This window comes from Janibacter massiliensis (assembly GCF_900289115.1).
Taxonomy (GTDB): Bacteria; Actinomycetota; Actinomycetes; order Actinomycetales; family Dermatophilaceae; genus Janibacter_A; species Janibacter_A massiliensis.
In genome coordinates, this window is sequence record NZ_LT985196.1 from 2,236,031 (window position 1) to 2,292,074 (window position 56,044).

At 74.6% G+C, this 56,044-nt stretch carries 53 protein-coding genes, 1 pseudogene and 3 riboswitches (2 of these 57 cut by a window edge); of the genes and pseudogenes, 16 read left to right on the plus strand and 38 right to left on the minus strand.

The window, feature by feature from the left end:
- From DAA34_RS10930 to merA, 15 genes are all read right to left on the minus strand, one after another.
- Positions 1 to 2,576: the 5' portion of an Rne/Rng family ribonuclease gene (locus tag DAA34_RS10930; protein ID WP_106819278.1), read on the minus strand. 49 nt of this gene lie to the left of the window's left edge; the window shows 2,576 of its 2,625 coding nt (coding positions 1-2,576); the start codon lies at positions 2,574 to 2,576; the stop codon falls past the left edge of the window.
- Between the two features lie 146 nt (positions 2,577 to 2,722).
- On the minus strand, positions 2,723 to 3,493 hold the full coding sequence (locus DAA34_RS10935) for a TIGR03936 family radical SAM-associated protein (RefSeq protein WP_106819280.1): 771 nt from the start codon (positions 3,491 to 3,493) through the stop codon (positions 2,723 to 2,725).
- Between the two features lie 26 nt (positions 3,494 to 3,519).
- Positions 3,520 to 5,484 (minus strand): TIGR03960 family B12-binding radical SAM protein, encoded by a 1,965-nt coding sequence (locus DAA34_RS10940; RefSeq protein ID WP_106819283.1) that lies wholly within the window; start codon positions 5,482 to 5,484, stop codon positions 3,520 to 3,522.
- A gap of 131 nt (positions 5,485 to 5,615) precedes the next feature.
- On the minus strand, positions 5,616 to 6,473 hold the full coding sequence (locus DAA34_RS10945; protein ID WP_106819285.1) for an endonuclease domain-containing protein: 858 nt from the start codon (positions 6,471 to 6,473) through the stop codon (positions 5,616 to 5,618).
- A gap of 134 nt (positions 6,474 to 6,607) precedes the next feature.
- Positions 6,608 to 7,141 (minus strand): DUF4442 domain-containing protein, encoded by a 534-nt coding sequence (locus DAA34_RS10950; protein WP_106819287.1) that lies wholly within the window; start codon positions 7,139 to 7,141, stop codon positions 6,608 to 6,610.
- Positions 7,138 to 8,106, minus strand: a complete 969-nt coding sequence (locus DAA34_RS10955; protein ID WP_234354219.1) for a bifunctional riboflavin kinase/FAD synthetase — start codon at positions 8,104 to 8,106, stop codon at positions 7,138 to 7,140. Before DAA34_RS10955 ends, DAA34_RS10950 begins: the two co-directional genes overlap by 4 nt.
- Positions 8,107 to 8,116: 10 nt before the next feature.
- Positions 8,117 to 9,037, minus strand: a complete 921-nt coding sequence (gene truB / locus DAA34_RS10960) for a tRNA pseudouridine(55) synthase TruB (RefSeq protein ID WP_106819291.1) — start codon at positions 9,035 to 9,037, stop codon at positions 8,117 to 8,119.
- Positions 9,024 to 9,470 carry a 30S ribosome-binding factor RbfA gene (gene rbfA / locus DAA34_RS10965; protein ID WP_106819293.1) on the minus strand — a complete coding sequence of 149 codons (447 nt, stop codon included), beginning with the start codon at positions 9,468 to 9,470 and terminating at the stop codon, positions 9,024 to 9,026. Before rbfA ends, truB begins: the two co-directional genes overlap by 14 nt.
- Before the next feature lie 106 nt (positions 9,471 to 9,576).
- Positions 9,577 to 9,813 (minus strand): DUF4190 domain-containing protein, encoded by a 237-nt coding sequence (locus tag DAA34_RS10970; protein WP_106819295.1) that lies wholly within the window; start codon positions 9,811 to 9,813, stop codon positions 9,577 to 9,579.
- Between the two features lie 279 nt (positions 9,814 to 10,092).
- Positions 10,093 to 11,094 (minus strand): IS481 family transposase, encoded by a 1,002-nt coding sequence (locus tag DAA34_RS10975; protein WP_106819297.1) that lies wholly within the window; start codon positions 11,092 to 11,094, stop codon positions 10,093 to 10,095.
- A 69-nt stretch (positions 11,095 to 11,163) separates the two neighbouring features.
- A complete protein-coding gene (locus DAA34_RS12545; RefSeq protein WP_005882709.1) occupies positions 11,164 to 11,709 on the minus strand; it encodes a hypothetical protein in 546 nt (181 codons plus the stop codon).
- A gap of 323 nt (positions 11,710 to 12,032) precedes the next feature.
- Entirely contained in the window at positions 12,033 to 12,557 is a 525-nt protein-coding gene (locus DAA34_RS10985) for a TlpA family protein disulfide reductase (RefSeq protein ID WP_005882713.1), read from the minus strand.
- A complete protein-coding gene (locus tag DAA34_RS10990) occupies positions 12,554 to 12,853 on the minus strand; it encodes a hypothetical protein (RefSeq protein ID WP_005882715.1) in 300 nt (99 codons plus the stop codon). Before DAA34_RS10990 ends, DAA34_RS10985 begins: the two co-directional genes overlap by 4 nt.
- Positions 12,854 to 12,882: 29 nt before the next feature.
- Positions 12,883 to 13,545 (minus strand): organomercurial lyase MerB, encoded by a 663-nt coding sequence (gene merB / locus DAA34_RS10995; RefSeq protein ID WP_106819299.1) that lies wholly within the window; start codon positions 13,543 to 13,545, stop codon positions 12,883 to 12,885.
- Between the two features lie 45 nt (positions 13,546 to 13,590).
- Complete coding sequence (merA, locus tag DAA34_RS11000) at positions 13,591 to 15,015, minus strand: mercury(II) reductase (protein ID WP_106819301.1); 1,425 nt, start codon at positions 15,013 to 15,015, stop codon at positions 13,591 to 13,593.
- Positions 15,016 to 15,120: 105 nt separating this feature from the next.
- Between merA and DAA34_RS11005 the strand changes: the two genes are divergently transcribed.
- Positions 15,121 to 15,510 (plus strand): heavy metal-responsive transcriptional regulator, encoded by a 390-nt coding sequence (locus DAA34_RS11005; protein ID WP_040347802.1) that lies wholly within the window; start codon positions 15,121 to 15,123, stop codon positions 15,508 to 15,510.
- Positions 15,511 to 15,591: 81 nt separating this feature from the next.
- Here DAA34_RS11005 and DAA34_RS12555 read toward each other — a convergent pair whose 3' ends face one another.
- The 4 genes and pseudogenes from DAA34_RS12555 to rimP form a co-directional block, all read right to left on the minus strand.
- The gene (locus DAA34_RS12555) at positions 15,592 to 16,017 is read right to left on the minus strand and encodes a DUF4190 domain-containing protein (RefSeq protein ID WP_234354291.1); all 426 of its coding nucleotides are present in this window, start codon (positions 16,015 to 16,017) and stop codon (positions 15,592 to 15,594) included.
- Between the two features lie 93 nt (positions 16,018 to 16,110).
- Positions 16,111 to 16,344 (minus strand): annotated as a pseudogene (locus tag DAA34_RS12560) (YlxR family protein); the annotation flags it as partial.
- Positions 16,344 to 17,438: a transcription termination factor NusA gene (nusA, locus tag DAA34_RS11015; RefSeq protein ID WP_106819305.1), complete on the minus strand. Its 1,095-nt coding sequence runs from the start codon at positions 17,436 to 17,438 to the stop codon at positions 16,344 to 16,346. The pseudogene DAA34_RS12560 and the gene nusA, both read right to left, overlap by 1 nt.
- A gap of 1 nt (position 17,439) precedes the next feature.
- Entirely contained in the window at positions 17,440 to 17,958 is a 519-nt protein-coding gene (gene rimP / locus DAA34_RS11020) for a ribosome maturation factor RimP (protein ID WP_106819307.1), read from the minus strand.
- 111 nt (positions 17,959 to 18,069) lie between these two features.
- On the opposite strand from rimP, the gene DAA34_RS11025 reads away from it, so the two are divergent.
- On the plus strand, positions 18,070 to 18,951 hold the full coding sequence (locus DAA34_RS11025) for a hypothetical protein (protein ID WP_106819309.1): 882 nt from the start codon (positions 18,070 to 18,072) through the stop codon (positions 18,949 to 18,951).
- 66 nt (positions 18,952 to 19,017) lie between these two features.
- Positions 19,018 to 20,880: a thioredoxin domain-containing protein gene (locus DAA34_RS11030; protein ID WP_106819311.1), complete on the plus strand. Its 1,863-nt coding sequence runs from the start codon at positions 19,018 to 19,020 to the stop codon at positions 20,878 to 20,880.
- A gap of 12 nt (positions 20,881 to 20,892) precedes the next feature.
- On the opposite strand, the gene DAA34_RS11035 is transcribed toward DAA34_RS11030, so the two are convergent.
- The 3 genes from DAA34_RS11035 to DAA34_RS11045 form a co-directional block, all read right to left on the minus strand.
- The gene (locus tag DAA34_RS11035) at positions 20,893 to 21,657 is read right to left on the minus strand and encodes a TSUP family transporter (RefSeq protein ID WP_106819313.1); all 765 of its coding nucleotides are present in this window, start codon (positions 21,655 to 21,657) and stop codon (positions 20,893 to 20,895) included.
- An 18-nt stretch (positions 21,658 to 21,675) separates the two neighbouring features.
- Positions 21,676 to 22,599 carry an RNase H family protein gene (locus tag DAA34_RS11040; protein WP_106819315.1) on the minus strand — a complete coding sequence of 308 codons (924 nt, stop codon included), beginning with the start codon at positions 22,597 to 22,599 and terminating at the stop codon, positions 21,676 to 21,678.
- 105 nt (positions 22,600 to 22,704) lie between these two features.
- Positions 22,705 to 23,295 (minus strand): histidine phosphatase family protein, encoded by a 591-nt coding sequence (locus DAA34_RS11045; protein WP_158707722.1) that lies wholly within the window; start codon positions 23,293 to 23,295, stop codon positions 22,705 to 22,707.
- A gap of 46 nt (positions 23,296 to 23,341) precedes the next feature.
- Here DAA34_RS11045 and DAA34_RS11050 point away from each other — a divergent pair, with 46 nt between their 5' ends.
- Together DAA34_RS11050 and cobF are read left to right on the plus strand one after the other, a co-directional pair.
- Positions 23,342 to 24,826 (plus strand): cobyric acid synthase, encoded by a 1,485-nt coding sequence (locus DAA34_RS11050; protein ID WP_106819319.1) that lies wholly within the window; start codon positions 23,342 to 23,344, stop codon positions 24,824 to 24,826.
- Positions 24,823 to 25,626: a precorrin-6A synthase (deacetylating) gene (gene cobF, locus DAA34_RS11055; RefSeq protein WP_106819321.1), complete on the plus strand. Its 804-nt coding sequence runs from the start codon at positions 24,823 to 24,825 to the stop codon at positions 25,624 to 25,626. Before DAA34_RS11050 ends, cobF begins: the two co-directional genes overlap by 4 nt.
- Before the next feature lie 9 nt (positions 25,627 to 25,635).
- Here the strand turns inward: cobF and bluB are convergent, their stop codons facing one another.
- Entirely contained in the window at positions 25,636 to 27,375 is a 1,740-nt protein-coding gene (gene bluB, locus DAA34_RS11060) for a 5,6-dimethylbenzimidazole synthase (protein ID WP_234354220.1), read from the minus strand.
- Positions 27,372 to 31,046 carry a cobaltochelatase subunit CobN gene (cobN, locus tag DAA34_RS11065; protein ID WP_106819323.1) on the minus strand — a complete coding sequence of 1,225 codons (3,675 nt, stop codon included), beginning with the start codon at positions 31,044 to 31,046 and terminating at the stop codon, positions 27,372 to 27,374. The genes bluB and cobN overlap by 4 nt, the downstream gene beginning before the upstream one ends.
- A 74-nt stretch (positions 31,047 to 31,120) precedes the next feature.
- Positions 31,121 to 31,185: riboswitch (cobalamin riboswitch) on the minus strand.
- 97 nt (positions 31,186 to 31,282) lie between these two features.
- Here cobN and DAA34_RS11070 point away from each other — a divergent pair.
- The 3 genes from DAA34_RS11070 to DAA34_RS11080 are packed head-to-tail and all read left to right on the plus strand — an operon-like array spanning position 31,283 to position 34,652.
- Entirely contained in the window at positions 31,283 to 32,422 is a 1,140-nt protein-coding gene (locus DAA34_RS11070; RefSeq protein WP_106819325.1) for a cobalamin biosynthesis protein CobG, read from the plus strand.
- Positions 32,419 to 33,087, plus strand: coding sequence for a precorrin-8X methylmutase (locus DAA34_RS11075; RefSeq protein WP_106819327.1), 669 nt, complete (start codon positions 32,419 to 32,421; stop codon positions 33,085 to 33,087). The genes DAA34_RS11070 and DAA34_RS11075 overlap by 4 nt, the downstream gene beginning before the upstream one ends.
- Positions 33,084 to 34,652, plus strand: coding sequence for a precorrin-2 C(20)-methyltransferase (locus DAA34_RS11080; RefSeq protein ID WP_106819329.1), 1,569 nt, complete (start codon positions 33,084 to 33,086; stop codon positions 34,650 to 34,652). Before DAA34_RS11075 ends, DAA34_RS11080 begins: the two co-directional genes overlap by 4 nt.
- Here DAA34_RS11080 and DAA34_RS11085 read toward each other — a convergent pair.
- From DAA34_RS11085 to cbiE, 6 genes are all read right to left on the minus strand, one after another.
- Positions 34,642 to 35,550, minus strand: coding sequence for an energy-coupling factor ABC transporter ATP-binding protein (locus DAA34_RS11085; RefSeq protein ID WP_106819331.1), 909 nt, complete (start codon positions 35,548 to 35,550; stop codon positions 34,642 to 34,644). The two genes, DAA34_RS11080 and DAA34_RS11085, sit on opposite strands and share 11 nt — an antisense overlap.
- Positions 35,547 to 36,305: a cobalt ECF transporter T component CbiQ gene (gene cbiQ, locus DAA34_RS11090; RefSeq protein ID WP_106819333.1), complete on the minus strand. Its 759-nt coding sequence runs from the start codon at positions 36,303 to 36,305 to the stop codon at positions 35,547 to 35,549. Before cbiQ ends, DAA34_RS11085 begins: the two co-directional genes overlap by 4 nt.
- A 1-nt stretch (position 36,306) precedes the next feature.
- Positions 36,307 to 36,657 carry an energy-coupling factor ABC transporter substrate-binding protein gene (locus DAA34_RS11095; protein WP_234354221.1) on the minus strand — a complete coding sequence of 117 codons (351 nt, stop codon included), beginning with the start codon at positions 36,655 to 36,657 and terminating at the stop codon, positions 36,307 to 36,309.
- Positions 36,650 to 37,330 carry an energy-coupling factor ABC transporter permease gene (locus DAA34_RS11100; RefSeq protein WP_106819335.1) on the minus strand — a complete coding sequence of 227 codons (681 nt, stop codon included), beginning with the start codon at positions 37,328 to 37,330 and terminating at the stop codon, positions 36,650 to 36,652. The genes DAA34_RS11095 and DAA34_RS11100 overlap by 8 nt, the downstream gene beginning before the upstream one ends.
- 34 nt (positions 37,331 to 37,364) lie before the next feature.
- A riboswitch (cobalamin riboswitch) is annotated at positions 37,365 to 37,476 on the minus strand.
- Positions 37,477 to 37,507: 31 nt separating this feature from the next.
- A complete protein-coding gene (gene cobM, locus DAA34_RS11105) occupies positions 37,508 to 38,248 on the minus strand; it encodes a precorrin-4 C(11)-methyltransferase (protein ID WP_106819338.1) in 741 nt (246 codons plus the stop codon).
- Positions 38,245 to 39,492, minus strand: coding sequence for a precorrin-6y C5,15-methyltransferase (decarboxylating) subunit CbiE (gene cbiE / locus DAA34_RS11110; RefSeq protein WP_106819340.1), 1,248 nt, complete (start codon positions 39,490 to 39,492; stop codon positions 38,245 to 38,247). Before cbiE ends, cobM begins: the two co-directional genes overlap by 4 nt.
- 91 nt (positions 39,493 to 39,583) lie before the next feature.
- Positions 39,584 to 39,647: riboswitch (cobalamin riboswitch) on the plus strand.
- Between the two features lie 74 nt (positions 39,648 to 39,721).
- On the opposite strand from cbiE, the gene DAA34_RS11115 reads away from it, so the two are divergent.
- The 7 genes from DAA34_RS11115 to DAA34_RS11145 are packed head-to-tail and all read left to right on the plus strand — an operon-like array spanning position 39,722 to position 48,070.
- The gene (locus DAA34_RS11115; RefSeq protein WP_106819342.1) at positions 39,722 to 41,827 is read left to right on the plus strand and encodes a magnesium chelatase subunit D family protein; all 2,106 of its coding nucleotides are present in this window, start codon (positions 39,722 to 39,724) and stop codon (positions 41,825 to 41,827) included.
- Positions 41,827 to 42,441 (plus strand): cob(I)yrinic acid a,c-diamide adenosyltransferase, encoded by a 615-nt coding sequence (cobO, locus tag DAA34_RS11120; RefSeq protein ID WP_106819344.1) that lies wholly within the window; start codon positions 41,827 to 41,829, stop codon positions 42,439 to 42,441. The genes DAA34_RS11115 and cobO overlap by 1 nt, the downstream gene beginning before the upstream one ends.
- Positions 42,438 to 44,978, plus strand: a complete 2,541-nt coding sequence (locus DAA34_RS11125) for a cobyrinate a,c-diamide synthase (protein WP_234354222.1) — start codon at positions 42,438 to 42,440, stop codon at positions 44,976 to 44,978. The genes cobO and DAA34_RS11125 overlap by 4 nt, the downstream gene beginning before the upstream one ends.
- A complete protein-coding gene (cobA, locus tag DAA34_RS11130) occupies positions 44,975 to 45,721 on the plus strand; it encodes a uroporphyrinogen-III C-methyltransferase (protein WP_106819345.1) in 747 nt (248 codons plus the stop codon). Before DAA34_RS11125 ends, cobA begins: the two co-directional genes overlap by 4 nt.
- Complete coding sequence (locus tag DAA34_RS11135; RefSeq protein WP_106819346.1) at positions 45,718 to 46,518, plus strand: adenosylcobinamide-GDP ribazoletransferase; 801 nt, start codon at positions 45,718 to 45,720, stop codon at positions 46,516 to 46,518. Before cobA ends, DAA34_RS11135 begins: the two co-directional genes overlap by 4 nt.
- Positions 46,515 to 47,084: a bifunctional adenosylcobinamide kinase/adenosylcobinamide-phosphate guanylyltransferase gene (locus DAA34_RS11140; RefSeq protein ID WP_106819347.1), complete on the plus strand. Its 570-nt coding sequence runs from the start codon at positions 46,515 to 46,517 to the stop codon at positions 47,082 to 47,084. Before DAA34_RS11135 ends, DAA34_RS11140 begins: the two co-directional genes overlap by 4 nt.
- The gene (locus tag DAA34_RS11145) at positions 47,081 to 48,070 is read left to right on the plus strand and encodes a CobD/CbiB family cobalamin biosynthesis protein (protein ID WP_234354223.1); all 990 of its coding nucleotides are present in this window, start codon (positions 47,081 to 47,083) and stop codon (positions 48,068 to 48,070) included. The genes DAA34_RS11140 and DAA34_RS11145 overlap by 4 nt, the downstream gene beginning before the upstream one ends.
- A gap of 4 nt (positions 48,071 to 48,074) precedes the next feature.
- Here DAA34_RS11145 and DAA34_RS11150 read toward each other — a convergent pair whose 3' ends face one another.
- The 6 genes from DAA34_RS11150 to DAA34_RS11175 all read right to left on the minus strand — a co-directional run bounded on the left by DAA34_RS11150 (position 48,075) and on the right by DAA34_RS11175 (position 53,993).
- Positions 48,075 to 48,845, minus strand: coding sequence for a cobalt-precorrin-6A reductase (locus tag DAA34_RS11150; protein ID WP_106819348.1), 771 nt, complete (start codon positions 48,843 to 48,845; stop codon positions 48,075 to 48,077).
- Positions 48,842 to 50,623, minus strand: coding sequence for a proline--tRNA ligase (locus tag DAA34_RS11155; RefSeq protein ID WP_106820126.1), 1,782 nt, complete (start codon positions 50,621 to 50,623; stop codon positions 48,842 to 48,844). Before DAA34_RS11155 ends, DAA34_RS11150 begins: the two co-directional genes overlap by 4 nt.
- Before the next feature lie 57 nt (positions 50,624 to 50,680).
- Positions 50,681 to 51,526: an SIR2 family NAD-dependent protein deacylase gene (locus DAA34_RS11160; RefSeq protein ID WP_106819350.1), complete on the minus strand. Its 846-nt coding sequence runs from the start codon at positions 51,524 to 51,526 to the stop codon at positions 50,681 to 50,683.
- Positions 51,523 to 52,191 carry a phosphodiesterase gene (locus tag DAA34_RS11165; protein WP_106819352.1) on the minus strand — a complete coding sequence of 223 codons (669 nt, stop codon included), beginning with the start codon at positions 52,189 to 52,191 and terminating at the stop codon, positions 51,523 to 51,525. The genes DAA34_RS11160 and DAA34_RS11165 overlap by 4 nt, the downstream gene beginning before the upstream one ends.
- Entirely contained in the window at positions 52,181 to 53,053 is an 873-nt protein-coding gene (locus tag DAA34_RS11170; protein WP_106819354.1) for a GNAT family N-acetyltransferase, read from the minus strand. Before DAA34_RS11170 ends, DAA34_RS11165 begins: the two co-directional genes overlap by 11 nt.
- Positions 53,054 to 53,144: 91 nt before the next feature.
- Positions 53,145 to 53,993 (minus strand): GNAT family N-acetyltransferase, encoded by an 849-nt coding sequence (locus tag DAA34_RS11175; protein ID WP_234354224.1) that lies wholly within the window; start codon positions 53,991 to 53,993, stop codon positions 53,145 to 53,147.
- 67 nt (positions 53,994 to 54,060) lie between these two features.
- Here DAA34_RS11175 and DAA34_RS12610 point away from each other — a divergent pair, with 67 nt between their 5' ends.
- Positions 54,061 to 54,189 (plus strand): hypothetical protein, encoded by a 129-nt coding sequence (locus DAA34_RS12610; RefSeq protein ID WP_267894616.1) that lies wholly within the window; start codon positions 54,061 to 54,063, stop codon positions 54,187 to 54,189.
- A gap of 36 nt (positions 54,190 to 54,225) precedes the next feature.
- On the opposite strand, the gene ispG is transcribed toward DAA34_RS12610, so the two are convergent.
- Positions 54,226 to 55,380, minus strand: coding sequence for a flavodoxin-dependent (E)-4-hydroxy-3-methylbut-2-enyl-diphosphate synthase (gene ispG, locus DAA34_RS11180; protein WP_106819358.1), 1,155 nt, complete (start codon positions 55,378 to 55,380; stop codon positions 54,226 to 54,228).
- Positions 55,381 to 55,435: 55 nt separating this feature from the next.
- A protein-coding gene (locus DAA34_RS11185) for a M50 family metallopeptidase (protein WP_106819360.1) crosses the window boundary here: on the minus strand, positions 55,436 to 56,044 show its end. 726 nt of this gene lie beyond the right edge of the window; only the last 609 of its 1,335 coding nucleotides appear in the window; the start codon falls outside the window, past its right edge; it ends in the stop codon at positions 55,436 to 55,438.

A 56,044-nucleotide genomic window follows, 5' to 3' on the forward strand; every position in this document is an offset into this window, starting at 1 on the left:
GTCGCCGCCGTCTCGGGCGTCGTGGTCTCGGTCTCGACGTGCTGGACCTGCACCGCACCGGGGGCGCCGGCGCCAGCGACGACCCGCGCCCGCTTCTTCCGCCTCCGCGGCTGAGGCTCAGGCTCGGGCACGGGCGACGAGTCGACCTCGCCGGTGTCCTCGGCCGCCGCGGGCGCCTTCTGCTCGCGCGAGGTGTCGAGGTCGACCGGCCCGCGGTCGCTCTGCGCCTCGGCGGCGGCGAGCTCGGCGACGTCGTCCTCGGGGGCCTCTCCCGTGGCGCTCTTCACCGCGGCGGCGTGCAGACCGGCCGCGATCGCGGCCATCGTCGGCCCGGCGGGGCGCGGCGGCTCCTTGTCGGCCTTCGCCTTGCCGGAGTCGCCCTTCTTCTTCCGCTTGCCGCCGCCGTCGTTGCCGCCGTCGTGGGTGCCGTTCTTGCCGCCTCGGGCTCCACCGCCGTTCGAGTCGGAGCGGTCGATCGGCTCGGAGTGGACGTGGATCCCGCGGCCGTTGCACGACTCGCACGTCTCGCCGAAGACCTCGATGAGACCGGAACCGACCCGCTTGCGGGTCATCTGGACCAGCCCGAGCGAGGTGACCTCGGCGACCTGGTGCTTCGTCCGGTCCCGACCCAGGCACTCGAGCAGGCGCCGGACGACGAGGTCGCGGTTGGCCTCGAGGACCATGTCGATGAAGTCGATGACGATGATCCCGCCGATGTCCCGCAGCCGGAGCTGGCGGACGATCTCCTCGGCGGCCTCGATGTTGTTCTCCGTCACTGTCTGCTCGAGGTTGCCCCCGGAGCCGGTGAACTTGCCCGTGTTGACGTCGATGACGGTCATCGCCTCGGTGCGGTCGATGACGAGCGAGCCGCCGGACTTCAGCCAGACCTTGCGGTCCATGGCCTTGGCGATCTGCTCGTCGATCCGGTGCGCGGTGAAGACGTCCTCGGTGCCCGTCCACTTCTCGGCGCGGGACGCAAGGTCCGGCGCGACGTCCTGCAGGTACCCCGAGACCTCGTCCCAGGCGGCGTCACCGGAGACGACGAGCGTGCTGAAGTCCTCGTTGAAGATGTCCCGGATGACCCGGACGGTCATGTCCGGCTCGGCGTTGAGCAGGGCCGGCGCCCCGCCCGCGCTCGCCTTCTTGCCCTTCTTCGACTCGACCTTCTGCTGGATCCGCTCCCACGCCTTCGTCAGGCGCTCGACGTCGCGACGCAGCTCCTCCTCCGAGGCACCCTCGGCGGCCGTGCGGACGATGACGCCGGCGCCGCTGGGGACGACCTCCTTGAGGATCGCCTTGAGCCGGGCACGCTCGGTGTCGGGCAGCTTGCGGGAGATGCCCGTCATGTTCCCCTCGGGGACGTAGACGAGGTAGCGGCCGGGCAGGCTCACCTGCGAGGTGAGGCGGGCGCCCTTGTGCCCGATCGGGTCCTTCGTCACCTGGACGACGACCGGGTCGCCGGCGCTGAGCGCGTTCTCGATCCGCTTGGCCTGGCCGTTCTCCAGCCCGGCGGCGTCCCAGTTGACCTCGCCCGCGTAGAGCACGGCGTTGCGCCCCTTGCCGATGTCGACGAAGGCGGCCTCCATCGAGGGCAGGACGTTCTGGACCCGGCCGAGGTAGACGTTGCCGACCATCGAGGAGCTCGTCTCGCGCGAGACGTAGTGCTCGACGAGGACGTCGTCCTCGAGGACGCCGATCTGCGTGCGTCCCTCCTTGGCACGCACGACCATGACCCGCTCGACGCTCTCGCGACGGGCGAGGAACTCGGCCTCGGTGATGATCGTCCGGCGACGCCCGGCCTCACGGCCCTCCCGGCGGCGCTGCTTCTTCGCCTCGAGGCGGGTCGACCCCTTGACGGCGGTCGGCTCGTCACGCTCCTTGCGGCCCTCACGGACCTTCGTCACGGTGCCGGGCGGGTCGTCCTGCTCGGACCCGCCCGAGCCGCCCCGGCGGCGGCGACGACGGCGGCGGCTCGACCCGCTGCCCGACCCGTCCGAGTCACCCTCGCCGTCGTCGGTGGAGTCCTCGTCCTGGTCCTTCTCGCCCGACCCGTCGCCCTCGGCGTCGTCCGTGCGGCTGCGACCGCCCGAGGCGCCCTTGGCGTCCTGCGCCTCGTCGGAGTCGTCGTCCTCGGTCCCGGCATCCTCCGCACGGTTCTTCCGGCCGCGGCCTCCGCGCCGGCGACGCCGACGACCACCGCCGGTGCTCTCGGTGTCGTCGTCCATGCGATCGCGCGTCGTCCCGCCGCCCTCCGAGTCGTCGCCGACCGCGTCCTGCTCGTCCTCGGGATCGTCGTCCGCGGCCTCTGGCTCCGGCGCAGGCCGGCGGCGTCGGGGCGCGACCGGCTCGGGAGCCTGGAACAGCAGGCCGAAGGTGGGGCGGACCGGGGCGGGCGGCTCCTCCTCGCCCTCCGCCTCCGGCTCGGCCTGCTCGTCCTGGGCCTGCTCGTCCTCGGGCGTGGGCTCGTCGACCGGAGCGGGCTCGGCGGCGACCGGCGCCACCTCGGGCGCGTCGAGGGCGGGCGGGGGCACGTCGATGTCGAGCGGTGCCGGGATCGTGGGCTCGTCGGAGACCATCGTGGGCTTCCTTCCAGCCGGCGGCTCGTCCGCCACACCGGTACGGGAGTACCCGGGCGTCCCGCCGGCGGGGGCGCGTCGGCGGCTGGGCCACCGAAGAAGTCTAGGTTGCGACCGATCGGCTCGCGCGGACGGCGCGTCACCGGTCAGGCGCCGACGGCCTCCCGGTCGGGCGACAGGGGATCTGCCACCCGCGCGTCGTCAGCCACCCAAGGGCCCTGCGCCAGCCGGGTGACCAGAGGCGGCACCGGCGGCGTGAACCCGGACGCGGCGTCGAGCGCGGTCAGGACATCGTCGGGGCGTACGGCCGGTGTGGTGTGCCGTACGACCACCCGCAGTATCGCACAAGGGGGTCCGGCCGGGTCGGAGGCGGCGTCCTCGGGAGACACCTCGGCGACGAGGAGCGCACCACGGACGTCGAAGGTGCGCGGCCCCTTCTTCGTCATCCGGGTGACCTCGACGACGTCCCGGGACAGCAGGTCCTCCACCGCGGCGCGCGCGTCCGGCGCGCGGCAGCCCCGCAGCTCGATCTGCCACTCGCTCGCCTCGAGCCGGTCCGCGAGCGACCCTGGCCCGGCCTCGACGACGTCGACGACGACGAGCTCCGCCGGCAGGGCCGCGTCGAGGTCGGCCCGCAGCGCGTGGGGGTCGACCCGCTGCGCGACCTGGATCTCGAGGTACTCGGCCTCGCTCGCGGCACCGGTCGGGGCGCCGTTGGCGTAGCTGATCTTCGGGTGCGGGTGGAAGCCTGCGGAGAACGCCATCGGCACGCGAGCCCGGCGAAGGGCCCGCTCGATCGCGCGCGAGAAGTCACGGGTGGAGGAGAACCGCAGCCGGCCACGCTTGGCATAGCGGATCCGCAGCTTCTGCACCGGCGGGGGCGGCGGGGGCCCCTCGGGGGTGCGCTGTCTGACCATGACGGGTCAGCCTACGACCGGGCCGGTCAGACGACGGTGAGCGGCAGGAGCTTCTTGCCGGTCGGGCCGATCTCGATGCTCGTGCCCATCTGCGGGCACACCCCGCACTCGAAGCACGGGGTCCAGCGGCAGTCCTCGACCTCGACCTCCGAGAGCGCGTCCTGCCAGTCGTCCCACAGCCAGTCGCGGTCGAGCCCGGAGTCGATGTGGTCCCACGGCAGGACCTCGTCCTCGCCGCGCTCGCGCGTCGTGAACCACGCGACATCGACACCCGCGGCCTCGGGCGGCAGGGCGGCGAAGGCATCCGCCGCGCACTCCATCCACCGCTCGTAGGAGAAGTGCTCGCTCCACCCGTCGAACCGGCCACCGGCCCGCCACACGGCCTCGATCACCCGGCCGACCCGCCGGTCGCCGCGGCTGAGGAGGCCCTCGACGATCCCGGGCTTGCCGTCGTGGTACCGGAAGCCGATCGAGCTGCCGTACCGCCGGTCGGCCCGGATGGCCTCCCGCAGCTTGAGCAGCCGGGCGTCGGTCTCCTCGGCCGACAGCTGGGCGGCCCACTGGAAGGGGGTGTGCGCCTTGGGGACGAAGCCGCCGATGCTCACCGTGCACCGGATGTCCTTGCGGCCGCTGACCTCCCGGCCGGTCTCGATGACCCGCTTGGCGAGCTCGGCGATCTCGAGGACGTCCTCGTCGGTCTCCGTCGGCAGGCCGCACATGAAGTAGAGCTTCACCTGCCGCCACCCGGCGCCGTACGCGGCGGCGACGGTCTTCACGAGGTCGTCCGCGGTGACCATCTTGTTGATGACCTTGCGGATCCGCTCGCTGCCGCCCTCCGGGGCGAAGGTCAGGCCAGAGCGACGCCCGTTGCGAGTGAGCTCGTTCGCGAGGTCGATGTTGAAGGCGTCGACGCGGGTGCTCGGCAGCGACAGGCCGGTGTTCGTCCCCTCGTACCGGTCGGCCAGTCCGCGGGTGAGGTCGGCGATCTCCGTGTGGTCGGCGCTGCTGAGGGACAGCAGGCCGACCTCCTCGAAGCCCGTCGCCTGCAGGCCCCGCTCGATCATCTCGCCGATGCCGGTGATGGAGCGCTCGCGGACCGGGCGGGTGATCATCCCCGCCTGGCAGAACCGGCACCCCCGGGTGCAACCCCGGAAGATCTCGACGCTCATCCGCTCGTGGACGGACTCGGCGAGCGGGACGAGCGGCTTCTTCGGGTACGGCCAGGCGTCGAGGTCCATGACGGTGTGCTTCGAGACGCGTGCCGGGGCGGCCGGGTCGTTCGGGGTGACGGCGGCGATGCGGCCGTCGGCGTGGTAGGTGACGTCGTAGAACGCGGGGACGTAGACGCCACCGGTGCGCGCGAGCCGGCGCAGCAGCTCGGTGCGACCGCCGGGACGGCCCTCGCGCTTCCACGCCAGGAGGTGCTCGGTCGTCGCGAGGACGGCCTCTTCCCCGTCACCGACGATGACCGCGTCGACGAAGTCCGCGACCGGCTCGGGGTTGAAGGAGGCGTGCCCGCCCATGACGACGATCGGGTCGGCGTCCGTGCGGTCCGCCGCGTGCAGCGGGATCCCGGCCAGGTCGAGCGCGGTGAGCATGTTGGTGTACCCGAGCTCGGTGCTGAACGACAGGCCGAAGACGTCGAAGTCACGGATGCTGCGGTGGCCGTCGACGGTCAGCTGCGGGAGGTGGTGCTCACGCAGGAGCGCCTCCATGTCGGGCCACACGGCGTAGGTGCGCTCGGCGAGGGTGTCGGGGCGCTCGTTGAGGACCTCGTAGAGGATCATCACGCCCTGGTTGGGGACCCCGACCTCGTAGGCGTCGGGGTACATGAGCGCCCAGCGGGCGGTGAGGTCCTCCCCGCCCGGGCCGTGGCCGCCGACGTGCCAGTCCTTGACGGTGGAGTTCAGCTCGCCGCCGACGTACTGGATCGGCTTCGAGACGCGCTCGAGGAGCGGCTCGAGGTCGTTGAATCTGGACTCACCGGACATGCGACCCAAGGGTACGGCGGCGGGGAACGCGACCCAAACAGCCGGGGCCCCGGCCGTGCGACAGGCAGTTCGTCGTCCCGCCATCGTGGTCTCGCCGGATGCACGGCACCTACGGGCCGAACTGCATGTCGCTACGACCCCGACGCCCGCCTGACCGCCCTCCGGAGGACGTCGCGGCACCACTCCTGGTCTCGCATGACGTGCAGCCAGGCGAACCGCAGGACCGTCCAGCCGCCCAGCGTGAGCTCGTCGTAGCGGTGGCAGTCGCGGACGATCGCCGCCTTCGAGGTGTGGAACTCGTGGCTGTCGGCCTCCGCCACGATCCGCAGCTCCGGATCGACGAGATCGGGCCGAAACCGGTGCCCACCGACGGAGACCGTCACCTGCGGCCGGAACCGCTCCCCCACCGCCTCGATGCTCAGCGCGCGCAGGGCCGACTCGAACGGGTTCGCGGCCAGCGGAGACGCGAGCCGGACGACCTCGAGTGCCCGCGACCGGCCGGTACGGGGCCACCCACGTGCCGCCGCCTCGAGGTCCGAACGGTCCACCCCCGCCCGCAGCACCCCGTCCGCAGCGGCGAGCGCGTCGGGGAAGGGAAGGGCGACCGCGCACCCGACGGCCGCGATGGTCGGGGGCAGGACCCCCGCTTCGGCCCCGCTGACGCTCCCCCAGTGCAACCGCATTCCGTGCCGGCGGTCGGGCGCGATCTTCCGTGAGCGGTCGACCGTCACGTGCGGTCGCGGCGGCGGATCGAGGACCGGGATGCCGACAGCCAAAAGGGCGGAGGAGTGGCTGAGGGCGCCGTTGACGCGGGCTGCGGCGAGCTGCGCGCCGTCCAGTCCCGACAGGGCGACGTGCCGCGGACGGACCCGGGCGATCTCACCGCTGGCGAGGGCCGCCCGGACCGACGCCCGCCCCACGCGCTCGACGAGCCGGGAGGTCGGTGCATGACCGCCCAGCTGGGCCAGGACGGTGACGGGGTCGGGCACACCGGAAGTCTTCCGATCCGCGCGGGTGCCACGGGCCCGTCATCCACAGGCCTCGCGACCTGCAGTTCGGGCCGCGAGTGGCGATGACCCGCCCGTCGGCAGCGCCCAGGTCGCCAACTGCAGGTACGAGGGACTCAGCCGGCGGCGATCTCGGGTCGGCTGCCGGTGAGGGCCCGGTCCTTCTGCTTGCGGCGGACGTAGATCTGCTTGCGGTTCCGGGCGACGACCGTCCCGTCCGTGGCGACGATGTCGTTCTCGCACCAGACGAGGTACTTGTCGCCGCCAGCGGTCGCCGTGCGGATCTCGTCCAGGAGCTCGTCGGTGATGCGGATCGTCGTCGTCACGTCGGTGCGGCCGGGGGCGAGGAACTCGATCTCCCCCGCCTTGTCCCAGACGATGTAGTCTCGCTCCCCCAGGTTCTTCAGGGTGCCGATCATCCAGAACGGGTCGCACATGGAGAACATCGAGCCTCCGAACTGGGTACCGACGTAGTTGCGTCCGTAGGGCGTGAGCTTCAGCCGCAGCCGGACCTCCCGCCAGTCGTCGGAGATGTGCTCCACCCGCACGCCGGCGGCGAGGAACGGCGGCCAGAAGTTCATGACCCGGCGCACGACGCGGGCCTGCCCGCTGATCGACTTCCACGTGGGGATGCGGACACGGGGGCTCATCGGGTCTCCTCGGTCGTGGTCAGGATGCGGCGGCAGGCCTCGACGTCCCCAGCCATCGCGACGAGCAGCTCCTCGACGGAGTCGAAGCGCTCGGTCGGGCGGACCCGGGCGACGAGATCGAGGCAGACCCGCTCGTCGTACAGGTCCAGGTCGTCCCGGTCGAGGACGTACGCCTCCACCTGGCGGGCGTGGACGTCGTCGAAGGTCGGGTTCGTCCCGATGGAGATGGCCGCGGGCAGGCGATGGTCGGGCGCGCCGTCGGGCAGCGCCGGGCGGGTCAGCCAGCCCGCGTAGACCCCGTCGGCCGGGACGAGCCCGAGCGCGTCCGGCGAGAGGTTGGCCGTCGGGTACCCGAGCTCCCGCCCCCGGTGGTGACCGTGGACGACCGTGCCGACGAGCCGGTGCGGGCGCCCGAGGACGGCGGCGGCGTCCTCGACCTCGCCCGCGGCGAGATGGGTCCGCACGGCCGAGGACGACCAGCGCTCCCCGTCGCCCATGTCGGCGCAGACGACGACCTCGAAGCCGTGCTGCTGCCCGATCTCGCGCAGCAGCCCGACGTCGCCGGTGTAGCCCGCGCCGAACCCGCGCGTGTCCTCCCCGACGACGAGGACCCGCGCACCGAGCCCCTCGACGAAGGTGGAGACCACCCAGTCGCGGGCCGACGTCGCCGCGAGCTCGCGGGTGAACTCGAGGACGAGCAGCCCGTCGACCCCCTGGCCGGCGATGAGCTCGTCGCGCAGCACGCCGGGGCTGATGAGCCGGAGGTCGCGCTCGGGGTGGAACAGGGTGACCGGGTGAGGCTCGAACGTCACGGCGACCGTCGGCAGCCCGCGGGTGGCACCGGCCTCCCGCAGTCGGCCGAGGATGCCTTGGTGGCCGCGGTGCACGCCGTCGAAGTTGCCGAACGTCGCGACGCAGGGCCGCAGGTGCGGCGGGGTGTCGGCGAGGTCGGTCCAGCGGTGCACGGACGCCACCCTAGGTGCTCGCCGGAGCGAACGTGACGCGCGCCTTCGCCGTGGACCTCGACTCGTCCAGCAGGGCCACGAGCGTCCCGTCCGGCGACACCGCCGCGACGACATCCGAGCGCCCCGGCTGGGCCGAGGGGATGCGCTGGCCGTAGCCCAGCGCCCGGGCCTCGGCCTCGTCCAGCCTCCGCGTCGGGAAGGCGGCCGTCGCGGCGTCGACCAGGGGGACGACGGGCATCTCCTCGCCGCGCTCGAACGCCGCCGTCAGGTCGTCGAGGGGGCGCGCGTCGGCGAGGTCGAAGCCACCGACCCGCGTCCGGCGCAGCGCAACGAGGTGGCCGCCGACCCCGAGGTCGGTGCCGAGGTCCCGGGCGAGCGCCCGCACGTACGTGCCGGAGCTCACGGTGACCCGCACGTCGACGTCGAGGACCGGCACCCCGCTGGCGCCGGTCGCCGACCGGGTCGCGAGCACGTCGAAGCGGGCGACACGGACCGGGCGGGCGGGCAGGTCGACGTCCTCGCCGGAGCGGACACGGTGGTAGGAGCGCTTCCCGTCGACCTTGACGGCACTCACCGAGCTCGGGACCTGCTGGACGTCGCCCGTGAGGCGAGCCACCGCCGCGGCGAGCCGCCCCGGGTCGAGGTCGGTCACCGGGACGCTGGCGGTGACCTCGCCCTCGGCGTCGTCGGTGATCGTCGACTCGCCGAGCCGGATCGTCGCGTCGTAGTCCTTGTCGCAGCCGACGAGATGGGTCAGCAGACGGGTGGCCTTCCCCACCCCCAGGACGAGGAGCCCGGTGGCCATCGGGTCGAGGGTGCCGGCGTGTCCCACCTTGCGGGTCCCGCACAGGCGGCGGGACCGGGCGACGACGTCGTGGCTGCTCCAGCCACCCGGCTTGTCGACGAGGAGCAGGCCGTCAGTCGCGGGCATCGGCCTCGTCGTCCTCGGCGGGGCGCTTGTACGGGTCCTCCCCCGCCGCGTAGCTCGCGCCGCTCGCGGCCGCCGCGAGCTGCGCGTCCCGCTCGCGCGCCTTGCGCAGGACGTCGTCGAGGTGCGAGGCCGACTCCGGCAGCCCGTCGGGGATGAGCTCGAGCGTCGGGGTGAGCCGGATGCCCAGCCGACCTCCGACGTGCGAGCGCAGCTTGCCGACGTTCCGCTGGAGGATCTCCGAGCTCGTCACCCGCTGGTCGTCGTCGCCGTACACCGTGTAGAAGACCGACGCGTCCTGCAGGTCCCCGGTGACGCGGACGTCGGTGATGGTGACGAACCCCAGGTCGGGGTCCTTGACGATCTGCCCGAGGTCGGCGGCGATGATCTCGCGGATGCGGGAGGCGATCTTGCGGGCGCGGGCCTGGTCGACCATGGTGCGCTCCTCTCGGGTCGGGGGGAACCCACCCTAACGACCCGATCGGAACGGGACGGGGCCGTGCCGCCGGGTGGCGGCACGGCCCCGTTCAGGACCGAGGTCCTCAGCCAGCGCTGGCGCTGAAGCTCGTGTCGATGACACCGGTCGCCGCGAGGATGCCCCAGAGGATGGCCAGGACGAGCCCGACGATGCCGAGGATGAGGCCGATCTTCCCGAGCTTGGCGTTCTCCGGGTTGCCGTCCTTCTTCGCCAGGTAGCCGGTGATGATCGCGGCCACCGAGAACAGGCCCGGGCAGCAGATCAGGCCGAGGACGCCGGTGACGATCGAGGCAATCCCCATCGTCTTCGACCCGCTGGCGGTCGGGCCGCCCGCCGGGGTGGGGGTGGGCGCACCATAGGGACCGGGAGCCGGCGCCCCGTAGGGCGTGGCCGGCGACTGGCCGGCGGGGGTGCCGAAATCGCCCGAGGCCGGGTACCCCGGACCGTCAGGGGCCTGACCCGGGGGCGGAGGAGTCGTACTCATGTGCTTCTTCCCTTCGTCGTTGCGAACGATGTGCCGGGGACCACAGACCCGTCGCCCTCACCTTAGGCGAGTCGGCGACACCTGCCACAACCCCGACTAGCTGTATGAGGCCAGGACGTTGTTGACGCGAACTGGCACGAGCGTGGCCGGCGGCTGACCGTCCGCGGCACCGTGCGGGCGGTGGTAGTTGTAGTGCAGGTTCCAGCGCTCGAGGGCGTTGGCGCGTTCGTCTTCTGAGGTCCATGTCCGTGCATAGAGGAACTCTTCGGCAAGGATCCGGTTGTACCGCTCGATCTTTCCGTTGTGGCGGGGCGTGTAGGGCGTGATCCGTTGGTGCCGCGACCCGGCCAGTGCATCGGCGAACGCTGAGGCGCGGTAACAGGATCCGTTGTCGGTCACGATCCGTTCGATGTGCGTGATGCCATGAGCCGCGAACCATGCCCGCGCTCGCGCGAGGAACGCAACGGCCGTCGCGGCCTGCTCGTTCGGCAAAGCCTCGGTGTACGCGAGGCGTGAGTAGCCGTCAATCGCTGAGTGGAGGTAGACGTAGCCGGCTCGCGTGCCGCGGGTTTTCGTCCGCGCGACGGCGCGAGCTTCCGGGCTGTCCTTGCCATGAGCCCGCCATCCGCCGCCATCGGGGATTCGGCCGACCTTCTTGACGTCCAGGTGAACCATGTGGCCGGGGCACCGAGCGACAATCTTCCTCGCTTCGCGGTTACTTTCCCCGGTCGGGTCGATGAAGCGGCGCCGGTTGAGCTGCAGGTCGGTGAGGATGCGACTCACCGTGCGCCGACTGATCTGAATGCCGACCTGTTCGAGCTCGAACGTGATCCGAGCCGCTGACCACTTGTGCTCGCGCCGCATGCGTTCGACTTCGCGAACAACGACGTTGGGGGTGGCTGTCGGGGATTGCTTAGGCGTCGATGAGCGGTCGAGCAGACCGACCTCACCGAACTCACGATGGCGATGGACCCACTTTGACGCGGTAGCGCGGGAGATTCCCATCTCAGCTGCCACGTGAGCGATCGGCCGGGTCTTGCAACGCTCGACCAGCCGCCGACGTCCCTCGACTGACAGTGGCGAGTTGCGGTGAGTTATGCACGTCCTTCGAAGAATGTTCCAGTCGAGTCGCTGAGTCCCGGACCAAGCCCCCCATTCAGCCGTCGGCTACTGACCCTCGTGGTCGCCGCCTGACACGCCGAGCCCGACGTTCGTGGTGTCGCAGCAGGCCTCCGGCGATTCGGAACTGGCTCGACGCCGCCTATGGGCGGCGCCAAGGGCGAGTACTACGAGGAGGGAGATGACCGCGAGCGCCGCGATCGGCGCCGTGTGAGCCTGAACCCAGCCGGACAGGGTCGTTGAGAGCCTGGCGACACCGCCGGCACGGCCGGTCGCGACGAGGTTGTTGTCGGCGGTGGCGGCGGGCCACCAGTACCACGCGAGGTAGACGCCGGTGAGCAGCAAGACGGCGCCGGTGATCCGGGGGCCATAACTCCCGAGGCGTGCGACGTGGCGGGTTAGGCCGGTACCCGCGGCGGTGGTCGCGAGTGCGAGCAGCAGCAGGATGCTGGCTGAGCCGGCGGCGTAGACACCGAAGACCAGCAGCAGCCCCGCGTAGCTGGCGGTGGCCTGTGCCTGGGCGATGACAGCAAGGATCACTCCGAAGGTGCACGACAGGGAGGCGAGGGCGTAGCCGATCCCGAAGACCAGCATCCGGGCGGTTGGCGGCCGGCCAGCATCCACAGGCCGAGGAGCACCAGTAGGACGCCTACGGCGAGACCGAGTTTGGGCGCTGCCTGGATCAGGCCCCGAGCCCCGGCGCTCACCAGCAGGCCCGCAGCTGCGAGGGTGCCGGCGAACCCGATCGCCAGTGCGATTCCGGACCGCAGGGCCCTCAGCAGCCGCACCGGGACGGGCGAGGCGTCAGCGTCGCCGAGGGTCTGGCTAATCCAGGCCGGCAGCAGCGCGAACCCGCATGGGTTGACCGGCGCCACCATGCCGGCGGCGAAGGCGAGGCTGAGCAATCCGCCCATGGATCAGGCTCCGGCCTTGACGAGTTCGGCGGTGATCGTCTTTGCGTCGGGCTCGGTGGCACGGAAGGTCACCTTGCCGTCGCCGTCGATGACGATGAGGGTGGACAGGGCGGCAACGTCGAATCGCTGGGACAAGGCGGCACCCTCGTCTATGGCGGCCGGGACGTGTTCGGCGTCGACGTACTCCATGAATCCCTCGATGGTCTCCTTGGACTCGCCGGGGTCCATGTCGACGGCGAGGAAGCTCGCCCCAGCACCCGACTTCTCGGCAGCGGTGGCGGCCTCGCCGAGGGAGCGGACGCCTTCAACGCATTCGCCGCAGCCGACGGAGAAGAAGAACACCGCGGTCGGCTTCCCGCTGGCGGGCAGGCTGACCATCTGGCCGTCGATGCTAGTAACCGCCGCTGGCGTGCCCGCATCTGCGGCTGGTGTGGCGTCGGTGTTTCCGCAGGCGGTCAGAGCCAGGGAGCCTGCAAGCAGGAGGCCGGCGACCGAGAGAGTCGCGCGGCGGGTGCGGGTAAGCGTCATCGGTTCTGGTCGTCCTTCGTGTCGCTGGGGTGGGTGGAGTTCACAGGCGGGCAACAGCCATGCCTGGCGTTGTTGCCGCCGCTGCGGCGCCGCGTGGTCGCGAGGACCGCGAGCACCAGGACGGCGATGCCGGTGCCGATCACCCAGGGGTTGCCAAGGAACCCGCCGACACTGGCCAGCAGACCACCGGCGAGGAGCAAGGGAAGTAGGGCGCAGCAGGCGACCATGAGCAGCGCGGCCCCGGCTCCGAGGAGCAGGCCGCTGCCTCCCGGTTGGTCGTCGTGGTTGGACTTCATCGGAGTGGAGTTCCCTTCGGTGTTCTTGGTCAGCAGCGGCCTTGGCCGTCGTCGGCCACTGCCGCGTTGGCCTGGAACTGGTTGAGGAAGCCGGTCGTGAGGTCGGTACCGATCCGATAGGCAACGGCCACGGGCACGACCTCGGCGCGGGGGTGCTCGGCCAGCCAGCCCGCGGCGTCCTCATCGGAGGTGAAGTAGTGGACCTGGTTGCAGAAGGAGGACCGGATCGAGGTGATCTGGTCGGGGTTGACCAGCGACACCACCGCGGTGGCGGGTTCGACGCTGGTGACGCCGGCGACGGGGTCGATGGTGACCCGGATCGGCTCGCCGCTGGTCGGGGAGACCGACTCCACGCTCGCCGCGCGCTCGAGCAGGGTCGGAAAGATCAGGGTGTCCAGGGCGCACCAGGTGTAGAGCTCCTCACCGGCCACGGTGAACCGGTGAGGGGTGGGGCGCAGGGTGAGGCCCTGGCCGATGATGCGGCCCTGGTCGTCGTACTCGGTGTCCGGCACCGCGGCCAGACCCGTGCGTACGTCGTCGACCGGACGGCCGGCGGCCGCGGCGAACTGCTCGACGGTGACCGGGCCGCCCTCGACGATCAGCCGCAGCAGCGGGATCAATAGGACGGCGTCAAGGCCGGTCTCTTCGGTGTTGTTGAGTCGTTCGGGCAGTTGCGTCGTGAGCTCCGACATGGCGGTACCTTCTTCATGAGTCGGGTGGAGGCTGTCGGCTGCGGGTCACGCGCAGCAGGACAGCTTGGAGATGTCGGTGGTGAAGGCCTTGGCGGCGATCCGGATGCCTTCGGTCATGGTCAGGTAGGGCGCCCATGCGTCGGCGACCTCGGTGACGGTCTTGCCGAGGATGTGGACACCGGCGGCGGCGAGCTCGCCGGCGTCTTTGGCGACGGCGGTGAGGCCGAGGATCTCGCCGGTCTCAGCGTTGGCGACGATCTTGATGAAGCCGCGGGTGTCGCGGTTGACCAGCGCCCGGGGCACGTAGTCCAGCGGCAGGACGCGGCAGTCGCAGCGGATCCCGGCAGCGAGCACCTGGGCCTCGGTCATCCCGACCGCGCCGATCGCCGGACTGGTGAAGGTCACCCGCGGCAGCCGGCTGTGGTCCACCGACCGCTCAGCGCCAGCGAACGTGTTCTCAGCGACCATGTTGCCGTGGTGGGCGGCGACGTAGACGAACTCGGGGTGCCCGGTCACGTCGCCGGCTGCCCAGATCCGGGGGTTGGAGGACTGCAGTTGGTCGGTGACCACGATCTCGCCCGTGTCGCCGGTCTTCACCTCCACCGCATCGAGGTTCAGCCCATCGGTGACCGGTCGGCGGCCGAGGGCGACGAGGACCTGTTCGGGGTGGAATTCCTGCTCGCCGCCGGAGATGTCAGCGGTGACAACAACCTGGCCCCTGACGTCGTCACGGGCAACGTGGGTCGGGACCGCACGGCGGACCACGCGGATGCCCTCGTCGGCGAAGACCTCCTGCAGCGCCTTGGATACCTCCGGCTCCTCCTTCGACGCCAGCCGGGAACGAACCAGCAGGGTGACCTTCGACCCGAGCCGGGCGAACAGTTGGGCCTGCTCCAAGGCGACGTAGCCGCCGCCGAGCACCAGCAGCGAGTCGGGAACCTTGGTCAACTCCATCGCCGTGGTCGAGGTCAGGTAGCCGGCCTCCTCAAGACCGTCGATCGGTGGGGCCCATGCGCTGGCGCCGGTGGCGACCAGGTAGTGATCAGCGTCGATCGTCTCGACCGCACCGTCAGTCGCGGTGACCTCAAGAACGGGCGCTTCTGGCGTGCCGGCGAACGCAGCGTCGCCGTGGCGGATCTGCCAGCCGTAGGCGTCGGCGACGTCGACGTACTTCTCACCCCGAAGTTCCTCGACGAGGTCCTGCTTGCTGCTGATCAGCGCGGGCATGTCCACGTCGTCCGCTGTGGTGGCGATCCCCGGGAAACGGTTGCCCGCCTCGGCAGCGGTCTGGCGGGCCTCAGCGGCGGCGATGAGCGCCTTCGACGGCACGCAGCCGGTGTTCACGCACGTGCCGCCGAAAGTGCCGCGCTCGATCATCACCACCGACTTGCCGAGCGTGGTCGCGCGGATGGCGGCGGCGAACGCGGCGCCACCCGATCCGATGATCGCAAGGTCGTACCTGGACTGCATCCCGATTCCTCCCCTGAGTCTTGAGAATTGCTCTTGATGCAGCCACAATGGACCTTCCAGTACGGGGGAAGGTCAAGTGCGACCTGTGACACATCGGAGACCCAGATGAGGATCGGCGAACTCGCCGAGGCGGCCGGCACCACCGCCAAGACCCTGCGGTTCTACGAGGAGCAGGGCCTGCTTCCCGCGGCCGAGCGCACCGCGTCGGGATACCGCGACTACGATCCGGAAGCAGCGACTCGGATCGACTTCATCCACCGCGGCCAGGCTGCCGGACTTACCCTCGCGCAGATCAAACAGATTCTCGACATCCGCGATGGAGGCGAGATTCCCTGCGGCCACGTCCGGGACCTCCTAGACGTTCGTCTGAAGGACATTGAGCGCCAGATCTCGGATCTCGTCTCCCTCCGCGACAACGTTGCCGCCCTCCGCGACGCAGCCGCAGAACCCGAACCCGAGACCTGCAACGCCGACGAGGTCTGCAGGTACCTGTAGCCAATCCGAGATGACGCGCGCAGAGGCGGAGCCTCCTGCCGCGACCTTCCTACGTGACCACAACGTTATGGCCAGCAACAACTAGCTGCCGATCGTGTCGAGGCCCCCGAAGGCGCTCCCGAGGTTGAGGATCACGCCGAGGATGGCCATCACCACGTTGAGCCCGACAGCGGTCCAGCCGGCAGCGACCGCGGCGGTCGCCAGCTCCTTGCTCGTCGTCACGCCGGAGCTCTTCATCGCCGACAGGGCCATGTGGCCCAGGACGGCGCCCACGACGCCCAGCACCAGCCCGACGGGGGTGCAGCAGCAGGCGAAGAGGATGCCGATCCCGCCGGCGATGGTGCCGCCGAGCGCCATGCCCCGGTGGGGGTCGGCAGCCATCTGCGTCGGGGCCGTGCCCGAGCCGTACGGACCGGGGTACCCGCTGGCCGCGGGTCCCGGGTACTGCGCGCCGGGAGCGCTCGGAGCCTGCTGGTACGGAGCCTGCTGGTAGGGCGACTCCGGCACCGGAGCAGCGGCTGGCGAGGCGGGGTACGCCGACGCGCCGGGGTCAGGGGCCGACCCGACGGCGTACCCCCCGGCCCCTGACNGTTCGGCCAGCTCGAGACACTCGGCCCGGTCGTGCAACCAGGCCCCGCGCCCGGGGAGCCGGCGGCCGGGATCGGGGCGCGCGACGATCAACCCGTCGGCTCCACGCTCCGCGACCACTCGCAGCAGCACCGACCGGCTATCCGAACGGCGGCATCCCACGCAGGTGCGGACGGGTCCCGACGCCCGGGTTCCAGCCCGGTCGGCATCGGTCAGTCTAACCGGGCGCCGGCCGCGCCCACCCATCAGGGTGCGGTGTGGTGCGCGTCGCCGGCGCTGCCCGGGTCGCCGGCCGCCGGCTCGGTGTCCGGCCGGATGTCGATCCGCCAGCCGGTGAGCTTCGCCGCGAGGCGCGCGTTCTGCCCCTCCTTGCCGATGGCGAGCGAGAGCTGGTAGTCGGGCACGACCACCCGCGCCGAGCGCAGCTTGGGGTCGACGACCGTCACCGAGACGACCTTGCTCGGCGAGAGCGCGGCGGCGATGAACTCCTGCGGGATGTCGCTGTGGTCGACGATGTCGATCTTCTCGCCGCCGAGCTGGGCCATGACGGCGCGGACCCGCTGGCCCATCGGTCCGATGCACGCGCCCTTGGCGTTGAGGCCGGGGACCTTGGAGCGGACGGCGATCTTCGTGCGGTGCCCCGACTCCCGCGCCAGGGCCGCGATCTGGACGCTGCCGTCGGCGATCTCGGGGACCTCGAGCTCGAAGAGCTTCTTCACGAGGTTCGGGTGGGTGCGCGAGAGGGTGATCTCCGGCCCGCGCAGCCCCCGCTTGACCGAGACGACGTAGCAGCGGATGCGCGTGCCGTGCTCGTAGGTCTCCCCCGGGACCTGCTCGGCCAGCGGAAGGATCCCCTCGACGGTGCCGAAGTCGACGGTGACGTGCCGCGGGTTCGGGCTCTGCTGGATGACGCCGGCGACGATGTCACCCTCGCGACCCTTGAAGTCGCCGAGGATCGCCTCGTCCTCGATGTCCCGCATCCGCTGCGCGATGACCTGCCGGGCGGTCGCGGCGGCGACGCGGCCGAAGTCGGAGGGTGTGTCGTCGAACTCCTCGCCGAGGACCTTGCGGGTGGTCGGGAGCTGGCGCTCGTCGTCCTCGCCGCGCTGGGCGCGGATGGCCTCGACCTCGTCGGGGGTGAGCTCGACGTGGGTCTCCTCACGCGCCCAGATGACGACGTGGCCGGTCTTGCGGTCGAGCTCGGCTCGCGCGGCGCGATGCGCGCCGTCGGTGCGCAGGTACGCCCCGAGCAGCGCCGCCTCGATCGCGTCGACGAGCACGTCGAGCGGGATGTCCTTCTCACGCTCCAGGGCGCGGAGCATGGCGACGTCGATGTCCATCTCAGTCCTCCTCGGGGGTCGGGCGGGTGAACTCGACCTCGACGCGGGCCCGCTCGAGGGCGGTGAGGTCGAGCTCGACGGTGCGTTCGGGGGTCTTCTTCGTCGCGGGCACGACGAGGGTGATGCGGTCGCCGTCGACGACGGTGAGCCGGCCCGTCGTCGTGCTCCCGGCGGCGGTGGCGGCGACGAGCCGTCCGATGTTCCGGCGGAAGTGCTCCGGGCTCGTCAGCGGGCGGGACACGCCGGGGGTGGTCACCTCGAGGGTGTAGGGCTGGGACCCCAGGACGTCGGTCGTGTCGAGCGCGTCGGAGACGACCCGGGTGGCGTCGGCGATCGCGTCGAGGTCGACCGGTGCGGGGGCCTCCGTCACGGGGCCGGTGGCGGGCGGGAGCGCGCGGTCCACCGCGATGCGCACGACGCGCCGGGCGCCGGCGGGGGTGATCGTCACATCCTCGACGACGAGGTCGAGCGCCGCCAGCGATGCCGCGACCAGCTCGGTGACAGCCTCGGGCGTGCTCATGGCGACCTCGTGTGGAGTTGGGAAGGTGGGAGCCCACCCTAACCGCCGGTCGTCCCCGTCGGCACGCCGCCGACGGGCCCTGATCTCGGCCGACGTGGGAGGATCCCGGGCGTGAGCCGCCCGACCCGCCGTGACGCGCTGCGCTCCGCGACCCTCGTCGGCCTCTGGGCCGGGCTCGGGACGGTCGGCGGGTGCGGGGTCCGGCTGGAGGACGACGCGCCCGACGTCCCGTTCCTCCCGCGTCGCACCCCGGTGCCCGCCGAGGCCGAGCTGCTCGCCCTCCTGGCCGCCCTGCGCGGGTCAGGGGGAGCCGTCGCCGCTGTCCGGGCGGACGCGCTCGCCCGCGCGCTCGTCGCCGACGGGGTGCCGGGGTCGGTCGTCGCCGACGCCACCGCCACGGCTGGGCGGGCCACGGCGACGGGGCGGGCGCTCACCGCGAGCACCGGCGCGAGCGCGCGCGTCGTCGCGAGCGTGCGTGCCGCGGAGCTCGCGGACTCCCCCGCCGCCCTCGAGCGGGCGCTGGGCCGGACCCCGCGCGCCGTCCCCGGTCTCGGGCGGACCATCGCCGCAGCGCTCGAGGCCACCCGCGATGCGCAGCTCGTCGCCGACGTCGCGGCGGCGCGGGTCGCCGGGCCGATCCCCACCGGTGGGAGGGCCGCCGACGCCCCGGCCCGCCGGCCGTACCTGGCGCTGCGGGACGAGCTCGCCGCCCTCGCTGCACGCGAGGAGGCCGCACTGCCGGGTGACGCCGACCCGGAACCGCTCGGCGGTCGCCCGGCGACGGAGATCGACGGCCCAGAGACCGCGCGGACGGCGACCCGGACCGCGCTGGAGCGAGCCCTGTCCACGCACGGTCGGCTGCTCGTCTCGATCGAGCCCGCCCGGGCCGGTCGCCACCGCGAGGAGGTCGCCGCCTGGCTCGCGACGCTCGAGGCGGCGCGGGTGAGGTTCGGGGGACGCCCGTCCGCCCTGCCGGGGCTCGCGACCGGCTGATCGGGCTCCTCGAGCCCGCCCGGGCGGGTGTGGCGTCGTCCGGGGTCCCCGTGATCAGGTGGGGGCGTGACGAACCGCCTCGCCGACTCCCTCAGCCCCTATCTGCGGCAGCACGCCGACAACCCCGTCGACTGGCTCGAGTGGGGACCCGAGGCGTTCGCGCAGGCGCGGGAGCGGGGCGTCCCGGTGCTCGTGTCGATCGGCTACGCCGCCTGCCACTGGTGCCACGTCATGGCGCACGAGTCCTTCGAGGACGGCGAGGTCGCCGAGCGGCTGCGGGCGGGCTTCGTCGCCGTGAAGGTGGACCGGGAGGAACGGCCCGACGTCGACGCGGCGTACATGCAGGCGACGACGGCGCTCACCGGGTCCGGCGGCTGGCCGATGACCGTGCTCGCCACCCCGGACGGGGATCCCTTCTTCGCGGGGACCTACCTGCCGCGCGAGGGCTTCCTCCGCCTCCTCGACGCCGCCTCGACGGCGTGGCAGGAGGACCGCGAGCGGGTGACCTCCTCGGCGCGGTCCATCGCCGACCAGCTCGCGCAGGCCGCGCGGCCGTCGAGCTTCCCGGCCCTGACCCCCGGTGATCTCGACGACGCGGTGCCCCTCCTGGCCCGCGGCTACGACGAGCGGGCGGGCGGCTTCGGCGGCGCCCCGAAGTTCCCGCCGTCGATGTGCCTGGCGTGGCTCCTCGAGCGGTCCGCCAGCGACGACGACGAGGCCGGGCGCCTGTCGACCGGCACCCTCGACGCGATGGCCCGGGGCGGGCTCCACGACCAGCTCGAGGGCGGCTTCGCCCGCTACTCCGTCGACGCCGACTGGGTCGTGCCGCACTTCGAGAAGATGCTCTACGACAACGCCCTCCTCCTGCGGGTCTACGCCGTCGCAGCGGCGACCACGGGCTCGGCCTTCTTCGTGTCGACGGCGCTGATGTGCGCCGACTTCCTCCAGACCCGCCTGCTCACCGACGAGGGCGCGTACGCCAGCTCGCTCGACGCGGACACGACGGTGCCCGACGGGCGCGGCGGGACCCACGGCGTCGAGGGCGCGACGTACGTGTGGACCCCGGCGCAGCTCGTCGAGGTGCTCGGGCCCGACGACGGCGCGCGGGCCGCCCGGCTGCTGTCCGTCACCGAAGGAGGGACGTTCGAGCACGGGACCTCGACCCTCCAGCTCCGCGAGGACCCCGACGACCCCGCGTGGTGGGCGGACGTCCGCGACCGCCTCCGCGCCGCCCGGGCGCAGCGGCCGCAGCCCGCCCGGGACGACAAGGTCGTCACCGCGTGGAACGGGTTGGCGATCGCGGGTCTGGCCGACGCCGGGCGACTGCTCGAGCGACCCGAGCTCGTCGAGGCCGCAAGGACCGCGGCGGTGACGGTGCTCGACCTCCACCTCGTCGACGGGCGGCTGCGGCGGACGTCCCTGGGCGGGGTCGTCTCGGAGGCGCCCGGGCTGCTGGAGGACCACGGGAACCTCGCCGAGGGGCTCCTCACGCTCGCCACGGCCGACCCGCAGGACGCGCCGCGGTGGCGTGCGGCGGCCGCTCGGATCGTCGGCCTCGCGGTCGAGGGCTTCCGCGACGGGGACGGCACGTGGTTCGACACCCCGCACGACGGCGAGCGCCTGTTCCTCCGCCCCCGTGCGGACACCGACAACGCCGAGCCGTGCGGGATCAGCGCGATCGCGGGCGCCCTGGCCGGTCTCGGCCGGAGCGACGAGGCGCGCGCCGCGCTCGACCAGATGGCCGGGACCGTCCGCCGCGCTCCGCGGTTCGCCGGCTGGGCCCTCACCGTCGCGCAGCGGATGACGGGCGACGGAGCCGCGGCCTGCGTCGGCGCGCACGAGGACGCCGCCCCGCCCCTGCTGGCGTCGCCGCTGACGGGGCTCGACCTCGAACCCGGGCCGTCGTGCGGCCCGGACGGCTGCGACTGACCCCACCCGCGGTCACCACCAGCCGAGCAGTCCTCCCCCGAGGCGCACGACGAAACCGCCGACGACGAGCAGGAACACGGCCCGGACGAACCCGCTGCCCCGCGCGATCGCCGTGCGCGCGCCGACGTACCCGCCGACGACGTTCGCCGCGCCCATGGCCAGGCCGACCGTCCACAGGACGTGCCCACCGGGGACGAAGACGGTGAGCGCCCCGAGGTTCGTCGCGACGTTGGCGATCTTCGCCTTGGCCGAGGCCTCGAGGAACGCGTACCCGACGAGGCCGACGAGCGCGAAGACGAGGAACGAGCCCGTCCCGGGCCCCAGGGCGCCGTCATACACCCCGATGCCGAGCCCGACGAGGACGGCGGCGGTCGTGTGCCGTGCCCCCTCGAACCGCAGGCTCGTCTCGCCCCCGAGCGACGGGCGCAGGAGCGTGTGGGCGCCGACGACGACGAGGAGCAGCAGGACGATCGGGGTGAAGGCGTCCTTGGGGATGTGCAGGCCGATGAGCGCGCCGCCGACGGCGCCGAGGTACGCCGCGGCGGCCATCGGCAGCGCGGTCCGCAGGTCGGTGCGGACGCGACGGAGAAAGGTCACCGCGCTCGTCGTCGTCCCGAGGATCGAGGACACCTTGTTCGTCGCGAGGAGCTGGGCGGGGGTCGCGCCCGGCAGCCCGAGGACGAGCGCGGGCAGCTGGACGAGCCCCCCACCGCCGACGACCGCGTCGATCCAGCCCGCGACGAAGGCCGCGAGGACGAGCCAGAGGAGGTCAGGCACCGGCGTCCGGTCCCGGTCTCACGCGTCGACCGCGCCCTGGTCCTCGACGGTGCCCTGGTGGAAGAGCTGGCGCCACCGGCCGGACTCGCGGATCCACAGGGACGAGCGCAGGCTGGCGCCCCGGGCGCCGACCGCCCGCCACAGCAGGAGGATCGTGTCGTCGCCGATCCGCTCGGCGCGGACGACCTCGAGCTCGGCACCCGTCGGCGGCAGGCCGGCGACGACCTCGTCCCGGTCGAGGAGGCGGCCGCTCGCGCCGATCTCGGCCCAGCGCGGGTGGAGCAGCCGGGCGAGCTCGGTGGCATCCGCGCGGATCTCGTCGCGCAGCAGCTCCCGCTGGAGCGCGACGACCCGTTCGACGTCGTCCGGCTCGACGTCCTCGTCCCACAGCGCGGGCTGGACGTCGCTCGCGCCCGAGCCAGCGACGGGCGACCCCGGTGGTGCCGTCGGCGCGGCCACCGCCATGGGCGCGCCGGCGAAGCCCGGACCCGGCTCGGGGGTGCGTCCGGCCTGATGGGCGCGGGCGGCGCCGTTGGCCAGCCGGTCGGCCTCCTCGTTGAGCGCGTGCCCCGCGTGGCCCTTGACCCACTCGAAGGACACCCGGCGTCCGGTCATCGCCTCGTCGATCGCCCGGATGATCTCGACGTTGAGGACCGGCTTGCCGTCCTTCTTCCGCCAGCCCTTCGCCTTCCAGCCCGGCATCCACCTCGTGATCGAGTTGATGACGTACTGGGAGTCGCAGAGGATCTTCAGCTCGACGTCGAGGTGCGCGGTCTGGCGGAGCAGGTCGAGGACGGCCCACAGCTCGCCCATGTTGTTCGTGCCGTGGTCCCAGCCGCCGCACGCCCAGTGCTCGTCGTCGACGTACCAGGCCCAGCCGGCCGGTCCCGGGTTGCCGATGGCGGATCCGTCGGCGGCGGCGACGAGGGGCTGCGGGCTCATGAGGGCCTTCCGTGGGCGGTCCGGGGCCGGATCGGCAGGTCACTCTAGCCCGGCGCCCCACGCCCGCCGGGGACGCGGGCTGCGGGGACGTCGGAGCCGCTGGGGTCAGCGGTGCGACGGCACGGAGCGGACCGACCCCGTCGGGACCGGGGCGTCCCAGTCGATGTCCCGCCACCCGCGATCGGCGAGGACGGCGAGCGCGGCCCGGATCGTGTGCTCGTGGCTGACGACGACGAGGTCGCCCGGCCCGAGCCCGGCGACCTCGGTGCGCAGCCACACCGCGACCCGCTCGTGGACCGCCCGCATCGACTCCCCGCCGCCCCACGCGACCTCGCTGACGTCGAGCCCGTCGGGCACCGGCTCGGCCACGAGCTCGGCCGCGACCCGCCCCTCGAGCGACCCCAGGCGCTGCTCGCGCCACGCCGGGTCGAGCCGCACCGGGTCGGTCACCTCGCCCAGCTCGCGCGCGAGCACCTCCGCGGTCTGCACGGCCCGGGTCTGGTCGCTCGATACGATGCGCACGGCACCGGCGTCCACCCGTTCACGCAGCTCCCGCCCCGCCGCCCGGGCCTGCTCCAGCCCGGCTGGGGTGAGCACCGGCTCGCCCGGCCCGGACCACTGGCCCTGCACGCGACCGGCCCGGTGCCACGTCGTCTCGCCGTGACGGACGAGGTGGAGGACGAGGGGGCGGGGCACGGCGGCACCGTAGCCGCCGATCGGCCCGTGCCTAGACTCCCCGGCTGTGAGTGGGCTGCTGGTGACCGGGACGAGCTCCGACGCGGGCAAGTCCCTCGTCGTCACCGGGCTGTGCCGCGCCCTCGCCCGCCGAGGGGTGCGCGTCGCGCCGTTCAAGGCCCAGAACATGTCGAACCACTCGATGGTCTGCCGCGACGGCACGGAGATCGGGCGGGCGCAGTACCTCCAGGCGCAGGCCGCGGGGCTCGAGGCGACCTCGGCGATGAACCCCGTCCTCCTCAAGCCGGGCAGCGACCGGCGCGCCCATGTCGTCCTGCGCGGTCGTCCGGCGGGCGAGCTGCGCGCCGGCGAGTACGCCACGGGCCGCACGCACCTCGCGGAGGCCGCGTTCGCGGCGTACGCCGAGCTCGAGTCGCAGGTCGACCTCGTCGTCTGCGAGGGCGCCGGCTCCCCCGCCGAGATCAACCTGCGCGCCGGTGACTACGTCAACCTCGGGCTCGCGCGCCGCTTCGACCTCCCGACGATCCTCGTCGGCGACATCGACCGCGGTGGGGTCCTCGCCGCCCTCTACGGGACGTGGGCGCTCGTCGACGACGCCGACCGCGCGATGCTGCGCGGCTACGTCATCAACAAGTTCCGCGGCGATGCCGACATCCTCGCGCCGGGGCTCGCCGAGATCACCGCCCGGACCGGGATGCCCTCGTTCGGGGTCCTGCCGTGGCTGACGGACGTGTGGCTCGACTCCGAGGACGCCCTCTCCGTCGGGGCCTGGGGTTCGGCGGGCACGGGCAGCGGCACCGACGACGGGAGCGATGAGAGCTCGCGGCTCCTCGTCGCCGTCGTCCGGCTGCCGCGCACCTCGAACGCCACCGACGTCGACGCCCTCGCCGCCGAGCCCGGGGTCGACGTGCGGGTCACCCGTGATTCCGCGCTCGTGCGCGAGGCCGACCTCGTCGTCCTGCCGGGCTCGCGGGCCACCGTCTCCGACCTTCAGTGGCTGCGCTCGACCGGCCTCGCCGCCGCCGTCACCGACCGCCACCGCCGCGGCGCCCCCGTCCTGGGCATCTGCGGCGGCTACCAGATGCTCCTGTCCGAGATCGTCGACGACGTCGAGCAGGACGGCGGCGCGAGCGGACCCGTGGCCGGGCTCGACCTCCTGCCCGGACGTGTCGTCTTCGGCCCCGAGAAGGTCCTCGCCCGACCGCGCGGGACGTGGCGCGGGCACCCCGTCGAGGGGTATGAGATCCACCACGGCGTCGTCTCCCCGGCCGGCGGCGAACAGGTCCCCGGCGGGCACCGGGTCGGGTCGACCACGGGCACCATCTGGCACGGCACGCTCGAGTGCGACGACTTCCGCCGGGCACTGCTCACCGAGGTCGCCGCGAGCACCGGCTCGTCGTGGACCCCCTGCCGCGACGCTCCCCCGTTCGCCCGCCGGCGGGAGGGGATGATCGACGCCCTCGCCGACGCCCTCGAGGCCCACGTCGACGTCGACGGCATCCTCGACCTCACCACGAAGGGACGCGCATGAGCACGACGCGCCGCATCCACGTCATCGGGATCGGCGCCGGCTCGCCGGAGCACGTCACCGCCCAGGCCGCCGCGGCCATCGCGCAGGTCGACGTCTTCCTGGTCGCCGACAAGGGCGAGAGCACCGACGAGCTCGTCGCGCTCCGGCGGTCGATCTGCGAGCGCTTCGTCCCCGAGGGCCGCGAGTACGAGATCCGCGCCGTGCCCGACCCGCAGCGCGGTGCCGACGCCCCCCGCCGCGGCGAGGCCTACACCGCCGGGGTCCGCAACTGGCACGCCGCCCGGGCCGACCGCTACGCGCAGGAGATCGCGTCCCTGCCCGACGGCGCGGTCGTCGGCTTCCTCGTCTGGGGCGACCCGGCGTTCTACGACAGCACGATCCGCGTCGTCGACGCGATCGGGGAGCGGATGGCCACGGAGGTCACCGTCGTCCCGGGGATCTCGGCGTTCCAGGCGCTCGCGGCCGCCCACGGGGTGGTGCTGCACCGGATCGGCGAGCCGGTCCACGTGACGACCGGGCGCCGGCTCGTCGAGCAGTGGCGCCGGGCGGCGAAGGCCGGGATCGACCTCGGCACGGTCGTCGTCATGCTCGACGGCCACCTCGCGTGCCGGGAGCTCGTCGCCGAGGACCCCGACGCCGAGATCGTCTGGGGCGCCTACGTGGGCATGCCCCAGCAGGAGCTGCGCCGCGGTCGCCTCGCCGACGTCATCGACGAGATCGTCACCCTCCGCGCCCGGCTGCGCGAGCGGCACGGCTGGGTCATGGACGTCTACGCCCTGCTGCCCACCCGCACCGGCTGAGCACGCGCCTCAGCGGGTCCGCGCGACGACCCGACGCATCGCGAGCGTCTGCAGGACGAGGGAGGCGGCCAGGCACGCACCGACGCCCTCTCCCGACCGCAGGCGCAACGACAGCAGCGGCTCGAGGCCGAGCTCGCGCAGCACGAGGGCGTGCGCCTTCTCCCTGCTCACCTGACCGGCGATGAGGTGCCCCTGGACCCCCGGCTCGAGGCGGCTGGCGACCACCGCGGGCAGGGAGGCCGCGAGCCCGTCGAGGACGACGACGCCACCGGCACGCGCGGCGCCGAGGACGACGCCCGTGAGCACGGCGATCTCCGGGCCACCGAGCGCCGCGAGCAGGCGCAGCGGGTCGCTCTCCCCCGACAGCCGCGCGAGGGCACCCTCGACGACGGCGCGCTTCCGCTCGACCATCCCCGCGTCGGAGCCGGCGCCGAGACCGACGACGTCCTCCGGCTGCAGCCCCAGCAGTGCGCACGCGAGAGCGGCGGCGACGGTCGTGTTGCCGATGCCGACCTCGCCGAGGCACACGAGCCCGCGCGCCGCGGTCTCGGCGCCGATCCCCTCGCCGGCGGCGACGAGCGCGCGCGTGTCGGTCTCGGTCATCGCATCCCGTTCGAGGAGGTCGCCCCGCTCCCCGACCCCACGGTGCACCCGGGCGCCGGCGAGCGGGTCGCCGCTGACGCCGGCGTCGACGACGAGCGTCGCCAGTCCCGCGCCGCGGGCGGTCGCCACCCCGAGCGAGGTCCCTTCGACGCTCGCGGTGAGGACGTCGCGGGTCGTGCTCGCCGGGTAGGCGCTCACGCCGTGGGCGGTCACGGGGTGGTCGGCGCCGACGAGGACGAGCGTGCCGGAGGTGAGGTCGGCCCCACCGAGCGCGACGACGCGGTTGGCCGCCCGGTCGAGGACGCCGAGCGACTCCGGCGGGGACAGCAGGGCGTCGGCCTCGTCGGTCGCCGCGACGAGCCGGTCGGCGCTCGGGCCGGGGGCCAGGTGCGACGCGGCCGGCACCGGGGCGTCCGCCGCGTCCCAGCGCTCGCGGACGATGACGTCGTCCAGCGGGAGCTTTCGGCTCCACGCCGCGCGCTGCAGCCCGGGCTCCGGTGGGCGCTCGTCGGGCCAGCCCAGGCACAGCCAGCCGAGCGTCTCGACGCCCTCGGGCAGGTGCAGCAGCGCCGCGAGCTCGTCGGGCTCGAAGAGGGTGACCCACCCCATGCCGAGCCCGTGGGCGCGGGCCGTGAGCCACATGTTCTCGATGGCCGTCGCGCACGACCAGAGGTCGGCGTCGGGGAAGGTGGCCCGCCCGAGGACGCCCGAGGCAGGGGTGCGGCGGTCGCACGCGACGACGACCCCGACCGGGGCCTCGCGCAGCCCCTCGAGCTTGAGGTCGAGCATCCGCGCGGCCCGGTCGGGCAGCAGGCCCGCCGCCTGCTGCAGCCGCGCCCGGTCGGCCAGGTGCGCGGCCTGCGCGCGGGTCCCGGGGTCGGTGACGACGACGAAGCGCCACGGCTGGGAGTGCCCGACGCTCGGCGCCGCGTGCCCGGCCTCGAGGACGGCGCGCAGCAGGTGCTCGGGAACGGGGTCGGGCCGGTAGCGGCGGATGTCCCGCCGCGCCCCGACGACCCGGCGCAGCGCCTCGACGACGTCCTCGCCCATCGCCCAGCCGGCGGGGTCGGCGGCGCGCTGCGCGGCACTCGAGTCGTCCCCGACCGACGGCACGGGGCGGGGGTAGCGCGAGCCCTCCTCGGTCACGCCCCGTCCCCGTCGTCCTCGAGGTCGCCCTCGATCTCGAGGTAGACCTGCTGCATCTGCGCGACGACCTCGGGGTCCGGCTCCTCCCACAGCCCGCGGTCGGCGGCCTCGGACAGCCGCTCGACGACCCCGCGCAGCGCCCACGGGTTCGCCCGGCGCATGAACTCCTGGTTGACCGGGTCGAGGACGTAGTCGCGGGCGATCCGGTCGTACATCCAGTCGTGGACGACGCCCGCAGTCGCGTCGAAGCCGAAGAGGTAGTCGACGGTCGCGGCGAGCTCGAAGGCGCCCTTGTACCCGTGGCGCTGCATCGCCGCGACCCAGCGCGGGTTGACCACACGCGAGCGGAAGACGCGGTTCGTCTCCTCCTGCAGCGTGCGGGTGCGGACCTGGTCGGGGGAGGTCGAGTCGCCGACGTACGCCTTCGGCTCCTGGCCCGTCAGCGCCCGCACGGTGGCGACCATCCCGCCGTGGTACTGGAAGTAGTCGTCGGAGTCGAGGATGTCCGACTCGCGGTTGTCGACGTTCTTCGCCGCCACCTGGATGCGCCGGTAGGTGCGCTCCATGTCCTCGGCGGCGGGTGCGCCGTCGAGGTCCCGACCGTAGGCGTACCCGCCCCACGCGGTGTACACCTGCGCGAGGTCGTCGTCCGAGCGCCAGTTCCCGGACTCGACGACCTGGAGGACACCGGCGCCATAGCTGCCGGGCTTCGAGCCGAAGATCCGGGTGCGGGCCCGGCGGGCGTCACCGTGCTCCGCCTCGTCGGCCCGGGCGTGCGCCCGGACGAAGTTGTCGGCGTCGTCCTCCTCCAGCCCGGCGACGAGCGCGACGGCGTCGTCGAGGAGCGCGATGACGTGGGGGAAGGCGTCCCGGAAGAAACCGGAGATCCGGACGGTGACGTCGATCCGCGGTCGGCCGAGCTCGGCCAGCGGGATCGGTTCGAGACCGGTCACCCGGCGGGACTGCTCGTCCCAGACGGGCGTGACGCCGAGCAGCGCCAGGACCTCGCCGATGTCGTCGCCGGACGTACGCATCGCGGACGTCCCCCACATCGACAGTCCGACCGAGCGCGGCAGCTCGCCGGTCTCCTCGCGGTACCGCGCCAGGAGGGAGTCGGCCATGGCCGTGCCGGTCTGGTACGCCAGCCGCGACGGGATCGCCTTCGGGTCGACGGAGTAGAAGTTGCGGCCCGTCGGCAGGACGTTGACCAGCCCGCGCAGCGGGGACCCGCTCGGCCCCGCCGGGACGTAGCCGCCGTCGAGCGCGTGGAGGACGACGGCGATCTCGCGCGCCGTGCCGGCGAGCCGCGGCACGACCTCCGTCGCGGCGAAGGCGAGCACCCGGGCCACCTCGGCGGCCGGCGCTGCAGCGAGGTCCGGCTCTGCCTCGGCGACGACGTCCGCCGCGGCCTCCGCCTGCCAGCCCGCCGCCGCGAGCCCCTCGACGAGGCGGCGCGCCCGGGCCTCGACGTCGTCGGTCTCGCGGCTCGAGGCGTCCTCGACGAGGCCGAGCGCCGCCCGCAGGCCCGGCACGGCTCCGACCTGCCCCGCAAAGATCTGCGAGGCCCGCAGGACGGCGAGGACGAGGTTGACGAGCTCGTCCCCCTCCGGGGCCTGGCCCAGGACGTGGAGCCCGTCGCGGATCTGCACGTCCTTGATCTCGCACAGCCACCCGTCGACGTGCATGACGAGCTCGTCGAAGCCGTCGGCGTCGTCGAGGTCGACGTCCTCGAGGCCGAGGTCGACGTGCATCTGCGCGGCGTGCAGCAGCTGCCAGATCTCGCCGCGCAGCGCCGGGGCCTTCGCCGGGTCCATCGCAGTGACGTTGCCGTACTCGTCGAGCAGCTGCTCGAGCCGGGCGATGTCCCCGTAGGACTCGGCGCGGGCCATCGGCGGGACGAGGTGGTCGACGACGGTCGCGTGCGCGCGGCGCTTGGCCTGGGTCCCCTCGCCGGGGTCGTTCACGAGGAAGGGGTAGATCAGCGGGAGGTTCCCCAGCGCGGCGTCCGTCCCGCACGCGGGCGACATCGCGAGGTTCTTGCCCGGCAGCCACTCGAGGTTGCCGTGCTTGCCGACGTGAACGACGGCGTGCGCGCCGAACTCCTCCTCGATCCACCGGTACGTCGCGAGGTAGTGGTGGGTGGGCGGCAGGTCGGGGTCGTGGTAGATGGCGATGGGGTTCTCCCCGAAGCCGCGCGGCGGCTGGACGAGGAGGACGACGTTGCCGCGGACGAGGGCGGCGGTGACGATCTCCCCCGCCGGGTCCCGCGTGTCGTCGACGAACACCCGACCGGGCGCCGGCCCCCAGTGCTCGGTCATCCCCTCGCGCAGCTCCTGGGGCAGCGCGTCGAACCACGGCTGGTAGGTCGCGGCAGGGATCCGCACCTGGGCGCCCTCGACCTGCTCCTGGGTGAGCCACTCCTCGTCCTGCCCGCCGGCGGCGATGAGCGCGTGCATGAGCGCGTTGCCGGCTGTCGTGTCGGGCGCCTCGCCCTCGACCTCCGGCAGCGGATCCATCCCGGGGAAGCCGTCCCCGAGGTCGTAGCCCGCCTCGCGCAGCGCCCGCAGCAGGCGGATGGTCGACACGGGCGTGTCGAGGCCGACCGCGTTGCCCAGCCGCGAGTGCTTCGTCGGGTACGCCGAGAGGACGACGGCGATCCTCCGCTCCTGCGGCGGGGTCGACCGGAGCCGGGCGTGGTTGACGGCGATCCGCGCCACCCGCTCGGCCCGCTCGGGGTCGGCGACGTATCGCGGCAGACCCTGCTCGTCCATCTCCTTGAAGGAGAAGGCGACGGTGATGAGCCGCCCGTCGAACTCGGGGACCGCGACCTGCGTCGCGACGTCGAGCGGGCTCATCCCGTCGTCGGAGGCCTGCCAGTCGGCGCGGCTCCACGTGAGGCACAGCCCCTGGAGGATCGGGATGTCGAGCGCGGCGAGCTTCTCGACCTCCCACGCCTCGTCGTCCTCCCCCGCGCCGGCGGCCGCCGGTCGGGTGCCGCCCGCGGCGAGGACGGTCGTCACGAGCGCGTCGAGGGTCCCCAGATGGTCGAGGAGGTCCTGCGGGGCGTCGCGCAGGGAGGCCGCGTGGATGACCTCGCCGTGGCCGCCGGCAGCGTCGATCGCGTCGGCGAGGGCGTGCGCGTACGCGGTGTTGCCCGCGGCGTACTGCGCGCGGTAGATGAGGACGCCGACCTTCGGCCGGGCGCGGCTGTCGGCCGGGGGCGCCGGCTCCTCGCGCTCGAGGACGCCCCACTGCGGGAGCGCCGTCGGCGGCTCGAAGGCCTCGCCGGTGAGCAGCAGCGTGTCGCCGAGGAAGGCGTGCAGCTGGGCGAGGTTGGCCGGCCCGCCCTCGGCGAGGTAGCGGTGGGCCTCGGCGACGACGCCGGCCGGCACCGTCGACAGCTCCATGAGGGCGGCGTCCGGCTCCAGCGTGCCGCCGACGACGACGAGCCGGGCGCCCTGCGCCGCGAGCCGCCGGAACCCGCTGCACAGGTCGTCGGGGGTGCCGAGGATCCGGGCGACGATGACGTCGGCGGAGTCGAGGATCTCGCCCATGTCCGTGTGACCCGGTCGCGACGGGTTGGCGACGACCCAGTCGGCGCCCCGGTCCGCCGCGGCGCGCGCGCTCAGCAGGTCGGTGTCGGACGTGGACAGCAGGGCGAGCTTCGGCACGGGGTCTCCTGGAGCGGGCTGCCTCGGCCCGCGGTCGGCGGGGCACCACGGGGTCGTGGGCCAGCCACCCCGGCGTGTCTGACTCACGAGAACGTCTCGTTCACAGTGGCGGGACCGTCCCGGACTCGCACCGGGTTCCGCCGCGGCGGCCAGGCAGCACCCTAGAGCAGGCGGACCCCTGCGGCCGTCTCCCGGGCGCCCGGTCGCCGGAGCGTCGACGCGTATGCTCCACCGCCGTGACCTCGACGCCACCGGGCCGTGCCGCCACCCGTTCCGGGGGCGACCGGTGCCCGGGGGCGCTGTCCCCCTTCGTCTCCGCCGACGGCGCGATCGTCCGGCTGCGCCTGCCCGGCGGCTGGGTCGCCACCGCCGTGCTGCGGCGCGTCAGCGAGCTCGCCGCGCGCTGGGGGGACCCGCGGATCACCCTCACCTCCCGCGGCAGCGTGCAGGTGCGCGGCCTGCCCGACCCGCAGCCGGCCGAGCTCGTCGCGGGCCTGGCCGCGACCGGGACCATCCCCTCGGACTCGCACGAGCGGGCGCGCAACATCGTCGCCGACCCGCTCGAACCCGACCTGCGCCCGGTCGTCGACCGGCTCGACGCCGCGCTCCTGGCCCGGCCCGAGCTCGCCGCGCTGCCGGGGCGCTTCCTCCTCGCGGTCGCGCGGCCTGGGGGCCCGGCGCTCGGCACGCCGCACGACGTCGCCCTCGTCGTCGATCCCGGGGAGCGCACGGCCCACGTCGTCACCGCCGGTCGCGCGTGGACCGGTCCGCTCGAGGAGGCGGTCGTCGTCCTCACCGAGGCGCTGACCCGCTTCCTCCGGCTGCGCCCCGACGAGCGGACGTGGAACATCGCCGACCTCGACGAGCAGGCGCGCGCCGCCGTCCTGCCCGAGGCGTGCCTTCCCCGCTCAGGTGTGGCCGAGGTCGGCGCCCCGCCCGCGCCGGGTCGGCACGGGGACGCGCTCGTCGCCCACGTCCCGCTCGGCCTCCTGGAGCCCGCGCACGTCGCGGCTCTCGCCGACGTCGCGCCGGAGGTCCAGGTGACCCCGTGGCGCAGCATCGTCGTCCCGACCGCCGCCGAGCACGCGGCCGCCCGGCTCGCCGAGGTCGGTCTCGTCCTCGACCCCACCTCCCCGTGGACCGTCGTGAGCGCGTGCACCGGCGCCCCCGGCTGCGCCCGCACCGACGTCCCGACCCAGGACATCGCTCGTGCCTCGGAGCCAGGGCTCGACCCGGACGGTCCGCCCGTCCACGTCATCGGGTGCGAGCGCGCGTGCGGCCACCCCTCCCGCCTCTACGTGCAGGTCCTGCGCCCCGCGAGCGCGGCGCAGGTCACCGCCGCCCAACGATCCGCCACGCCCACGAGGGCCCGATGACCCTGCTCCAGCCGCCCACCCCGCGGTACGACTACGTCCGCGACGGCCAGGAGATCTACCGGCGCAGCTTCGCCACGATCCGCGCGGAGCTCGACCTCTCGTCCGTGCCCACCGACCTCCACGGCGTGGCCACCCGGGTCGCGCACGCCGCCGGGGACACCGGCATCCTCCCCGACCTCGCCGTGAGCGAGGACCTCGTGCGGTCCGCCCGTACCGCCCTCGCCGACGGCGCACCGATCCTCACCGACAGCCACATGCTCGCCTCGGGCGTCACCCGCCGGCGGCTGCCGGCCGACAACGACGTCGTGTGCACCCTGCGCGACCTGCAGGTGCCCGGGCTCGCCCGCGCCTGGGGCACGACGCGCGCCGCGGCGGCCGTCTCGCTCTGGGGCGACCGGCTCGAGGGCGCGGTCGTCGCCATCGGCAACGCCCCGACCGCCCTGTTCCACCTGCTCGAGATGCTCCACGACGGCGCCCCCCGGCCCGCAGCGATCGTCGGGATGCCCGTCGGCTTCATCGGCTCGGCCGAGAGCAAGGTCGCGCTCGCCGAGCACACCCTGCCCGGCGGCACCGTGCCGTGGGTCGTCGTCCACGGCCGACGCGGCGGCTCGGCGATGGCGGCCGCCGCCCTCAACGCCCTCGCGCACCCGGACGAGCTCGCATGAGCGGGACCGAGCGCGCCCTCCCGGGCCACCTCTACGGCGTCGGGGTCGGCCCGGGCGACCCGGGCCTGATCACCCTCCGCGCCGCGGGTCTCATCGAGAGCGCCGACGTCCTCGCCTACCACCGGGCCGCCCACCGGTCCTCGACCGCTCGCGCCATCGCGGCCGCGCACGTGCGGGGCGGGGTCGTCGAGGAGGAGCTCGTGTACCCGGTGACGACCGGGACGACCGACCACCCCGGCGGCTACTACGGCGCGCTCGCCGACTTCTACGCCGAGTGCGCCGAGCGCCTGCGCGCGCATCTGGCGGCGGGCCGGAGCGTCGTCGTCATCGCCGAGGGGGACCCGCTCTTCTACGGCTCCTTCATGTACGTCCACGACGCGCTGCGGGAGGACTTCCCGACCGAGGTCGTGCCCGGCATCACGGCGATGGCCGCCGCGAGCGCCGCCGTCGGCACGGGGCTGTGCCGCCACGAGGACACCCTCACCGTCCTGCCCGGGACCCTGCCGGTGGCCGAGCTCGCCCGACGGCTGGCCGACACCGACGCGGCCGTCATCATGAAGCTCGGCCGGACCTTCGCGGCGGTGCGCGAGGCGCTGCGGCAGGCGGGGGCGCTCGAGCGGGCGGTGTACGTCGAGGGCGCGAGCCGCGAGGGCCAGCGGGTCCTGCCGGTCGCCGAGGTCGACGCCGACAGCGTCCCGTATATGTCCATCGTCGTCGTCCCCGGCGGGGACCTGCGGGCCGACGCCGCGGGCCGGTCGGCGGTCGCGGCCACGGTGGCTGGCACCGTGCCGGCGGCCGCGAAGGTCCCCGCCGGGACGCCGGGGACCGTCCACGTCGTCGGGCTCGGCCCGGGGCCGCAGCGGTGGCTCACCCCCGAGGCGAGCGCGGTGCTGGCGCAGGTCGAGCACGTCGTCGGCTACGCCCCCTACGTCGCGCGGGTGCCGCAGCGCGAGGGCCTGCAGCGCCACGCCAGCGGCAACACCGTCGAGCTCGACCGGGCTCGCCTCGCCCTCGACCTGGCCCGGTCGGGTGCGTCGGTGGCCGTCGTCAGTGGTGGCGACGCCGGGGTCTTCGGCATGGCCACCGCGGTCTTCGAGGCCCGCGAGGCCGCCGCCGAGGACCCGGGGCACCTCGACGTGCCGGTCGTCGTCCACCCCGGCGTCACCGCCGCGCACGCCGCGTCCGCGCTCGTCGGGGCCGTGCTCGGCGGCGACCACGCCCTGGTCAACCTCAGCGACAACCTCAAGCCGTGGGACGTCCTCGCCGACCGGCTCGCCGCGCTCGTCACCCGGGACGTCGCCGTCGCGCTGTACAACCCGCGTTCCCGCTCCCGCCCCGACACCCTCGGACGCGCCCGTGACCTCCTCGTCGAGGTGGTCGGCCCGCAGCGGGTCGTCGTCGTCGCCCGCCACGTCGGGCGCGAGCAGGAGTCGGTCACGGTGACGACGCTCGGCGAGCTCGACGTCGAGGCGGTCGACATGGGCTGCCTCGTCGTCGTCGGCGCGTCGACGACGATGGTCACCCCCGACGGACGGGTGTGGACCCCGCGGTCGATCAGGCCCTGATCGGGCGCGCTCCCGGGTCGGGGGCCGCGACCGGCGACGCCGATCCGGCGAGCCGCGCCGCAACCTGCTCGACCGTCCGCGGCGGGTCGAGGGGGTCGAGCGCGATCCCGAGCCGCCGCAGCAGCGCCACGGGCCAGGGCAGGTGCAGGCGGGCGGCGGCCAGCAGCGGCTCGTCGGTGAGCGCGTCGACGAGGCTGCCCTGGTGGACGACGTGGTCGGCGACGAGCAGCACCTCGTCCGCCCAGGCCCACGCGAGATCGACGTCGTGCGTCGACAGCACGACCGTCGTCCCGTGCGCCTCGAGCGTGGCCAGCGCGGCGAGCATCTCGTCGACCCCGGCCGGGTCCAGGCCCGCCGTCGGCTCGTCGAGGAGCAGGACGGCCGGTCGCATCGCGAGCGCGCCGGCGATCGCGACGCGCTTGCGCTGCCCGAAGGACAGGTGGTGGACCGGGCGCTCCGCGAGGTCGGTGACGGCGAGCAGGGCGAGCGCCTCGTCGACCCTCCGGCCGATCTCGTCGGCCGGCAGGCCGAGGTTCGTCGGGCCGTAGGAGACGTCGGCGCGGACGTCGGCGCTGAAGAGCTGGTCGTCCGGGTCCTGCGCGACGAGCTGGACCCGCTGCCGGTGGGCGCGCAGGCCCGCCCGGTCGTGGCGCAGCACCTCGCCGCCGGTGACGACGTGCCCCTCGCGCGGCCGGTGCGCCCCGGAGAGCACGCGCAGCAACGTCGTCTTGCCCGAGCCGTTCGCACCGAGGACCGCCGTCCGCACCCCGGTGCCGATGCTCGCGCTGACGCAGTCGAGGACGTCAGGCACGCCGGGGTGGCCGGCGTGGACACCGCGGGCGGCGAGGGCGGTGGCGGCGTCGTCGGGCGGCGACCACGAGCCGAGCCGGTGCGTCATCGCAGGGCCTCCGCGGCCGAGGCCACGCCGAGCCCGGTGACGAGCGCGGCCGCGGCGAGGACGAAGGGGATCGAGACCGGACGGGCGGGCACGAGCGGGACCGAGGCGACCCCGCCACGCCCGGCGAGGCCGTCCTCGAGCCGACCGGCTCGCACCCACGCGCGGACGAGGACGGCCGCGACGAGCCCGCCGATCGAGCGCCGGGCGGCCCGACCCGTCGCGTAGCCGAGGCGGCCGCGCTGCGACTCGCCGATGGCGCGGGCGGCGTCGAGCAGTCCGAAGATCATCCGATAGGTGACGGCCGCGACGTCGACGACGGCGTCGGGGACACCCGCCCGCCGCAGGCCGGCGATCACCTCGACGACCGGGGTCGTCGCCGCGAGCAGCAGCAGCGCGCTCGTCGCGGCCGTGGCCCGCAGCGCCACGAGGAGGGCCGATCCCGCCGCGGCGCGGGTGATCCCGACCGGCCCCGCCCGCCAGAGGTCGTCGGCGGTCGGCCCGCCGACGGTGACGGCGATGGTCAGCGCCCCGACGAGGACGAACGCCAGCGGCCCCAGGAGCGCGGCCCCCCACGCCCGGGCCGGCACCCGGGCGACACCGAGCGCGAGCGTGGTGACGACGGCCCCGACGAGGGCGGCGACGAGCGGCGAGCCCGTCGTCGCGGCGACGAGGAGCAGCCCGAGGCAGAGCACGGACTTCTCGGCGACCGACCGGCGACGCCAGCGGCTCGTCCACGCCGCGTCGTCGAGCCGCACGTCAGCCGCTCCCCCGGGACCGGCGCCGCTCCCGCAGGACCCCGAAGGTGTAGCCCAGGACGACGCCGCCCAGCCCGGCCTGCAGCGCGAAGAGCCCGGACTCGATCTCCCCGCCCGCGGGTGGCAGGAGGGGCTGGAACCACGGCTCGTGGCCGTCCTGCTCGATCTGCTCGCTCACGGCGGCGTCGGTCCCGCCGAAGGGCTCGTCCGCCCCGGCCGAGGCGCGGGTGCCCAGGACGAGCGCGACGGCCAGCACGAGGACGATCAGCCCGAGGACCGCCCAGACCACCGGGGCGGGCAGCGGCCGGGCGTCGGCGACCGGGGTGGGCTCGGTGGCTCGCTCGTCACGCACGGGCGGCCTCCTGAAGGGCCGGGGCGTCGGCGACGACCCCGAGGTCGGTCAGCTCCGGGCGCGCCCACGTGACCAGGGCGTTGACGACGACGACGCCGACGAGGCCCTCGACGACGGCGAGCGGGATCTGCGTGAGGGCGAAGACGGACAGGAAGCGCAGCCAGGCACCGAGGACGTCCCCGCCGGGGAAGGCCAGCGCGAGCTGCGTCGACGTCATGACGTAGGTCGACAGGTCCGCCAGCGCCATGGCGCAGAACACCCGCACCGCCAGCGGGGTGCCGGAGAGCAGGCGGTAGGCGCCGTACCCCACCCACGGGCCGACGACACCCATGGCGACGACGTTCGCCCCGAGCGTCGTCAGACCGCCGTGGGCGAGCAGGAGCGCCTGGAAGAGGAGGACGATCGTGCTCAGCAGGGCCATGACGGGCGGGCGGAAGAGGATCGCGCCCAGGCCCGTGCCGGTCGGGTGCGAGCTCGAGCCGGTGACCGACGGCAGCTTGATCGCGGACAGGACGAAGGTGAAGGCCCCGGCGGCCCCGAGCAGGAGCCGGGCGCGGGGCTGCTCGCGGACGACGCGACCGACCTCGCGGGCGCCGTGGACGACGAACGGGGCGGCGACGAGCGTCCAGCCAGCGGCGTGGAGCGGGGGGAGGAATCCCTCGGCGATGTGCATGTGTCAGTGCTTTCTCCGGGATGACGCGTCCCGGGACCAGGTGCCAGCACCGAGGGCTCCTGACTCGCGGAGGACCCGCTCACAGTGGCGCGACCGTCCCGGACTTGCACCGGGTTGACCCTTCGGACGGTGGTGGCGTGTCGTCACCTTAGCCGAGCGCGCGACCGGCGCAGGCGCTCAGCGGTCGCGGGTGCAGGAGTAGAGGTGGGACTCCACGAAGCCCTCGGCGGCGAGGGCCCGTCCGACGAGGATGACGGCGGCCTGCCGCAGCCCGTGCTCCTCGACCTGGTCGGCGATGTCGGCGAGCGTGCCGCGCAGGACGAGCTCCTCCGGCTGGCTCACCTGGGAGCCGACGACGACGGGGCAGTCGGCGCCGTAGTGTTCGGCGAGCTCGTCGGCGAGACGCCGGGTGTGCCGGATCGCGAGGTGGAGGACGAGGGTGGCGCCCGTGGCCGCGAAGGCCGACAGCTGCTCCCCCGGCGGCATCTTCGTCGAGTCCTTCTGGGCCCGCGTGAGGACGACCGACTGCGCCACCTCGGGGACCGTGAGCTCGCGCCCGACGAGCGCGGCCGTCGCGGCGTACGCGGGGACGCCGGGGGTGACGTCCCACGCGACGCCGGCCGCGTCGAGGCGCCGCGCCTGCTCCGCGACGGCGGAGTACACGCTCGGGTCGCCCGAGCACAGCCGGGCGACGTCGTGGCCCGCCCGGTCGGCGGCGACGATGGCCTCGATGATCTCGTCGAGCGTCATCCGCTGGGTGTCGACGAGCTGCGCGCCCGGAGGGCAGTGACCGAGGACCTCCGCGTCGAGGTAGGTCCCGGCGTACAGGCACACGGGGCTGCGCTGCAGCATCGCCACGGCGCGGAGGGTGAGCAGGTCGGCGGCGCCGGGTCCGGCGCCGATGAAGTGGACGGTCATCGTTCTCCTGTCGCGACGGCGGAGAGCTGCACGACCGGGCGCGCGGGCGTCCAGCCGAGGTACCGGCCGAGCGGCCGGGCGTGCTCGATCCCGACCCGGGTGAGCTCGACGTCCCACCCGGCCTCGGCGAGGCGGGCGTGGGCGGCGACGAGCAGGCCCTCGCTCTCGAGGGTGACGGCGTGGGCGACGAGCCGGCCACCGCGGGGCAGCGCGGCGACGACCCGGTCGAGGAGCTCTGCGCTCAGGCCTCCGCCGACGAAGACGGCGTCGGGCGACCCGAGCGTGGTCAGGACCGCCGGGTCGGCGCTGTCGCCGACCACGACGGCGTGCCGCTCGGCGACTCCGTGGCGGATCGAGTTGTCCCCGGCCCGCCCCGCCCGGCCGGGATCCCGCTCGACGGCTGTGCAGCGCGCACCCGGCGCGGCGAGGCACCACTCGAGCCCGATGGCCCCGCTGCCGGCGCCGAGGTCCCACAGGTGGGCGCCGGGTGCGGGCCGCAGGTGGGCCAGCGCGCTCGCACGGACGTCGCGCTTGGTGATCTGCCCGTCGTGGGCGAACGCGTGCTCGGGGCGACCCGGCGCGGGACCGAGCGCGTCGAACCGGAACCCGGCGGTGGGCGCGGCGCGGACCTCGAGGCAGGCGACGACGAGGTCGGGGGTCCTGGCCAGGTTCCACTCGTCGGCCCGCGCCGCCAGCGCACCCTCTCGTGGCCCGCCCAGGTGCCAGCGGGCGGTGAGGGTGCTCGCGCCGAGGCCGGCGTCGACGAGCAGCTCGGCGAGCCGAGCCGGCCCGGTGCCGTCGGCGCAGAGCACGACGAGCCGGGCGCCGGGCAGCAGGTGCGGCACGATCCGGCGCAGGTCGCGACCGACGAGCGTGACGACCTCCGAGCCCTCCGCCGACCAGCCCATCCGCGCCCGGGCGAGGGTGTCGCTGGACACGGCCGGGTGGATCCGCACGGCATCGGCCCCCAGGAGCTCGACGAGGGTCGTGCCGATCCCCGACCGGAGCGGGTCGCCGCTGGCGAGGGCGACGACCGGGCCGCGCCCCTGGACCTCGGCCAGCACCGCGGGAAGGCCGTCGCGCAGCGGCGAGGGCCACGTCCGGCGGTCCTGCCGGGGCCGCTCGGGGACGAGCTCGAGGTGCCGGCGACCGCCGAGGAGCACCGCCGCACCCGCGACGGTCCGCCGCAGCTCGTCCGGCAGCCCCTCCCACCCGGAGTCGCCCAGGCCCACGACGTCGATCACGGGGCAGGACTCTATGCGGGACGACCGATACCCGCGGCACGGCGGCCGCGAGGTCCCGGTGTGGCATGCTGGCCCCCGCCGCGGGCCAGAGGAATCCGGTGCGAGTCCGGAGCGGTCCCGCCACTGTGACGGCCCTCGACGGCCCAGCCAGGACATCTGACGCGGCACCGGGCCACGGACCTGTGGTCCCCCGTCGACGGCGAGCGCGGACACTCGCCAGGAGGCTGTCGTGGCTGAACCCCGCTTCCCCTTCACGGCGATCGTCGGTGCCGACGACCTCGCCACCGCCCTGCTGCTGAGCGCCATCTCGCCGGAGATCGGCGGTGTGCTCGTCCGCGGGGAGAAGGGCACGGCGAAGTCGACGATGGTCCGCGCGCTCGCCGAGGTCCTCCCGCAGCAGCGCGTCGTCGCCGGGTGCCGGTTCGGCTGCGACCCGGACCGCGAGGAGGGCTGCCCCGACGGCCCCCACGACGGCGCGGCGACGACGACCCGCCCCGCCCGCCTCGTCGAGCTGCCCGTCGGTGCGACCGAGGATCGCGTCGTCGGCTCGCTCGACCTGCGCCGGGCGCTCGGGGCCGGCGAGGCCGTGTACCAGCCGGGCCTGCTCGCCGAGGCCCACCGCGGGATCCTCTACGTGGACGAGGTGAACCTCCTGCACGACCACCTCGTCGACGTGCTCCTCGACGCCGCCGCGATGGGCCGCAACACCGTCGAGCGGGACGGCGTCTCGATCGCGCACCCGGCCCGGATCACCCTCGTCGGGACCATGAACCCCGAGGAGGGGGAGCTGCGCCCGCAGCTGCTCGACCGCTTCGGGCTCACCGTGCACGTCGCAGCGAGCCGGGACCCGCGCGAGCGCACCGAGGTCGTGCGACGCCGGCTCGCCTACGACGCCGACCCCGCCGGCTTCGCCGCGCGCTACGCCGAGACCGAGAGCGCGCTCACCGAGCGGATCGCGCAGGCCCGCGCCGCCCTCCCCCACGTGCGGCTCGACGACCGCTCCCTCGCGCGGATCGCCCGGGTGTGCGCGGGCTTCGACGTCGACGGGATGCGCGCGGACATCGTCACCGCCCGCACGGCCTGCGCCCACGCCGCGTGGTCCGGGCGGGACCACCTGACCCGGGAGGACGTCCGCGTCGCCGCGCTCCTGGCCCTGCCGCACCGGCGCCGCCGCTCCCCCTTCGACGCCCCCGGCATCGACGAGGACCTCCTCGACGCCCTCCTCGACGACGAGCCGGACGAGCCGCAGGACCCGGACGACGGCAGCGACGGACCCGAGGGCGGTGACCGGAGGGACGGCGGGCCGGAGGACGAGGCCCCCGCGACCGAGACCACCCCCGGCGACGACGCGGGCGGTCCGCACGCCCCCGACCACCCGGCGCCGGCGGAGCAGCCCGCGCGGGACGGCGCGACGGAGGGCCCCGAGGGCGATGCCAGGGCCGAGGACGATCCCCGCCCGACCCCGGCCGACGGCCGGGGCGCCGCCCCCGTCGGGATCGCCGCGGCTCGCGAGCCGTACCGCACGCGCCGCCTCGAGGTCCGGGGCGTCGGCGCCGGCGCGAGCGGCCGACGCAGCCCGGCGATGACCCCGCGCGGGCGGGTCGTCGGCGTCCACGCCCCCGGTCGTGAGCCCGCCGGGGCGCCGGTCCACCTCCTGGCCACCCTCCGCGCCAGTGCCGCCCGGGGGGCGGTCGCCACCCCCGCGACGTCCGGCGGACGCCACGACGCCCACCGTCCCCACGTCGACCCCGACGACCTGCGGCACGCGACCACCCGCGGCCGGGAGGCGAACCTCGTCCTCCTCGCCGTCGACGCCTCGGGGTCGATGGCGGCCCGGCGCCGGATGGAGGAGGTGAAGACGGCGGTCCTCTCCCTCCTCCTCGACGCCTACCAGCGGCGCGACCGGGTCGGCCTCGTCACCTTCCGCGGTGCCGGCGCGCAGCTCGTCCTGCCCCCGACCTCCTCGGTCGACGCGGCCGCCGCCCGGCTCGCGCAGCTGCGGCACGGCGGGCGGACCCCGCTCGCCGAGGGCCTGACCGAGGTGGCCCGGGTGCTCGAGCTCGAGCGGATCCGTGACCGGCACCAGCGCCCCCTCGTCGTCCTCGTCACCGACGGGCGGGCGACGAGCGGCCCCGACGCCCTGCGCCGCGCGCAGGAGGCCGCCGACGCCTGGGGCGACCGCGCGCACACCGTCGTCATCGACTGCGAGAGCGGCGGCTTCCGCCTGGGCCTGGCGGCCGACCTGGCCCGTCGGCTGCACGCCGAGCACCTCCCCCTCGGCCAGGTCGCGGCCGAGGAGATCGTCCACGTCGTCACCGACCGGAGGGCAGCCTGATGGCCCGTGGCACCGTCCCCACCGTCCCCGACGACGGGAAGACGACCCGGCAGCGCCGCACCTCCCCGCTCGTCGTCGTCCACTCCGGCGCCGGCAAGGGCAAGTCGACGGCTGCCTTCGGCCTGGCGCTGCGCGGCTGGAACCAGGGCTGGTCGATCGGCGTCTTCCAGTTCGTCAAGTCCGCCAAGTGGCGGGTCGGCGAGGAGAACGCGCTCACCGCGCTCGGCCGGCTGCACGAGCAGACCGGCGAGGGCGGCCCGGTCGAGTGGCACAAGATGGGCGCCGGCTGGTCGTGGTCGCGCAAGCAGGGCAGCGAGGAGGACCACGCGCAGGCCGCGCTCGAGGGCTGGCGGGAGATCCGCCGACGGATCGAGGCGGAGACCCACCAGCTCTACGTCCTCGACGAGTTCACCTACGTCCTCAAGTGGGGCTGGGTCGACGTCTCCGAGGTCGTCGAGGTGCTGCAGAACCGACCCGGGTACCAGCACGTCGTCATCACCGGTCGCGACCCGCACCCGGACCTGCTCGCGATCGCCGACCTCGCCACGGAGATGACGAAGATCACCCACCCGTTCGACCGCGGACAGAAGGGCCAGAGGGGCATCGAGTGGTGAGCCTGTCCCGCCTGATGCTCGCCGCGCCCGCGTCCGGGCACGGCAAGACGACCGTCGCGGTGGGCATCATGGCCGCGCTCGCCCGCCGGGGCCTCTCGGTCGCCCCGGCGAAGGTCGGCCCCGACTACATCGACCCGGGCTACCACGCGCTCGCGACGGGGCGCCCCAGCCGCAACCTCGACCCGTGGCTCGTCGAGCCCGAGCGCGTCGCCCCGCTCCTGCTCCGGGGCGCCAGCCACCCCACCCCCGCGGACGTCTGCCTCGTCGAGGGCGTCATGGGGCTGCTCGACGGGCGGCTGGGCGAGGACGGCTTCGCCAGCAGCGCCCACGTCGCGAGCCTCACGGCCACCCCGGTCGCCCTCGTCGTCGACATCTCCTCGACCTCTCGGACCGTCGCGGCGACGGTCCACGGCCTGGCGACGATCGACCCGGCCCTGCAGATCGCCGGCGTGGTCCTCAACAAGGCCGGGACGACGCGGCACGGCGACGAGGCCCGGCGCGCGGTCGAGTCCGTCGGTGTCCCGGTGTGGGGCGTCATCCCGCGGGACGCCCGGATGCACGTCCCCTCCCGCCACCTGGGGCTCGTGCCGGCGGCCGAGCGGCCCGAGGCGGCGGCGACCCTGACCCATCTGGCCGACCGCGCCGAGGAGCACATCGACCTCGACGCGCTCGTCGCAGCCGCGCACGCCGCCCCGCCGCTGCAGGGCACGGCCTGGTCCCCCGCCGCGGCCCTCGGCCTGCCGGACCCCGACCCCGCCGGACCGTCGTCGGACGGCCCGGTCGTCGCCGTCGCCGGGGGCCGCGCCTTCACCTTCCGTTACCCCGAGACGACCGAGCTGCTCGAGGCCGCCGGCTGCCAGGTCGTGGAGATCGACCCCGTCCGTGACGTCGCGCTGCCCGCAGGCACCGCGGGCCTCTACCTCGGGGGCGGCTTCCCCGAGGTCCACGCCCGCACGCTCACGGCGAACCGCTCGCTCGTCGGGCAGATCCGCGACGCCATCGCGGGCGGGCTGCCGACGGTTGCCGAGTGCGCGGGGATGCTCTACCTCGCCCGGACGCTCGAGGACCACCCGATGACCGGTGCCGTCCCCGCGGACGCGGCGATGGGGCCCCGCCTCACCCTCGGCTACCGCCGGGCCCGGGCCGCGACGGAGTCCGTCCTCGGCCCGGCCGGGCGCGTCGTCACCGGCCACGAGTTCCACCGGACGGTGACGACGCCGGGCGCGGGCGCGCCGGCGGCTTGGCTGCTCGCCCACGGGGCCGAGGACGGCGTCCCCGAGGGCTTCGCGCTCGACCCCGCCGGCACCGGGCGCGCGAGCGTCGTCGCCTCGTACCTGCACACCCACTGGGCCGGTGACCCGAGCTCCGCCGCCGCCTTCGCCCGCGCCGCGGCCGAGCACCGCGAGCGCGCCGCGACGGCCTCGAGCGCGACCGTGCTCGCCCCCGCGCCGCTCCTGCGGGCGGCCGGGCGCGACGCTGCCGCCGGCCTGCCGGGTGTCGACGACCTGCCGACCGATCCGCTCCGCCACCACGGGGACGTCGAGGTCGCCGACGGCCTGGTCGACCTCGCCGTCAACGTCCGCGGCGAGCGCCCGCCGGGGTGGCTCGTCGAGGCCCTCGCCGACGAGCTGGGCGCCGTCGCGGCCTACCCTGACCCGTACCCGGCGACGAAGGCGCTCGCCGCGCGCCACGGGCTGCGCCGCGAGCAGGTCCTCCCGACCGCCGGGGGCGCCGAGGCGTTCACGCTCGTCGCCCGCGCGCTCACCCCCCGGGACGCGGTCGTCGTGCACCCCCAGTTCACCGAGCCCGAGGCGGCCCTGCGGGCCGCGGGCCACCCGGTCCGGCACGTCCTGCTCCGCCCGGAGACCGGATTCGCCCTCACCCCGGCCGCCGTCGCGGAGATCGGGGACGCCGATCTCGTCGTCGTCGGCAACCCGACGAACCCCACCGGCGTGCTCCACCCGGCCGCCGTCCTCCGCGCCCTGGCCCGCCCCGGCCGGGTCCTCCTCGTCGACGAGGCGTTCATGGACGCGGTCCCCGGCGAGCCGGAGTCGCTCCTGGTCGACCCCGGCCCGGGGGTCCTCGTCGCACGGTCCCTGACGAAGACGTGGTCGATGGCCGGCCTGCGCGCGGGTTTCGTCGCCGGCGACCCCGCGCTCGTCGCCGCCCTCGCCGCGCAGCAGCCGCACTGGTCCGTCGGCTCCCTCGCCCTCCGGTCGATGATCGAGACCGCGACGCCGCGGGCCCGGGCCGAGGCGGAGCGGACGGCGACCGAGGGCCGCGCGTGGACCGCCCACCTCGTCTCCGGCCTCCGCTCGCTCGGGATCGAGGCGGTCGACGGCAGCGCCCCGTTCGTCCTCGCCCGGGTCGGTACCGGGGTGCGCGAAGCCTTGCGGGACGCCGGCTGGGCCGTCCGCCGGTGCGACACCTTCCCCGGGCTCGACGGCTCGTGGGTGAGAATCGCTGCCCGCGACCCGCACACCATCGACGGCCTGCTGCGCGAGCTGGCCCTCGTCCTGCCCAGGAGGAGCGCATGACCCCCACCCCCGCGACCGGTCGCGTCGTCCTCGTCGGCGGCGGCCCCGGGGACCCCGGGCTCCTCACGATCGCCGGGCGCGACGCGCTCGCGGAGGCCGACGTCGTCGTCACCGACCGGCTGGGCCCGGTCGCGGCGATCGCCGAGCACGCCCCGCACGCGGAGGTCGTCCACGTCGGCAAGATCCCGCGTGGCCCGTTCACCCCGCAGGAGCGGATCAACGAGATCCTCGTCGAGCACGCGCGGGCCGGGAAGGTCGTCGTCCGGCTCAAGGGCGGGGACGGCTTCGTCTTCGGCCGTGGCGGTGAGGAGTGGCAGGAGTGCCGCGCCGCGGGCGTCCCCGTCGAGGTCATCCCCGGCGTCTCGTCGGCGACCTCCGTCCCCGCGCTCGCCGGGATCCCCGTGACCCACCGCGGGCTGACCCAGGGCGTCGCGGTCGTCTCCGGCCACGTCGCCCCGGACGACCCGCGCAGCGACGTGGCGTGGGAGGCACTGGCGGCCGCGGGGCTGACGATCGTCGTGCTCATGGGGGTCGCCCACCTCGGCGCCATCGCGCACACCCTCGTCGCGGCCGGGCTGCCGGCCGCCACGCCTGCCGCCTGCATCATGGACGGTGCCTCCCCGCAGCAGCGGGTCGTCGCCGCGACGCTCGAGCAGATCGCCGAGGCCGCCGCGGCTGCCCGGATCGGCCCGCCCGCGATCACCGTCATCGGCCCGGTCGTCGACGCCCTCGACCTGCCGTGACGGACGTTCCCGGGCGCGGCGGCTGGTCCGACGGCCTCCGGCTGGCGGTCGGGACGCTCACGGTGATCCCCAGCGGACCGGTCGAGGTCTCCCCCGCGAGCGCGCGGGCGGCGATGCTCCTGGCCCCGGCCGCGACGCTCCCGCTCGCCGTCGCGGCGGGCGGGGCCCCCGCGACCCCGTCCCTCGGCGTGCCGCCGTCGATCGCCGCCCTGCTCGTCCTCGTCGTCCTCGCCGTCGGCTCGCGGGCACTCCACCTCGACGGGCTCGCCGACACCGTCGACGCGCTCGGCGGCGGCTGGACCCGCGAGCGCGCCCTGACGATCCTGCGGTCCGGGGACGTCGGCCCGATGGGGGTCGTCGCGCTCGTCCTCGTGCTCCTGCTGCAGGCCGCTGCCCTCACCGAGCTCGCCGGTGCCGGCTGGCGCGCGGCGGCGCCCGTCGCCGCGGCGGTCGCGCTCTCCCGGGTCGCGTGCGCCCTCGCCTGCCGGGCGGGGACCGAGCCCGCGCCCGGCTCCCGGATGGCCGCGGCCTTCGTCGGGACGGTGCCCCCGACACTGGCGGCCCTGCCCCTCGCGGCCGGGGCGGTCGCGCTCGGCGCAGCCGGGCTGCTCCTCACGACCCCGGTGCGCGCCCTCGTCGTGGCGGTCGTCGCCGGCGCGGGCGTCGCGGTCGTCGTCGGTGTCCTGCGGGCGCTGGCGGCGCGACGACTCGGCGGCGTCGGCGGCGACGCGATCGGCGCATCGGTCGAGCTCGCCCTCGCCGCCGTCCTCGTCACCCTGGCGACGGGATGGCGATGACCGCGCCGACCAGCGCCACGGGGACGCGGATCCTCGTCACGGGCGGCGTGCGCTCGGGCAAGTCCCGGCACGCCGAGTCCCTCCTGCTGCCGCCCGCGCGGCCGGAGGACACGCCGGTGACCTACCTCGCCTGCGGTCCGCGCCGGGACGACGCCGACTGGGCCGAACGCGTGGCCGCCCACCGAGCCCGCCGGCCGGCGACGTGGACCACCGTCGAGGATCCCGACGCCGCCACCGTCCTTCGCGACCGGCGAGGTCCGGTCCTCCTCGACTGCGTCGGGACGTGGCTGACGGCGACCCTCGACGCGCTGCATGCCTGGGATGCCCCGGCGCCGCAGTGGCGCCCGGCGCTCGACGAGGCCGTCGACGAGCTCGTCGCCGCGTGGGCCGCCCACGAGCACGTCGTCGCGGTGACGAACGAGGTCGGCTGGGGCGTCGTGCCCGCGCACCGCTCGGGCAGGGTGTTCGCCGACCAGCTGGGGCTCGTCAACCAGCGACTCGCGCAGAGCGCGACCTCGGTCCGGCTCGTCGTCGCCGGGCGGGTCCTGCCGTTGGACGCACCGTGACCCGCGCCGGGGCACGTCCGGAGGCGGACCGGCACGGGGCGATCGCGCTCGGGCTCCTCGCCGGCTACCTCCTCGACCGCCGGTTCGGGGATCCCGAGCGTGGCCACCCCGTCGCGCTGTTCGGCACCTGGGCCGGGCGGGTCGAGCGCCGGCTGCACCGCGACTCGCGGGCGGCCGGGATCGTCGGGGAGGCCGTCACCCTCGCTCCCGCGCTCGCCCTCGGGGCCGTGGCCGGTCGACGTCGCGGCCTTCCGCTCGTCGTCGCGACCGCCGCCGTGACGTGGGCGAGCCTCGGCGGCACGAGCCTGGGCCGGGAGGCGAGGGCGGTCCACGACCGGCTCGCCGCCGACGACCTGCCGGGTGCCCGCGCGCAGGTCGGCCGGATCGTCGGGCGCGCGACCGACCGGCTGTCCGCGGACGAGGTGGCCCGGGCCGCGATCGAGTCCGTCGCCGAGAACACCTCCGACGCGGTCGTCGGGACGCTCGTGTGGGGGGCGCTCGCCGGGCCGTCCGGGGTCGTCCTCCACCGCGCTGCGAACACCCTCGACGCGATGCACGGGCACCGCTCCCCGCGCTTCGCCCGGTACGGCTGGACGGCGGCCCGGCTCGACGACCTCCTCGGGTGGTTGCCCGCCCGGGTGACCGTGCTCGCCACGGCTGTCGCCGCTGGGGTGTCCGCCGGACCGCAGCAGGCCGCGGAGGTGGTGCGCATCGCCGCCACCGACGGCCCGCGGCACCCCAGTCCGAACGCAGGCCCGGTCGAGGCCGCCTTCGCGGCCGCGCTCGGCGTCCACCTCGGGGGCCGGAACGACTACGGCGGGCGGATCGAGGACCGAGCCGTCCTCGGCAGCGGGCCGCACCCGGTCGCGGGTGACATCCCCCGCGCCGACGCTCTCGCGAGCCGGGTCGGTCTGGTCGTCGCCGTCGCGGCGGCCGGCCTGCGGCTCGCGCTCGCCGCTCGCAGCCGCGCGCGCCGCACCCGCTGACGCTTCAGCCGCGCAGTGCTCGCGCGACCCAGTCCAGGGTGCCGGGCACGTCGGTGCGCTGCTCGACGCCGACCACCGGGTCGGGCCGGGCGACGACGACGACCGGGATCCCCAGCTCGGCCGCGGCCTCGAGCTTCGGCGCCGTGAACGTTCCCCCGGAGTCCTTCGTCACGAGGTGGTCGGCCCGCTGCTCGCGCATCAGCTCGCGCTCACCGGGGAGGTCGTAAGGCCCGCGGGAGCGCAGGACGGTCCACGCCGGCGGGGCGGGATCCGTCAGCGGCTCGACGATCCGCAGGACGACCTCGCGGTGCGCCCACGCCGACAGGTAGTGCCCCACGCTCTGCCGTCCGGTCGTGACGAGGGGGCGACGCGCGGCGTCGGCCGCGTCGATCGCCGCCGGCACGTCCGCGACCCAGGTCCACTCCCCCGCCCGCTCGTGGCCGGACCAGCCGGGGCGCGCGAGCCGGGCGAGCGGGACGCCCGTCGCCGCCGCGGCCTGCGCCGCGTTGCGGCTCATCCGGGCCGCGAAGGGGTGGGTCGCGTCGACGACCGCCGCCGGGCGGTGCGCCTCGATCCACGCGGCGAGCCCGGCCGCGCCCCCGAACCCGCCGATGCGCACCTCCCCGACCGGCAACCGCGGCTGCGACACCCGCCCCGCGAGGGAGGAGGTCACCGCGACACCGTCGGCGACGAGCGCGGCCGCGAGCGCCCGGGCCTCGGCCGTGCCGCCGAGGACGAGGACGTGCGGCCGATCGACGTCCGCCGGTGCGCTCACGCGCCGCGGACCTCGCTCAGCACCGCGTCGACGGCCTCGGCGACGGGCACCTCGCGGCGCTCACCGGACCGGCGATCCTTGATCTCGACCAGCCCGTCGGCCAGGCCCTTGCCGACGACGACGATCGTCGGGATGCCGATGAGCTCGGCGTCCTTGAACTTCACCCCGGGGCTGATCTTCCCCGCGCGGTCGTCGTAGAGGACCTCGAGCCCGCGGGCCTCCAGGCCCTCGGCGAGCTCCCCGGCGGCGGCGAAGAGCTCCTCGCCCTTGCCCGCGGCGACGACGTGCACGTCGAACGGGGCGACCTCGCGCGGCCAGCACAGGCCGACGTCGTCGAGGGTGTCCTCGGCGATGACGCCGACGGCGCGGGTGACCCCGATGCCGTAGCTGCCCATCGTCACCGTCGTCAGCTTCCCGTTCTCGTCGAGCACCTTCAGGCCGAGCGCCTCGGCGTACTTCGTCCCCAGCTGGAAGATGTGCCCCATCTCGATGCCGCGGGCCAGGGTCAGGGTGCCGGTGCCGTCGGGGCTCGGGTCACCCTCGCGCAGCGCGGCGGCCTGGATCGTCCCGTCGGCGGTGAAGTCGCGGCCCAGGACGAGGTCGACGACGTGCTTGCCCTCCTCGTTCGCCCCCGTGACCCACGCGCTGCCCTGCGCGACGCTCGGGTCGAGCAGGTACCGGATCCCCGAGGCCGAATCCTCACCGAGGGCCTGCGGGCCGATGTACCCGCGCACGAGCGCTGGGTACCGGGCGAAGTCGGCCGCCTCGAAGGGCTCGATCTCCGCGGGGGCGACCTTGACCTCGAGGCGCTTGGGGTCGACCTCCCGGTCGCCGGGCAGGCCGATGACCAGCGGCTCGCGCCAGCCCTCGGGGTGCTCCTCGTCGGCGGGGTGGACGAGCATGACGACGACGTTCTTCAGGGTGTCCGCGGCGGTCCACGCGCGGCCGTCGGCGCGGGGGTGCTGCGCCTGCAGGATCTCGACGAGCGCCTCGATCGTCGGCGTCCCGGGGGTGTCGACGACCCGGGCCGGGCCCGCGGTGACCTCGACCGGCGGGGCCTGCGGGATCTCGACGGCCTCGACGTTCGCCGCGTAGTCCGAGCCGGTCGACCGGGCGAAGGTGTCCTCGCCGCCCTCGTTCACCGCGAGGAACTCCTCGCTCGCCGAGCCGCCCATCGCTCCGGAGTCGGCCTGGACGACGACGTACTCGAACCCGAGCCGGTCGAAGATCCGCACATAGGCCGCGCGGTGCGCGTCGTAGCTGCGCTGCAGACCGGCCGCGTCGATGTCGAACGAGTAGCTGTCCTTCATGACGAACTCGCGGCCGCGCAGGACCCCGGCGCGGGGGCGGGCCTCGTCGCGGTACTTGGTCTGGACCTGGAAGAGGCTGACGGGCAGGTCCTTGTAGGACGTGAACATGTCCTTGACGGCGAGGGTGAACATCTCCTCGTGGGTGGGCCCCAGGAGGAGGTCGGCGTCCTTGCGGTCCGTCAGGCGGAAGAGGTTGTCGCCGTACTCGGTCCAGCGGTTCGTCGCCTGGTAGGGCTCCTTCGGCAGGAGGGCGGGGAAGCTCAGCTCCTGCGCGCCGATCGCCTCCATCTCCTCGCGGACGATGGCCTCGACCTTGCGCAGCACCCGCAGGCCCATGGGCAGCCACGTGTAGATGCCGGGGGCGACCCGACGGACGTACCCGGCGCGCACGAGCAGGCGGTGGCCGGGCAGCTCGGCGTCCGCCGGGTCCTCGCGCAGGGTGCGAAGGAACAGGGACGACATGCGCATGACCACGGTGGTGCTCCTGGGGCGGCTCGGCGAGGGCGGTCGGGCGACCGGACCGGGTCAGGGTATCCGCGTCGGGGTCCCACCCCGTGTCGCTGCCTCGAGCAGCGGGAGGACCTGCGCGGCGGTCCCCCGCACCCGGTGGTCGCACATGTCGCTGATCTCGGTCTCGTCGGGGTTGACCTCGACGACCGTCGCGCCGGTGGCGCGGGCGATCGCGGGCCATCCCGCGACGGGGAAGACGACCCCGGAGGTGCCGACGACGAGACACAGGTCCGTGGGGCCCAACGACTCGATGGCCTGCAACGCGGCGGCCACCTCCCGTTCCGGGAGGGCCTCGCCGAACCACACGACACCCGGCCGGACCAGACCGCCGCAGCGCGGGCAGACCGGCGGGTCGATCCGCTCGACGGGCTCGGTCGGGACGTCGACGGCGCCCTCGTACGGCGCCTGACACTCGGCGCAGCGGAACGACAGGAGGCTGCCGTGCACGTGGGCGAGCACCTCGGACCCGGCGCGCTCGTGCAGGTCGTCGACGTTCTGCGTGATGATCTCGACGTCGGCGTGCCCGGCCCACGCGGCGAGGGCGCGGTGGCCGTCGTTGGGCTCGACCGACCGCACGAGCCCGGCCCGCCACGCGTACCAGGCCCAGACGAACGCCGGGTCGTCGTCCCACGCCTCCGGGGTCGCCAGCGCCGCGGCGTCGAAGTTCTCCCAGAAGCCCGTCTGGGCGTCGCGGAAGGTCGGGACGCCGGACTCCGCCGAGATCCCCGCACCGGAGATGACGACGACCCGACGCGCCTTCGTCACGGCCTCGACGAGCTCGTCGGTCAGGGTCCCCTCGCGCTCGTGCTCGGGTACGGCCTTGATCACGAGGTCGGTGATGCTCTCCTGCGACCGGCTCATGACGACCCCCTGCTCAGGCTCCGCGCGAGCCGGTACGCCGGGTCCCTGGCGGCGACCCAGAACGGGCTCCACGACAGGCCGGTGGGGAGGTTTCCGACGGGGTCCATGCGCAGCCAGCCGTCGTCCTGGTCGTCCGCGTCGAGCCGCCGGCCGTAGCGGATCGTCGCGATCTCCCGCCACGGGCTGCCGTCGACCGATCCGGCGAGGACGGCCTCGTCCGCGTGGCGGTGGTCGACGCGCAGGTCGAGCGAGCCCGCCGCGCAGCGCAGCGGGACGAGCGTCGTCATCGGCCCGACCCGTCGGTCGCGACGGAGCGTGAGGAGGCGTCGGCCGACGCGGCCGGTCCCCGTCGAGGCGAAGAGCAGGTCGCCGTGCCCGACGACGCGCAGGGCGAACCCACTGACGTCGGGGACCGGTTCGGCCAGGCCCGTCGCGCGCGAGAGACGGGCGAGGGCGGGGAGAGCCGCCGTCGTGGCGAGGACCGGCACCCCCAGCTCCGGCCACGGCTGATCGACCTCCACCGTCGCCCGGTGCACCTCGCCGCGCGGGTGCAGCGGCTTGACCCGGGGCAGCGCGCCGAGAGCGTTCGTCGCGACCGCCAGAACCCCGCCGAGCGTGGCACCCGCCGCGCGCTGCGCGATGTGCCGCCCACCGTCATCGGTCATCGGACCTCCGTTCGTAGCGGGCGCGGGTCCCCCGCGCCCGGAACCCGAGCCGTTCGTAGAGGACGCGAGAGGGGTTGTCGCTCGCGACGGCGAGCCAGACCCGATCCGCCCCGGCGCGCTGGAGCGCGGTCAGCGACCGGGCGACGAGGTGCGCCCCCAGGCCCTTCCCCCGCCACGTCGGGTCGACGCCGACCTGCTCGATCCACGCGCCGGACAGGATGACGAAGCCGACGGCGCGGCCGGCCGCGTCGAAGGCGACCCGCGAGAGCTCGGGGCGGAAGTCGCCCTCGGCCTCGAGCGAGGCCACCCAGTGCTGGCGGTCGACGTGCTCGAAGCCGGGCCGTTCGGCGAACGAGCGCTCGAACGCGTGGTGGAAGGCGCTGGCCGTGTCCTCGGTGAACGGCAGGACGACGAGCCCCTCGGGCCGGCGGACGACGGGGATGTGCCGGAGCCCGTGCCGCATCACCGTCTCCCCGAACACGCGGTGGAAGCCGGCCTCGGACAGGACGGACTCCGCCTGCGGGGGGACGGTGTCGAGCGCCACGACGACTCGATGCCCGGCCGAGCGCTCCTCGCACCAGCGCACCACCTGGGCATCGACGCCCTGGCCACGCACGGACGGGTGGACCAGCGCCGTCGCGGTGCGGGTGCCGCCCGGTCCGGGAGCCACCGCGGCGACGGCGACGAGCTCCCCGAGGTCGTCGCGGCCGCCGATGGACGGGTTGTCGACGTACGTGGCGCGGAGCGCGGCCTCCTCGGCCATGTCGGGCAGGCCCCCGTGCCACCGGACGACCGCTGTCGCGAGCCGCTGCAGGTCGGGCAGGTCGGCCTCGCGCACCTGGGCCCACTCCAAGGTGGCCATCACGCACTCCCCTCGGGGCGGCGCGGGGCGACGGGGTGGGCGTCCATGACCTCAGTCAAGCACCCGGGACCGACGACGGGGCCCTGCGGCCTCACATGAGGATCGTCGCGTAGGGCCCGACGAGGCGGAACCCGAGCCGGGCGTACAGCGCCCGCGCCGGGTGGTTGTACTCGTTGACGTAGAGGGTGACCAGCGGTGCGTGGTCGCGGGCCACCTGCTCGCACACCGCGGCCATGAGGCCGACCGACCGGCCCGCGCCCCGCAGCTCCGGCGCGAGCCACACCCCCTGCACCTGGGCGCACCCCAGCGCCACGGAGCCGACGTCGGCCTTGAAGATCACCCGGCCGTCCTCGACGACGACGTACGTGCGGCCCCGGGAGACGAGGTCGGCGAGCAGCGCGGTGTACGCGCGGTCGGAGCCGGTGTACGGGGGGTACCCGATCTCCCCCGTGAACATGTCGACGGCGGCCGGTCGGACGATCGGGACCTCGCTGGGTACGGCGGGGCGCACGCGCGGGTCGGGCTCGATGCCGCGAACCGACGGTGGTGCGTCGAGCGCCAGGAGGAGCTGGGCGGCGCGGACGCTGCGCGGCGTCGGCCAGTGCGGCTCGAGGCGGCGCCAGAGGTCGAGCGCCTCCGGCGCCCGGCCGAGGATCGACGCGGTCTGGTGGGATCGACGCCGGAGGCGGTCGGCGAGCAGGTGCCGGGCGGCCTCGTCCGTCTCGACCGGGACGATGTTCGCGCCGGTCCAGCACAGGGACGTGAGGCGGCCGGCACCGTCGCGAACCCCCACGAGGGGACCGCCACGGTCGAGGTCGCCGTCGACGATCCGTGAGGCGACGAAGACGTGCGAGGCCGGGTCGCGCGCGCAGAGGTCGAGCGCCTCGTCCCGGTCCCGGTGCGTCAGCTGACGCACGGCCGGACGTGGGAGGAGAGGCACCGGGACAGCGTAGGTCCCCGCCCCTGCGGGTGGGGCGTCACCGTCCCGCAGCGCCTACGGTGTGCCCATGTCGAACGAGCCCACGCCCCGCATCCAGGTCCGACCCCTCGGCGGCCTGCCCGGCTGCCTCGCGATGATCGTCCTGTCGATCGCACTGTCCGTCATCGGCACGCTGCTGCTCAACCTGCTGTTCTGATCGGACGGCCCGGCGGCCCCGGCAGGGCCCGCCGGCTCAGCCGACGGTGACCGTCGGGGTCGCCTCGCCGTCGACCGGCTCGCCCATCTCCTCGGCGATCCGCATCGCCTCCTCGATGAGCGTCTCGACGATCTGCGACTCCGGGACGGTCTTGATGACCTCACCCTTGACGAAGATCTGGCCCTTGCCGTTGCCGGAGGCGACGCCGAGGTCGGCCTCGCGCGCCTCGCCGGGGCCGTTGACGACGCACCCCATGACGGCCACGCGCAGCGGGACGGTGAGCCCCTCGAGCCCGGCCGTCACCTGGTCGGCGAGGGTGTAGACGTCGACCTGAGCCCGGCCGCAGCTGGGGCAGCTGACGATCTCCAACTTGCGCGGCTTGAGGCCCAGGCTCTGGAGGATCTGGTTGCCGACCTTGACCTCCTCGACGGGCGGGGCGGACAGCGAGACGCGGATCGTGTCGCCGATGCCCCGGGAGAGCAGGGCCCCGAAGGCCGTCGCGGACTTGATCGTCCCCTGGAAGGCCGGACCGGCCTCGGTGACACCGAGGTGCAGCGGCCAGTCGCCCCGCTCGGCGAGCAGCTCGTACGCCTTGACCATGACGACCGGGTCGTTGTGCTTGACCGAGATCTTGAAGTCGTGGAAGTCGTGCTCCTCGAAGAGGCTGGCCTCCCACACGGCCGACTCGACGAGGGCCTCCGGCGTCGGCTTCCCGTACTTCTCGAGCAGCCGCTTGTCGAGGCTGCCTGCGTTGACGCCGATGCGGATCGAGACGCCCGCGGCCTTCGCGGCGTCGGCGATCTCCTTGACCTTGTCGTCGAACTGCCGGATGTTGCCCGGGTTCACCCGGACGGCGGCGCAGCCGGCGTCGATCGCCGCGAAGACGTACTTCGGCTGGAAGTGGATGTCGGCGATGACGGGGATCTGCGACTTCGCCGCGATCGCCGGCAGGGCCTCGGCGTCGTCCTGGCTCGGGCAGGCGACGCGGACGATGTCGCACCCGGCCGCGGTGAGCTCGGCGATCTGCTGGAGCGTGGCGTTGACGTCCGTCGTCGGGGTCGTGCACATCGACTGGACGCTGATCGGGGCGTCTCCCCCGACGGCCACGGAGCCGACCTGGATCTTGCGCGTCTTCCGGCGGGGTGCGATGACGGGATCGGGCAGCGCCGGCATGCCGAGGGAGACAGTCATGGATGCAGTATCGCTCAGCCGGCTGGGCGCGAGCCGGACGGCCTCGCGCCGCTCGTCACCCGCTCAGGCGGACGGGGTTGACGATGTCGGCGTACATGAGGACGGCGGTCATCACGAGGAAGACCGAGGCCACCGCGTAGGCCAGCGGCAACGCCTTCGCGACGTCGACGGGGCCCGGTTGCGGCAGGCCACGCAGCCGGGCCCATCCCTTCTTCGTCCCTTCCCACAGCGCGCCGGCGACGTGGCCGCCGTCGAGCGGCAGGAGGGGGATGAGGTTGAAGACGAAGAGCATGAGGTTGAGCTGCGCGAGCATCGACAGCAGGAGGATGACCTTGTCCTGGGCCGTGCCGAGCTCCTTGGCCGCGGCGACCTCGCCGGAGATCCGGCCGACCCCGACGACGGACATCGGTGAGTCCTGCTCGCGCTCCGCGCCCGTCGCCGCCTTGGCCACACCGACCATCTTCTGCGGGATCTTCGTCACCGCGCTCGCGACGGTGAGCAGGTCCGAGCCGATGCGGCCGGGGACCCGGGTGAGCGGGAGCGGCTGGATCGCCGGGGTCGCGGACGCGCCGAGGAAGCCCGCCTTCTCCGTCCGGAGGGTGCCGTCGTCCTCGCGCTCGGGCATCCCGTTGCGGTCGTAGACGGGCAGGTCCATGACGATCGG

Bases quoted from the DNA above. Each gene is read 5' to 3' on its own strand.
- DAA34_RS11005 (WP_040347802.1), top strand. From the start codon at position 15,121: ATGAGGATCGGCGAACTCGCCGAGGCGGCCGGCACCACCGCCAAGACC.
- DAA34_RS11075 (WP_106819327.1), top strand. From the start codon at position 32,419: ATGACCCTGCTCCAGCCGCCCACCCCGCGGTACGACTACGTCCGCGAC.
- DAA34_RS12610 (WP_267894616.1), top strand. From the start codon at position 54,061: ATGTCGAACGAGCCCACGCCCCGCATCCAGGTCCGACCCCTCGGCGGC.
- cobF (WP_106819321.1), top strand. From the start codon at position 24,823: ATGAGCACGACGCGCCGCATCCACGTCATCGGGATCGGCGCCGGCTCG.
- DAA34_RS10950 (WP_106819287.1), bottom strand. From the start codon at position 7,141: ATGAGCCCCCGTGTCCGCATCCCCACGTGGAAGTCGATCAGCGGGCAG.
- DAA34_RS12545 (WP_005882709.1), bottom strand. From the start codon at position 11,709: ATGCTGGTCTTCGGGATCGGCTACGCCCTCGCCTCCCTGTCGTGCACC.
- DAA34_RS11140 (WP_106819347.1), top strand. From the start codon at position 46,515: ATGACCGCGCCGACCAGCGCCACGGGGACGCGGATCCTCGTCACGGGC.
- DAA34_RS10935 (WP_106819280.1), bottom strand. From the start codon at position 3,493: ATGGTCAGACAGCGCACCCCCGAGGGGCCCCCGCCGCCCCCGCCGGTG.
- DAA34_RS11155 (WP_106820126.1), bottom strand. From the start codon at position 50,623: ATGCGCATGTCGTCCCTGTTCCTTCGCACCCTGCGCGAGGACCCGGCG.
- rbfA (WP_106819293.1), bottom strand. From the start codon at position 9,470: ATGGTCGACCAGGCCCGCGCCCGCAAGATCGCCTCCCGCATCCGCGAG.
- rimP (WP_106819307.1), bottom strand. From the start codon at position 17,958: ATGAGCACGCCCGAGGCTGTCACCGAGCTGGTCGCGGCATCGCTGGCG.
- truB (WP_106819291.1), bottom strand. From the start codon at position 9,037: ATGCCCGCGACTGACGGCCTGCTCCTCGTCGACAAGCCGGGTGGCTGG.
- DAA34_RS11165 (WP_106819352.1), bottom strand. From the start codon at position 52,191: ATGACCGATGACGGTGGGCGGCACATCGCGCAGCGCGCGGCGGGTGCC.
- DAA34_RS11170 (WP_106819354.1), bottom strand. From the start codon at position 53,053: ATGGCCACCTTGGAGTGGGCCCAGGTGCGCGAGGCCGACCTGCCCGAC.
- DAA34_RS10970 (WP_106819295.1), bottom strand. From the start codon at position 9,813: ATGGGGATTGCCTCGATCGTCACCGGCGTCCTCGGCCTGATCTGCTGC.
- DAA34_RS10940 (WP_106819283.1), bottom strand. From the start codon at position 5,484: ATGTCCGGTGAGTCCAGATTCAACGACCTCGAGCCGCTCCTCGAGCGC.
- DAA34_RS11100 (WP_106819335.1), bottom strand. From the start codon at position 37,330: ATGCACATCGCCGAGGGATTCCTCCCCCCGCTCCACGCCGCTGGCTGG.
- DAA34_RS11085 (WP_106819331.1), bottom strand. From the start codon at position 35,550: ATGACGCACCGGCTCGGCTCGTGGTCGCCGCCCGACGACGCCGCCACC.
- merA (WP_106819301.1), bottom strand. From the start codon at position 15,015: ATGCAGTCCAGGTACGACCTTGCGATCATCGGATCGGGTGGCGCCGCG.
- DAA34_RS11160 (WP_106819350.1), bottom strand. From the start codon at position 51,526: ATGAGCCGGTCGCAGGAGAGCATCACCGACCTCGTGATCAAGGCCGTA.
- merB (WP_106819299.1), bottom strand. From the start codon at position 13,545: ATGTCGGAGCTCACGACGCAACTGCCCGAACGACTCAACAACACCGAA.
- DAA34_RS11080 (WP_106819329.1), top strand. From the start codon at position 33,084: ATGAGCGGGACCGAGCGCGCCCTCCCGGGCCACCTCTACGGCGTCGGG.
- cobO (WP_106819344.1), top strand. From the start codon at position 41,827: ATGGCCCGTGGCACCGTCCCCACCGTCCCCGACGACGGGAAGACGACC.
- ispG (WP_106819358.1), bottom strand. From the start codon at position 55,380: ATGACTGTCTCCCTCGGCATGCCGGCGCTGCCCGATCCCGTCATCGCA.
- cobA (WP_106819345.1), top strand. From the start codon at position 44,975: ATGACCCCCACCCCCGCGACCGGTCGCGTCGTCCTCGTCGGCGGCGGC.
- DAA34_RS11040 (WP_106819315.1), bottom strand. From the start codon at position 22,599: ATGAGCCCGCAGCCCCTCGTCGCCGCCGCCGACGGATCCGCCATCGGC.
- cobM (WP_106819338.1), bottom strand. From the start codon at position 38,248: ATGACCGTCCACTTCATCGGCGCCGGACCCGGCGCCGCCGACCTGCTC.
- DAA34_RS10985 (WP_005882713.1), bottom strand. From the start codon at position 12,557: ATGACGCTTACCCGCACCCGCCGCGCGACTCTCTCGGTCGCCGGCCTC.
- DAA34_RS10990 (WP_005882715.1), bottom strand. From the start codon at position 12,853: ATGAAGTCCAACCACGACGACCAACCGGGAGGCAGCGGCCTGCTCCTC.
- nusA (WP_106819305.1), bottom strand. From the start codon at position 17,438: ATGGACATCGACGTCGCCATGCTCCGCGCCCTGGAGCGTGAGAAGGAC.